General features: G+C 36.7%; 36 protein-coding genes. 16 read left to right on the forward strand and 20 right to left on the reverse strand.

What is annotated here, in order from left to right; genetic code table 11:
- Nucleotides 1–101 precede the first annotated feature (101 nt).
- Nucleotides 102–2,732, reverse strand: a complete 2,631-nt coding sequence (cphA, locus tag BW946_RS19520; protein WP_076597762.1) for a cyanophycin synthetase — start codon at nucleotides 2,730–2,732, stop codon at nucleotides 102–104.
- A 201-nt stretch (nucleotides 2,733–2,933) separates the two neighbouring features.
- Between cphA and BW946_RS19525 the strand changes: the two genes are divergently transcribed.
- From BW946_RS19525 to BW946_RS19535, 3 genes are all read left to right on the forward strand, one after another.
- A complete protein-coding gene (locus BW946_RS19525; protein ID WP_076597796.1) occupies nucleotides 2,934–3,821 on the forward strand; it encodes a cyanophycinase in 888 nt (295 codons plus the stop codon).
- Nucleotides 3,822–4,083: 262 nt separating this feature from the next.
- Nucleotides 4,084–4,926: an isoaspartyl peptidase/L-asparaginase gene (locus BW946_RS19530; RefSeq protein ID WP_076597763.1), complete on the forward strand. Its 843-nt coding sequence runs from the start codon at nucleotides 4,084–4,086 to the stop codon at nucleotides 4,924–4,926.
- A gap of 99 nt (nucleotides 4,927–5,025) precedes the next feature.
- Nucleotides 5,026–5,262 (forward strand): YtxH domain-containing protein, encoded by a 237-nt coding sequence (locus BW946_RS19535; protein WP_076597764.1) that lies wholly within the window; start codon nucleotides 5,026–5,028, stop codon nucleotides 5,260–5,262.
- 95 nt (nucleotides 5,263–5,357) lie between these two features.
- On the opposite strand, the gene BW946_RS19540 is transcribed toward BW946_RS19535, so the two are convergent.
- The 7 genes from BW946_RS19540 to BW946_RS19570 form a co-directional block, all read right to left on the reverse strand.
- The gene (locus tag BW946_RS19540) at nucleotides 5,358–6,149 is read right to left on the reverse strand and encodes a class I SAM-dependent methyltransferase (RefSeq protein WP_076597765.1); all 792 of its coding nucleotides are present in this window, start codon (nucleotides 6,147–6,149) and stop codon (nucleotides 5,358–5,360) included.
- Between the two features lie 62 nt (nucleotides 6,150–6,211).
- Nucleotides 6,212–6,748, reverse strand: a complete 537-nt coding sequence (locus BW946_RS19545) for a PH domain-containing protein (protein ID WP_076597766.1) — start codon at nucleotides 6,746–6,748, stop codon at nucleotides 6,212–6,214.
- A gap of 63 nt (nucleotides 6,749–6,811) precedes the next feature.
- Entirely contained in the window at nucleotides 6,812–7,459 is a 648-nt protein-coding gene (locus BW946_RS19550; RefSeq protein ID WP_076597767.1) for a GNAT family N-acetyltransferase, read from the reverse strand.
- Between the two features lie 17 nt (nucleotides 7,460–7,476).
- The gene (locus BW946_RS19555) at nucleotides 7,477–8,322 is read right to left on the reverse strand and encodes a PH domain-containing protein (RefSeq protein WP_139326047.1); all 846 of its coding nucleotides are present in this window, start codon (nucleotides 8,320–8,322) and stop codon (nucleotides 7,477–7,479) included.
- Between the two features lie 100 nt (nucleotides 8,323–8,422).
- Nucleotides 8,423–9,793, reverse strand: a complete 1,371-nt coding sequence (hisS, locus tag BW946_RS19560) for a histidine--tRNA ligase (protein ID WP_076597769.1) — start codon at nucleotides 9,791–9,793, stop codon at nucleotides 8,423–8,425.
- A 123-nt stretch (nucleotides 9,794–9,916) separates the two neighbouring features.
- On the reverse strand, nucleotides 9,917–10,372 hold the full coding sequence (locus tag BW946_RS19565) for an HRDC domain-containing protein (protein ID WP_228402653.1): 456 nt from the start codon (nucleotides 10,370–10,372) through the stop codon (nucleotides 9,917–9,919).
- A gap of 14 nt (nucleotides 10,373–10,386) precedes the next feature.
- Nucleotides 10,387–10,719: a single-stranded DNA-binding protein gene (locus BW946_RS19570; protein WP_076597771.1), complete on the reverse strand. Its 333-nt coding sequence runs from the start codon at nucleotides 10,717–10,719 to the stop codon at nucleotides 10,387–10,389.
- Between the two features lie 346 nt (nucleotides 10,720–11,065).
- On the opposite strand from BW946_RS19570, the gene BW946_RS19575 reads away from it, so the two are divergent.
- The 6 genes from BW946_RS19575 to BW946_RS19600 all read left to right on the forward strand — a co-directional run bounded on the left by BW946_RS19575 (nucleotide 11,066) and on the right by BW946_RS19600 (nucleotide 15,260).
- Complete coding sequence (locus BW946_RS19575) at nucleotides 11,066–11,440, forward strand: helix-turn-helix domain-containing protein (RefSeq protein ID WP_076597797.1); 375 nt, start codon at nucleotides 11,066–11,068, stop codon at nucleotides 11,438–11,440.
- Nucleotides 11,441–11,695: 255 nt separating this feature from the next.
- Entirely contained in the window at nucleotides 11,696–12,289 is a 594-nt protein-coding gene (locus BW946_RS19580) for an HPP family protein (RefSeq protein WP_076597772.1), read from the forward strand.
- 5 nt (nucleotides 12,290–12,294) lie between these two features.
- Nucleotides 12,295–12,639, forward strand: coding sequence for a hypothetical protein (locus BW946_RS19585; RefSeq protein WP_076597773.1), 345 nt, complete (start codon nucleotides 12,295–12,297; stop codon nucleotides 12,637–12,639).
- 20 nt (nucleotides 12,640–12,659) lie between these two features.
- The gene (locus tag BW946_RS19590) at nucleotides 12,660–13,562 is read left to right on the forward strand and encodes a TIGR01777 family oxidoreductase (RefSeq protein ID WP_076597774.1); all 903 of its coding nucleotides are present in this window, start codon (nucleotides 12,660–12,662) and stop codon (nucleotides 13,560–13,562) included.
- A gap of 223 nt (nucleotides 13,563–13,785) precedes the next feature.
- Nucleotides 13,786–14,550: a hypothetical protein gene (locus BW946_RS19595; RefSeq protein ID WP_076597775.1), complete on the forward strand. Its 765-nt coding sequence runs from the start codon at nucleotides 13,786–13,788 to the stop codon at nucleotides 14,548–14,550.
- Between the two features lie 263 nt (nucleotides 14,551–14,813).
- Nucleotides 14,814–15,260, forward strand: a complete 447-nt coding sequence (locus tag BW946_RS19600; protein ID WP_076597776.1) for a KTSC domain-containing protein — start codon at nucleotides 14,814–14,816, stop codon at nucleotides 15,258–15,260.
- Nucleotides 15,261–15,269: 9 nt separating this feature from the next.
- On the opposite strand, the gene BW946_RS19605 is transcribed toward BW946_RS19600, so the two are convergent.
- From BW946_RS19605 to BW946_RS19625, 5 genes are all read right to left on the reverse strand, one after another.
- Entirely contained in the window at nucleotides 15,270–15,467 is a 198-nt protein-coding gene (locus BW946_RS19605) for a hypothetical protein (protein WP_076597777.1), read from the reverse strand.
- 107 nt (nucleotides 15,468–15,574) lie between these two features.
- Nucleotides 15,575–18,763 (reverse strand): efflux RND transporter permease subunit, encoded by a 3,189-nt coding sequence (locus BW946_RS19610; protein WP_076597778.1) that lies wholly within the window; start codon nucleotides 18,761–18,763, stop codon nucleotides 15,575–15,577.
- Between the two features lie 7 nt (nucleotides 18,764–18,770).
- On the reverse strand, nucleotides 18,771–19,832 hold the full coding sequence (locus tag BW946_RS19615) for an efflux RND transporter periplasmic adaptor subunit (protein ID WP_076597779.1): 1,062 nt from the start codon (nucleotides 19,830–19,832) through the stop codon (nucleotides 18,771–18,773).
- A gap of 9 nt (nucleotides 19,833–19,841) precedes the next feature.
- Nucleotides 19,842–21,194: a TolC family protein gene (locus BW946_RS19620; protein WP_076597780.1), complete on the reverse strand. Its 1,353-nt coding sequence runs from the start codon at nucleotides 21,192–21,194 to the stop codon at nucleotides 19,842–19,844.
- Between the two features lie 87 nt (nucleotides 21,195–21,281).
- Entirely contained in the window at nucleotides 21,282–21,875 is a 594-nt protein-coding gene (locus BW946_RS19625; protein WP_076597781.1) for a TetR/AcrR family transcriptional regulator, read from the reverse strand.
- A 178-nt stretch (nucleotides 21,876–22,053) separates the two neighbouring features.
- Here BW946_RS19625 and BW946_RS19630 point away from each other — a divergent pair, with 178 nt between their 5' ends.
- Complete coding sequence (locus BW946_RS19630; protein ID WP_076597782.1) at nucleotides 22,054–25,962, forward strand: DUF7948 domain-containing protein; 3,909 nt, start codon at nucleotides 22,054–22,056, stop codon at nucleotides 25,960–25,962.
- A gap of 40 nt (nucleotides 25,963–26,002) precedes the next feature.
- Here the strand turns inward: BW946_RS19630 and BW946_RS19635 are convergent, their stop codons facing one another.
- The 7 genes from BW946_RS19635 to recQ form a co-directional block, all read right to left on the reverse strand.
- Complete coding sequence (locus BW946_RS19635) at nucleotides 26,003–26,827, reverse strand: CvfB family protein (RefSeq protein WP_076597783.1); 825 nt, start codon at nucleotides 26,825–26,827, stop codon at nucleotides 26,003–26,005.
- A 195-nt stretch (nucleotides 26,828–27,022) separates the two neighbouring features.
- Entirely contained in the window at nucleotides 27,023–27,889 is an 867-nt protein-coding gene (locus BW946_RS19640) for a DUF4476 domain-containing protein (protein WP_076597784.1), read from the reverse strand.
- A 121-nt stretch (nucleotides 27,890–28,010) separates the two neighbouring features.
- A complete protein-coding gene (lpdA, locus tag BW946_RS19645) occupies nucleotides 28,011–29,414 on the reverse strand; it encodes a dihydrolipoyl dehydrogenase (RefSeq protein WP_076597785.1) in 1,404 nt (467 codons plus the stop codon).
- Nucleotides 29,415–29,533: 119 nt separating this feature from the next.
- A complete protein-coding gene (locus tag BW946_RS19650; RefSeq protein WP_076597786.1) occupies nucleotides 29,534–29,860 on the reverse strand; it encodes a hypothetical protein in 327 nt (108 codons plus the stop codon).
- Nucleotides 29,861–29,917: 57 nt separating this feature from the next.
- A complete protein-coding gene (locus tag BW946_RS19655; RefSeq protein ID WP_076597787.1) occupies nucleotides 29,918–30,268 on the reverse strand; it encodes a hypothetical protein in 351 nt (116 codons plus the stop codon).
- 74 nt (nucleotides 30,269–30,342) lie between these two features.
- Nucleotides 30,343–31,428, reverse strand: a complete 1,086-nt coding sequence (locus BW946_RS19660; RefSeq protein ID WP_076597788.1) for a glycosyltransferase — start codon at nucleotides 31,426–31,428, stop codon at nucleotides 30,343–30,345.
- A 212-nt stretch (nucleotides 31,429–31,640) separates the two neighbouring features.
- Entirely contained in the window at nucleotides 31,641–33,845 is a 2,205-nt protein-coding gene (gene recQ, locus BW946_RS19665) for a DNA helicase RecQ (RefSeq protein ID WP_076597789.1), read from the reverse strand.
- 158 nt (nucleotides 33,846–34,003) lie between these two features.
- Here recQ and BW946_RS19670 point away from each other — a divergent pair, with 158 nt between their 5' ends.
- The 6 genes from BW946_RS19670 (at nucleotide 34,004) to BW946_RS19695 (ending at nucleotide 43,394) form a co-directional block, all read left to right on the forward strand.
- A complete protein-coding gene (locus tag BW946_RS19670; protein ID WP_076597790.1) occupies nucleotides 34,004–34,963 on the forward strand; it encodes a KpsF/GutQ family sugar-phosphate isomerase in 960 nt (319 codons plus the stop codon).
- Nucleotides 34,964–35,032: 69 nt separating this feature from the next.
- Nucleotides 35,033–35,560, forward strand: coding sequence for a hypothetical protein (locus tag BW946_RS19675; protein WP_076597791.1), 528 nt, complete (start codon nucleotides 35,033–35,035; stop codon nucleotides 35,558–35,560).
- Between the two features lie 68 nt (nucleotides 35,561–35,628).
- The gene (gene tatC / locus BW946_RS19680; protein ID WP_170872110.1) at nucleotides 35,629–36,456 is read left to right on the forward strand and encodes a twin-arginine translocase subunit TatC; all 828 of its coding nucleotides are present in this window, start codon (nucleotides 35,629–35,631) and stop codon (nucleotides 36,454–36,456) included.
- Nucleotides 36,457–36,678: 222 nt separating this feature from the next.
- On the forward strand, nucleotides 36,679–39,639 hold the full coding sequence (locus BW946_RS19685) for a reprolysin-like metallopeptidase (protein WP_076597793.1): 2,961 nt from the start codon (nucleotides 36,679–36,681) through the stop codon (nucleotides 39,637–39,639).
- Nucleotides 39,640–39,773: 134 nt separating this feature from the next.
- Nucleotides 39,774–41,405: a M1 family metallopeptidase gene (locus BW946_RS19690; protein WP_076597794.1), complete on the forward strand. Its 1,632-nt coding sequence runs from the start codon at nucleotides 39,774–39,776 to the stop codon at nucleotides 41,403–41,405.
- 132 nt (nucleotides 41,406–41,537) lie between these two features.
- Nucleotides 41,538–43,394: a M61 family metallopeptidase gene (locus BW946_RS19695; RefSeq protein ID WP_076597795.1), complete on the forward strand. Its 1,857-nt coding sequence runs from the start codon at nucleotides 41,538–41,540 to the stop codon at nucleotides 43,392–43,394.
- Nucleotides 43,395–43,491: the final 97 nt, after the last annotated feature.

A 43,491-nucleotide genomic window follows, 5' to 3' on the forward strand; every position in this document is an offset into this window, starting at 1 on the left:
GTTCTCAACCAATTTATGCTTATTTTTGAAGAAAGGCTCAGATTATAAAATCCAAGCCCTGACTTTTTAACTTACACACTTTGTGGGATAGTGTCATGTATTTACAGGTTTTTATCGTCTTCCAGTAATTCCTTGGCCTGGTATTCCTGAACCAGATCAATGGCATTGGAAATAACATCACTTAAAGCAGTAATAAATGTTCCTTCTTCAGCCATTCCCATGGCGTGTTTTAATGCTTCAATCTCTTTGGGAATAATCTCATAACTCACATCTCTGCCTGCAGAATTAATCCCATCAATAATCAATCCGTTAATTTCGTCTTCCGTTCTTCCACGAAGATGTTTTTCATTCCGGATGATAATATAATCAAACATTCGTCCTGCAATCTTTCCACATTCTCTGATATCGTTATCTCTTCGGTCTCCGACACCGGAAATAATACCTATTTTCTTGGTGGATTCTACGTTTTTCAGATAATCTTCAATGGCTTCGTATCCTGAAGGATTATGAGCAAAGTCAATCAGTACCTTAAAGTTTTTAAATTTAAAAATATTCAGTCTTCCCGGTGTGAGCTGAGCACTTGGAATAAAAGTTCTCAAAGAATTAGAAATATCTTCAATTCCGAATCCGTATAGATAACTTGCCAAACTGGCTGCCAATACATTTTCGATCATAAACCTGGCCTTTCCTTCCATGGTAATCGGGAAGTCTTTGGCTTTTCCTATTCTGATTTTCCAGTCTCCTTTTTTGATGGTTACAAAACCTTCTTCATAAACACAGGTGATCTTTCCTTCTTTGGCAAATTTTACAATATGAGGATTGTTTTCATCCATACTGAAAATAGCCACATTGGAATCGAGATCACTCACAATCTTCATAGAATATTCGTTGTCGGCATTTAAAACACTCCAGCCGCTTTTTTTCACGCTATCCAGTACAACACGCTTTACTTTGGTAAGATCCTTCAGACTGTGAATATCATTCATTCCCAAATGATCCTCCTCAATATTGGTCAAAACACCGATATCACATTGTGAAAAGCCAAGTCCTGAACGTAAGATACCGCCTCTTGCTGTTTCCAGCACGGCAAATTCTACGGTAGGGTCTTTTAAGATAAATTCTGCAGAAAGCGGTCCGGTAGTATCTCCTTTTGACAGCATGGTATTCTGAATATAAATTCCATCCGAAGTGGTAAATCCTACTCTGTAACCATTGCTTTTTACAATATGGGAAATAAGTCTCGTAGTTGTTGTTTTTCCATTGGTTCCCGTTACCGCAATGATTGGAATGGTAAAGGGTTTTCCCTGAGGATAAAGCATATCAACCACAGGTGCAGCTACATTTCTGGGTAGCCCTTCACTTGGAGCAAGATGCATTCTGAACCCCGGCGCAGCGTTGACTTCAATGATAGCTCCGCCACTTTCCTTTAAAGGCTGGGTGAGGTTCTCTGCCATCACATCAATACCGCAGACATCCAATCCGATAATTTTGGAAATTCTTTCAGCCATCGTGATATTTTCCGGATGCACCATATCAGTGACATCAATGGATGTTCCTCCCGTTGAAAGATTGGCTGTTGATTTCAGGTACACCACTTCTCCTCTTTGAGGAATGGTTTCCAGCGTGTACTGAAGCTTATCAAGTAATTCTACAGTATCTTTGTCCACTTCAATTTCGGTAAGGACATTTTCATGACCATAGCCTCTCCTTGGATCTTTGTTTTCTTTTTCAATAAGCTGCTGAAGGTTCAGTTCTCCATCTCCTACAACATGGGCAGGAACTCTTCTGGCAGCAGCCACCATTTTATTATTGATTACCAGTATACGGAAATCATATCCCGTAATGTATTTTTCAACAATTACTTTTCTTGAATATTTCTGAGCGTGTTCAAGACCTATCTTGGCAGCATCCCAATCGTTAACATTAATAGAAGATCCTTTTCCATGATTTCCATCCAAAGGCTTGATAACAATAGGATACCCGATTTTTCTGATCACAGCATTTAATTCTTCTTCATCAACTACCAGCTCTCCAGTGGGTACCGGAATAGCTGCATCATGAAGCATTCTCTTTGTTAATTCTTTATTACAGGCAATATCTACAGCAATAGAACTTGTGTTTCCGGTAATCGTAGCCTGAAATCTTTGCTGGTTTACCCCATAGCCAAGCTGTACCAGAGAGTTTGTTCCCAATCTTATCCATGGAATTCTTCTGGATGCAGCTTCTTCCACAATACTTCCAGTGGAAGGCCCGAGACGAACACGCTCCCTGATTTCTTTTAATCTATGAATACATGCATTCAAATCATAATCTTTGCCTTCAATCAGCGCTTCTGCAATCTTAACAGATTCTTCTGCAGCAAAGATCCCTGCATTTTCTTCGATATAATTAAATACTACATTATATACTCCCGGAGTTTTTGTTTCACGGGTTCTTCCAAACCCTACATCCATTCCTGCCAGGGTCTGTATTTCCAAAGCAATATGCTCAATGACGTGTCCCATCCAGGTTCCCGTTTCCACTCTATGGAAAAAGCCTCCTTCTACTCCTTCCGAGCATCGGTGCGTAATCAATGATGGGATTAATTTTTCAATCCTTTCCCGAAATCCTTCGATTTTATTGGTAGGATAATTTTCCATTTCTTCTAAGTCCAACCTCATCTGTATCAGCTTCTTTCTTCTGATGCTCCAGATGTTAGGACCTCTTAGTGCCTGAATCTTTTCGATTTTCATAGTCTATTGGCATTTTAACAGTTAACAATAACTCCTTTCAAAACCAAAGATAATGTAAAACCCTAAACGAAACTATACCACATTTAAAGATTTGTTAAAAAAAAAATAATTTTAATTAACATTCCTAAAACATTAAAAATCAACTAAAGATGGCATGAAATTAGCGAAAGAATGTGAATTATTTTTTAATTTTGTACAATGATGAAACCTGTTGGAAAATTAATAGTTATCGGAGGCGCTGTAAACAAAGGAAGTTTTGCTGAAACCGATTATGATCAGAATATAGAAAAGAATCTTAATTTTTTTGAGCGAGGGATCTTGCGAAAGATCATCAACGAATCAAAACTAAAGGAAGATTCTGTGATTGAAATTGTAACAACCGCATCTCAAATTCCTCAGATCGTAGGTTCTGAATATAAAAAAGCATTTGAATTTCTTGGAGCTAAAAATGTAAATGTTCTTGACATCCACAACCGTGAAGAAGCCAATTCTGATGCAATGGTGGCAAGAGCCAACGCTGCCGATGTGATGATGTTCACGGGAGGAGATCAGCTGAGACTGACTTCTATTCTTGGAGGAACAAGATTTCATGACACGATTTTATTAAAATACCAGGAACAGGATTTTATTTATTCCGGAACTTCTGCAGGTGCTGCCGCAGCTTCTGAAAATATGATCTACCAGGGAAGCAGTTCTGAAGCCTTATTGAAAGGAGAAATCAAAACCACTCAGGGATTGGGGTTAATCGATAATGTTATTATTGATACTCATTTTGTACAGAGGGGAAGAATCGGACGTCTTTTCCAGGCAGTAGTCAACAATCCAAGAACACTGGGAATCGGATTGGGTGAAGATACAGGACTTTTCATTCATAATGATGTAATGACTGCCGTAGGTTCAGGTCTTGTTATTCTGGTAGACGGAAGGTTTATCAAAGATACCAACCTTACTAATATCAATCTTGGAGAACCGATTTCTATTGATAATTTAACAGTACATGTTATGTCTATGAATGATCATTATGATCTGAAGACAAAAACGCTGACGATTGAGAATTCTCAGTTTAATCCGATACCACAGGATAAATAGAACAACAAATACAGCTATACAAACGGAACCTCGGTTCCGTTTTTTATTTAACTTCATATTTCAAGTTGGGCTAAAGCCAATGAATTTAAAATGTTTATTGTAAGGCGGGCTAAAGCCCACCCCTATTGATGTTGATATCCAGATGCATAATAGTTGTTTAACAATTTTATCTTTTATCTTTTATCTTTTATCTTTTATCTTTTATCTTTTATTAATTAACTTCGTAAAAGAATATCATTTATCAATCATCATCTATAATTTTATGAAAGTAATTATCCACGGAGGTTTTTTTTCTGAAAGCGACCAAAGCCACGAAGTAAAAACAGCAAAACAGGATTCATTAAAAGAAATTGCTCAAAAGGCATTCGACTATCTTACAACACATTCGGCTTTTGATACCGTTGCCTATGCTGTTTCCTTACTGGAAGATGATCCGTTATATAATGCGGGAATCGGTTCTCAAATCCAGAGTGATGGTGTAATCCGTATGAGTGCTGCCATCATGAACGGGAACACTCAGAAACTAAGCGGTGTCATTAATATTCAGAATGTACAGAATCCTATTTTTGTTGCTAAAGATCTTATCCGTGAGGATGACAGAGTTTTAGGAGGAAATGGTGCCAAAATATATGCTACAGAAAATGGTTTCGAAAATTTTTCTACGGAAATTCCCCAGAGAAGAAAAGAGTATGAGGCCAAACTAGCCAATGGAGGTAAAGGAACTGTAGGCTGTGTAGCCATTGACCATGAAGGAAAACTGGCTGTTGCCACGTCTACCGGAGGAAAGGGGTTTGAGATTCCCGGAAGAATTTCAGATTCTGCCACTGTGGCAGGAAATTATGCCAATGCTTTCTGTGCGGTAAGTTGTACTGGTGTAGGTGAAGATATTGTCAGCAATGCTACTGCTGCCAAAATTGTAACCAGAGTTACGGATGGTATGAGCCTTGAACAGGCTTTCAGCAAAACATTTGATGAACTTAAAACTATTGATGGATTCGCAGGTGCTATCGCTATTGATAAAGATGGAAATATCTATCATAGGGATTCGTATCCTACTATGGTTTTCGCCAGTTTTGATGGCGAAAAACTTGAAGTCTTCTCTTAAATTTAACATTTTTTTATAAGTCCATTTATTTTTTTGGCACGTATTTTACATTATTCATAACAACAAATTGTAATAGTAATAACATAAAAAATAGAAATCATGGGAAACAAGACAAAAGGATTATTAGCTTTACTTGGACTAGGTGCATTAGCTTATTGGAAATATAAGAATTCGAGCCCTGAAGATCAACAAGCTGTAAAGGATAAAATCAATACTGCAAAAGACAATCTTAATAAATGGGGAAATGACCTTAAGAGCAAAGCCAATGATGTTGCTTCCCAGGTTCAGAATAAAGTGGACGAAGTAAAAGCAAAAGCTGAGGATTCCCTAAGCTAGCCAACACAGAGCAGTTTTTTTAACATTCATATATAGGAAAAAGTCATCGTAATAGTACTTACGATGACTTTTTATTTTTGTTAACCATTGTGGTTTTATTTTTTCTGTGCTGCCAGCGCATACACAAGAGGTATTTTATTGCCGAACTGTGGAATTCTCCATTTCCCTTTTTCAAATTCTTCTACGTGTCTGAAACAAGGATATGGTGACCAGTCAAACTCCCGGAAAGTATTCAGTTGTAAATCTTTTTTAATCAAATTATCAAGGACTTCTGCCAAAGAATGATTCCACATAACATATTCCTGCACGATGGATGCGGACTGATCCGCATATGTTCCTTCATAAGTTTCTACAATCGGTTTTTCATTGAAATAGCTATAAGCTACTTTTGTAAAATCATCATCAAACATCCAGACGGCAGGGTGAAATTCTGCCATAATGAATTTTCCTCCCGGATTCAAAAAATGATTGATAACATCTGCCCATTTTTCAAGATCGGGAAGCCATCCTATTGTACCATAGCTTGTATAAACGATATCAAATTTCTGATCCAGAACATTTGGCAAATTATACACATCTGAACAGATAAATTCTGTATCGCTACCGCATTTTTCTGCAAGATCTCCGGCGGTATCAATAGCTTTATCAGAAAGATCAATTCCGGTCACTTTTGCTCCCATTCTTGACAGGGAAATAGAATCCTGCCCAAAATGGCACTGCAAATGCAGAATAGTTTTTCCTTTTATATCTCCAAGAAGATTTAATTCTATTGAGTTCAGGGATGTTCTTCCTTTTAAAAATTCATCTACAAAGTAGAAATCCGATTTCAGATGAGGTTCTACTTTAGCGTTCCATGATTTTTTATTAATTTCTAAGTAATTTTCCATGGTTTAAGTTAAAAAAGTGTGAGTTTTCCTATAAAATAATTTTTATTACCAGCATACATTGATCATAATTTATCTATCAATTTCTTCTTTTGCTCAAGAAATTCGTCTTCACTTAGAACTCCCGTTTCTTTTAATCTTCCCAATTGTTCCAACTGATCTAAAACACTAGGTTCAGATTTGCTCTGAAAATGTGTTTCCGGATGGGACATGAATTCTCTTACTTTTTCGCAGAACAGTTCAGCATGATACTTTCCTACTCCATCAATCTCTACCATATCATCTGTAACCTGAATATCTATGGAAGCCAGTAAAAATGCTGTTTCATATTGTATGGAGCTTATCTTACTGTAAGAAAAGTCTTCCACTTTCAATCCGTACATGAATTCCTTATCCACAAAAATCAGTCTTCTGTCAGTGGCTACTAAGATGATATGATGATTGTTCAGTTTATTTCTGCCTTCTACCAGATATACAATTCTTTCCTCCGGTGAAAGGATATCCGGTAATTCATGAATTTCTTTCCGGGCAAATATGGTAGGGCTGATATCCAGCTTTTTAAGTTCTTCTCTTATTTCGTCTAGTCTTGATTTTTTACTCATAGTATTAGTTTACAGGGCTAAATTAGTTTTTTTTGTAATAAAAAATTTAATTCAATAAAAAAATCAGCCTTCTGAAGGAATCACTACAGAAGTGTGCAGGCAATACAGCTTCCAGCCCAAAGTCTCATACAATAGTTTTCCTTCTTCTGTAGCCACTAAAAGATTATTTGAAAAACCTTTATACAAAGCGATCTTCTCCAATTCTTTCAATAAAAAACGAGCGAGCCCTTTCCTTTGATGGTTTGTTTCGGTAATAATCCTGTCATACACTGCAACGTCATCAATAAGAGAAACACGGCCAATAGAAGCCTGTTCACCATTTTCCGCTACAATCCTGACAACAAAGGTTGTATTATACTCAGAAAATTCTAAATGATATCCTTCTGCAAGATTCATTTCCGCAAAATTCATAGGATGAAAACAGGTCATCATATATCCCTGTGGCTGCAGTTTCCACCTTTCGGGAATTCTATGTATAAATTCATCAGGAGAAGCAGATACTTTCAGATAAATCCACGGATCATCAATTGAATGGGCATGCTGGAAAAAATCATCATTAAGCTCAGGAAACACAAAACGTTCTTTTTGCTTTTCATCTCCTACATTTACATAAAACCCGGATTTATAGGGAAGGGGAAAAGATACTTCTCTTGACAGGCACCATCCTTTAAGCCAGCTCTCTACTATTTTTGAAGATACTTTATCCTTCATAATTCGGTTTACAAATTTTATTTTAATTGCTCCAGCAGTTTCTTTTTTTGCTCTGCAAATTCCGTATCGGTTAAAATTCCGTTCTCTCTCAATTTTCCTAATTTCTCAAGCTGGTTTAGAATTTCTTCTGATGAAATTCCTTTGTTTACCACATTATCAATTTGTTTTGGAGATTGTTCTTTAGGATGATTATAAATACCTTTTATCTTGTCATAGAAATTTTCTGCATCATCTTTATCCATAAAGCATTCAAACGCTACCACTCTTTCGTCAAGATGTAATTTAATAATTGGTGATCTGGGATCTGTTACAAAACTTACAGCCTTAATGGTTTCGTTTGGATAATTATTGATTTTTGCATCGCCAAACATTGCTTTTGATACTGAAATCAGCCTCAACGGTGTTGCCACCAATATTCCTGCTGCCAAAGTATTCACAAACTGAGCATCTGTAATAGCGATGATCTGCTCATCTTCTGAAATCAAATACGGAAGTTCTTTGATTTCTCCTTTGGTAAAGATGGACAGATTAGCATGAAGACTTTCCAGTTCCTTCGTTATTTTCTGGCGTCTTCGTTTATAAACCTCTTTTGGGATTTGATGAGAGTCATAATCTGCCATTGCAGGAAGGTTCTTGTCTGCAGTCATTACTGCCTGGACTTCTTCGGTTTTCTCTTTGCTCAGCATTTTACTGATATCATGAATGCTGAATTTATTAAGATTATAAAGCAACTCTTCATTGATATCAGTTACTTTATTTAAACATTTATTGCATAAGACATTACCGTCTGAAAGCGTATTTGCTCCCAAAAGGGTATCCATGGATGTTAATTCTGTAGTACACAATGCACAATTATTAGTCATTCCTTTTTTACTCAAAAGTATTTAAATCTTAGCATCCATCAAACAAATCAACCACAAAATTACTTTTGTGGTTGATTTGTTTTTTTATGTATCTATCCTATTATTCTCCTAAAAACTCTTCTAAGGAAACCGTTTTCTGCTCTCCTGCTTCAAGATCTTTAAAAGTAACCGTATTATTTTTAATTTCTTCTTCACCCAGGAAAACAAGATTCTTTATGCCTTTCTTTTCAGCATAGGTAAACTGTTTGTTGATCTTTGCATTTTCAGGATATAATTCTGCTGAAATTCCTTTGGCTCTTAGCTGCATGATTAGCTTCAATGCATCTGTAATTCCTTCACCTCCAAAGTTAGCAAACAGATATTCTATTTTGGCTGATGCTTCTTCAGGGAATAGATTGAGTTCTTCCATCACAAGATAAATTCTGTCTAATCCGAATGAAATTCCTATTCCAGGAATATTTTTAACGCCAAAAACTTCAGTAAGGTTATCATATCTACCGCCACCTCCGATGGATCCCATGGCAACTTCATCTGCTTTCACTTCAAAGATAGCTCCTGTATAATAATCCAGTCCTCTTGCCAAAGTAATATTGAAAACTAAGTTTTGAATATCCACACCCAGGTTCAGCGATTGTGTAAGAACAAATTCCAGTTCTTCCACTCCTTTCAGACCGATTTCATTTTCTGCAAATTTCTCTTTCAGCTGAAGAAGATTGTCCAGCGCATCATCCGACTGGCTGAACAAGAAATCCAGCTTATCAATAGATTCCTGAGAAATTTCTCTTTCCAATAATTCTTTTACAACTCCGTCTTTACCTATTTTATCCAGCTTATCTAGTGCTACAGTGAAATCTATCAACTTATCTGTGATTCCTGCATATTCTGCCAATCCGGATAGAATCTTTCTGTTGTTCATATGAATGGTTACAGGAACTTTCAGATCTGCAAAAGATTTCAGATACAACTGAACCAGCTCTACTTCCTGTAGTAAACTCTCGCTTCCTACAACGTCGGCATCACACTGATAAAACTCTCTGAATCTTCCTTTCTGAGGCCTGTCTGCTCTCCACACCGGCTGGATCTGAGAACGTTTGAATGGAAACGTCAGTTTACCATGATTCATCGCTACAAATCTTGCAAAGGGTACGGTAAGGTCATAACGAAGAGCTTTATCAGTAAGGCTCTCTGCACTGAATGGCTTTTCCAATGCTTTTTGAAAGTCATGAAGCATCTGAGTTTTTTTCTCTTCTTTTGCTTCATTGATACTTGAATTTAAAATTTTAAAAATTAAGCGGTCACCTTCTTCTCCGTATTTTCCTGTTAACGTAGAAAGATTTTCAAAGCTTGGGGTTTCCAATGGTTGAAAACCGAATAATTCAAAATTATTCTGTAAAATATTGATGATATATTTTCTTCTGGAAACTTCCTGTGCCGTAAAATCTCTCGTCCCTTTTGCTAAACTTGGCTTCATTTGTTGTATGTCATTTTGATAAATGCAAAAGTACGGAATTGAAAGGAATTTTACATAGTATAAAAAGCTGAAGAAAGTCTTCCCTCAGCTTTTCTTGTGATGTTATCAATTATTCCAAAAAAGTCATAAGCTTTCAAGGATTTCAAGAATTTCTTCACCATAATTTTCAATCTTATGCTTCCCGAACCCTTTGATCTCCAGTAATTCCTCTTTCTTAGCAGGTTTATACTTGGCAACAGATATCAGTTCTTTGTTACTTGCGATGAAATAAGTAGGAAGATTATGTTCCCGTGCTTTTTCTGATCTCCAGAGCTTCAATGCGTCCAGGATCTTTTCTTCATCTGTATTCAAAAGATCATTTTCTGCAGAATATTTAGCTGCCTTTGGCTCTTTCACTGTATTTTTTGCTGGTTTTAAGTTTTCAAAATACAATATTACAGACCAATATTTTTCTTCACTTACAAAAGCGGTTTCTGCTTTTATAATCTCGTTACCTTCCAGGAAATCATCCAGCATTTTCTGATCTTTGTAGAGAAATTCTTCAGGCAGCCTGATTTTAAAAATTTTCACTCTCATCATAGGTGTTTTTAAAGTTATTTTCCTCCTAACAGTAGGATTTCATCTACACGAATTTCCGTGATGTACCGCTTTATCCCATCTTTATCATCATATGATCTGTAGGTAAGCTTTCCTTCAATGGCAATTTCTTTTCCTTTAGGAACATACTTTTCAAAGATTTCTGCTGTTTTCCCAAATGCAATCAAATTGTGCCATTGCGTTTCTTCTACTTTTTCTCCTTTAGCATTGGTGTAATGATCACTGGTAGCTAAGGATACACTTGCTTTTACATTTCCATTGTCGAAGTTTACCATTTCAACTTCTTTACCGGTGTAACCAATTAATGTTACTTTGTTTCTTAGTGACATAACTTTTATATTTTAAAGATTAATAATTCAGATAAGAGACGTTCACTGCTTTCTCAAATCTCTGTTGCAAAGATTGCGATGCTTCCCATTCTCAGCCGGTTATAAACTATTTAAATTCGTTTGTAACCGTTTGAAAACGGATAATAAAATAAAAAGAATCTTTCTTATACAGAATTTATCAGAATTAAAAAGGCATTAATACCTGCGATTAATTAAAAATTTAATAAAATGAAAACACTTCCTAAAATATTTTTCTTTAAAAAAAAACATGGAAAAACAGATATATGACAAGGGATTTTTTCTCTTTAATTTGATTTTTTTTTGCAAATTTGTAAAAACGTCTGACATGCAAAAAGAAAAACTACGTACAGTAAGAAAGATGAAAGGATTTACTCAGCAGCAAATGGCTGAAGTGATCCCCACTGACGTCTCCAATTATAGCAGAAAAGAAAGCGGTGGTGTATCTATAACACAGACTGAATGGCAAAAGCTGGCTAAGTTTTTAGACGTTCCGGTAGACGAAATTTATGAAGAAGAGGAAGCTACCATTATTATTGAAAATCCTGTTTTTAATGACAGCCCTGGAGCAAACGTTGGTAACAGTGGTTTCTCCGCCAACAATATGGGGCATATCAGCAATGAATTAAGCATAGAAATCATAAAAACCATGCAGGAATATATTGCTCTGCTGAAAGAAGAGATTAACCGGCTGAAAAAATAGAAAACATTTTTTCACAAAAAAGCATACTAAAGTCAGGATAGAACATTTCTATTCTGACTTACTTTTTTATGAAGTAATATGACATTTAACGGTCCTTATATCATTCAAATCCTATCCATTTACAAACGGATAATTCCGTATCTTTGACACACGGTCTGTATTGTGAACAATTACGAGAGGAATTTATATTCATACCATGTTTTACAGCCGTTCGCGGAAAATCTAATTTAAATTATAAAAGATAAAGAAGAGTAAATGAAGAAGACAATCAAAAGAACATTCAGGGTTTCAAAATATGTGATTTATAAAGAGACGCTTGTTGATTATAAGGAACATTTCTGGTCATTTCTGGGAGCATTTTTCGGGATTGGGATCATTGCGTTTATCCAGTCTCATTCACTCACAGAAACTGAAAATATATTCCTGATCGGTTCTTTTGGAGCATCAAGCGTTCTTATTTATGGTGCTATCCAGAGTCCTTTGGCCCAACCCCGAAACCTTATAGGCGGGCATGTACTTTCGGCATTGGTAGGCGTTACCGTCTATCAGCTTGTTCCGGATATTATCTGGCTTTCGGCACCTTTAGCAGTAGCATTTTCCATTGTATTGATGCAGTATACGAAAACATTACATCCACCTGGGGGAGCTACAGCGCTGATTGCAGTGAGTTCTACAGGAAAAATTCCGGAACTGGGCTACTGGTATGTACTCTCCCCTGTTCTTTCCGGATGCATTATTCTTTTGATTGTAGCCTTATTTTTTAATAATATTACTCCCAACAGAAGCTATCCCACCCACAGCATGTTCAAAAGACGGTTAAAAAAAAGACACCAACATCACTTAAAATAAAAATCATGAATTGTCTGGAATGTGGCGAGAAGATCATTGGAAGATCAGATAAAAAATTCTGCAATGATGCCTGTCGGAACGCCTATAACAATAAGCAGAATAAGGATTCTAACAATCTGATGCGGAATGTAAACAATAAACTCCGTAAGAATTACCGTATTCTGATGGAAATTAATACCGATGGTAAAACAAAAGTTCCCAGGTCCAGACTGGATGGCTTGGGTTTTGATTTCGATTATTTTACCAACCTGAAAGTTTATAAAAACGGTTCTGAATACAAATTCATCTATGATTGCGGTTATAAACTTCTGGAAGATGATTTTGTACTGATTGTAAAAAATCAGGCATAACCCACCACAAATATAAAATTATGAAAGAAGTCGTTCTGATCACAGGTGCCGGCGGCATGATTGCCAAGGAACTGGCAAAAAAAATAGATAAGGAATACGAAATCAGGTTTCTGACCCGAAAAAAAGTTCATAATCATGAATATGAATGGGACATCAAAAAAGGAACTATTGATGAGACCGCCTTTGAGAATGTGTCCCACATCATTCATCTTGCAGGGGCTAATATTTCAGAAAAGCGCTGGACCCCGGAAAGAAAAAAAGAACTGATTTCCAGCCGTGTAGATTCTGCGGAATTGCTGAGAACAACTTTAAGAAAAAACAAGATCAGGCTAAAATCTTTTATTTCAGCTTCGGGAATTAATTTTTATGGTACGGAAACTTCAGAAAAAATTTATACAGAAACAGATCCGCCAGGCAACGATTTTCTAAGTGAGGTAGTTGTTTTATGGGAAAGGGCTGCTGACGATTTTAAGGAACAGGATCTGGCAGAAAGAGTTGTCAAAATACGTACCGCTGTTGTTCTTTCTGAAAAGGACGGAGCATTAAAGAAAATGATCCCTCCTATCCAATATTATATCGGTTCTCCTCTGGGAAGCGGCAAGCAATACATGCCCTGGGTTCATATTGAAGATATTTGTTCTATTTATGAATTTGCTTTAAAAAATCCTAATATGGATGGAGCTTATAATGCAGTCTCTCCACAGCATGCCACCAATAAAGAGCTGACAAAAAAGATTGCCCAGGTACTTAAGAAACCTTTATTTATGCCTAATGTTCCCGGGTTTGTTCTGAAACTATTATTTGGCGAACTCGCTGTTGCTATATTGGAAGGGTCACGGGCTTCCTCAAAGAAACTTGAGGATGCAGGATTCCATTTCAAATTTCCGGATCTTGAGAAAGCTTTAAAAGATTTATTAAAGTAAGTAGTTATTATTAACAAAAACAGCTCTGTATCAGTTTATTACTATTCATTTTTTAGAATTTTACGGTCTGAAATTTTTAAAGTATTAAATCGTTAGTGCAAAATTCATATAAAATTTACAAAAACCATTGAGAAAATCTATTTAATCCTTTATATTTTCAATTTAAAGCCTTAATTTTGCATAGAAATTCAGAAAATTCGGATTCTTTCAACAGGTTATGTACATGAAAAAAATGATGATCGGGCTTGCTTTGGCCTTATCCATTACTATTTGGGGGCAAAAAACTCCTGCAAAAGCAAACAATCTTACCCCTTACAGCTATCAGACTTTTAACTGTGACAACAAAGGGTATTTTGACCCGGCTAAATATAAGAAAGAAGAAATAGATGGGATCAACAAACTTTTGTATCAGTTCAATGGGGTTGTATTTGATACCCAGCCTGTTTTTAAAATTGCCCAGCTTGAAGAAATCCGTAAAAACAGAGAAACGTATTTACAGGAACTGGAAAAGCAGTATGACGAAAAGAAAAAAGAATTGTACAGCCTCAAAGTAATTGATCTTCCCAAATGGAAAAAATTAATGGAAGAAACTATCGATTCTTTTGAAAATGAATACCAGCTTAATAAAGAAGAAATCCTTGCCTATTCTGATCCTTCCACATTGAGAAACAGTAAATATTATGATACCTGCAAAGAGCAGATTGATGCCATATCCTCGCCCGACAGAGAAAAGATGTTTGCAGCATGGCGAACATACACTGAACTTAAAAGCAAAAATAATGCTGACCCCAAGGGTGTAATGGCAAGGTTTGATGCCAAAATGAATGATCCTCAAAAAGAAGATTATGCATTAATCGATATGATTGGGCTGGGTTTTCACAACTGTGCCAACAGCAGTTTCAGACAAAAGCGTGATAATGAAGAGACCTCTTACAAGGATTTTGATAAGATTTTTACTAAGCTGAAAAGAACTTGTGATGAGCCGTAGCTGAATTAAAAATTGAAAGATTTAATTATTGAAAAATATAATAATAGTACTCAGATTGGGTGCTGTTTTTATTTATTTTCAGATTGAATAATCATTACAATCAGATCTTAATGAGCTGTGAAAGTTGACCATACACACTCTAGCAGCTCTTTATCATTATAATTTAATGCTTTAAAAACACTCAAATAAATTAATAATGAATAAGTTATGGTTTATCAGATTTAAATCCGTAATTTTGCACCCCGAAAATAAGGATTAGAGATATGAAAAAAATTGGTGAGCACAGAACGCTTCTTGGAGTAGATAAAAATGTTACTCTAAAAGAATTAAAGACCATTTACAGAAATGTGATGAAAGATACGCATCCTGATAAATTTATTAATGATGAAGCCGGAAAACTGGAAGCTGAAGAAAAGAGCAAATCTGTGATTGAAGCGTATCACTTTTTGGTAAGCATTAATTCTGAAACCCAGGAAAAGTACAAGGAAGAATATACTGAAACGATTACAAAATCTAATATTCAGGATTTTTATCTTGAAAAATCAATTTTAACGGTTCAGCATCTGAACGGAAATATGTATGAGTATATGGGAGTTCCAAAAAACACGTATATCAAAATGATTAATGCTGATTCACCAAGCCGTTTTGCAAGAAGACATATCTACGGAAACTTCGTGTACAGAAAGTCCGGAGAAGCGATGGCAGATTAATTTTTTACATTACAATATATAAGAGCTTTCAGTTTTACTGGAAGCTTTTTTGTTGCCCAAACCGGATGTTATATTTTGGCTAAAGCCAATATTGGCTGTTATAAATTTAAGCGGGCTAAAGCCCGCTCCTATTGAATATTTTCTTAATGCGGAATGATCATCATCAATAGAAATGGGCTTTAGCCCATTTACAATAATAAAAATCATTCAATGGCTTTAGCCAAAACCTATATAACTCAATTTTAAATCATCAAATGTCAACAAAAAAGCGCCTCAGAAAATCTGAGGCGCTTTCGGTTAATTAAAGGTTTAATTTATTTATCTAAATGCTTCGGAGTAAATCCGTCTTCATTCAGTTCTCTGTGTACGTAATCTGCTTTCATTTCAGCTTCGTAGTCTACTTTAGTATCTTTACCCATTCTTCTTAGAACAGAGTCAAATAGAGAGTATACTACCGGTACAATGATCAATGTAAGGAATAGTGATGATGTTAAACCACCAATTACTACCCATGCAAGACCTTTGTTCATCTCAGCTCCGGCACCTGTTGCCAATGCGATCGGTAACATACCGAAGATCATCGCAATGGTGGTCATCAGGATCGGACGAAGACGGGCGTGATTGGCTTGTACCAAAGCATCGTGGGTATTGGCACCTGCAGCCTTTCTTGCATTCGTAAAGTCAACAATAAGGATCGCATTCTTCGCTACCAGACCAATCAACATGATCATCCCCAGCATGGTGAAAATATTCAGTGAGTTGGCTGTTAAGGCAAGGATTACCATTACCCCGATCATTGCTAACGGAATTGAGAACAATACCACGAAAGGATAGACGAAACTGTCATATAGGGAAACCATTACCAGGTACACCAATACGATAGCTGCCAATAATGCAATTCCCAATGTACCGAAACCTTCCTGCTGATTTTCCATATCTCCACTCCAGATGTAATCTACACCCACAGGTTTTTTAGTGCTGTTCATGAACTGATTCGCCCACTCATTGGCTACGTCACCAACAGGTCTACCAACAGCTTTTGCTCTTACTTTTACGGAAGGAGATTTGTCTCTACGTTCCAGCAAACTTGGCCCTGAACCCATTTCCACATTAGCAAACTGGCTCAAACGAACCTGCTGTCCCTGAGGGTTTGTAAACATAAGGTTTTTCACATCATCAATAGATTGTCTGTTTACATCTCCGAAACGGATATTGATATCATATTCATATTCCCCGGCTCTGAATTTTCCGTCTGTATTTCCGTTGAATGCTGTCTGCATCGTCTGTCCTACGCTTGAAAGGTTTAAACCTAAAGCAGACATTTTATCTCTGTCGATACTTACCTGAACTTCAGGGCTACCTGTATCAGTTGACAATTCGGCATCTACTGCTCCCGGAACTTTTTTCAATAGTTCAAGGATTCTCGTTGCTTCTTTTACTGCTGTAGCGTTATCAGGACCTGTCACCACCATTTCAATAGGAGCATTTTCAGCACCCATAATACCGATTGGAGCAGTTTTAAACTCAACTCCTGTGAATTTCTCCTCTAACAGTCTTTTTATTTTTGCAGCTTTGATGTTGGTGCTTTCTGTACGCTCAGACTTATCTGTTAAGTTCACCTGAACCTCAGACTGGTAAGTGGTTGCCTGAGCACCCCCAAAACCTGTAGACTGCTGTCCGACTGTTGTAATAAGATCTACAACATCTTTATCGTTTCTTAAGAATTTTTCAACTTCTAATGTTAATTGGTTTGTCTTTTCAACGGTTGCATCTTTTGACAATTCCATTTGTACTAAGAACTGACCACGGTCAATTGGCGGGAAGAACTCGTTTCCAATGAAACCAAATTTTACCAACATGAATGAACTGATTAAAACAATAAATGTGATCACTACTGTTGAGATTCTTCTTAATGTAGTTTTCAGACACCATTCAAGAATTCCTGTGATCCAGTGGGTAAATTTGTCAATTAATCCTTCAAACCAAAGAATAAATTTCTCAAACCAGTTTTTACCTGTTAAATGTTCCAATTTACCGAATCTTGATGATAACCAAGGAATGATGGTAAATGAAGCCAATAATGATAACAAGGTGGCAATAACTACCGTGACGCAGAACTGTGCCAGGATGTTGGCTACAAGACCTGAACTCATCGCGATCGGTAAGAATACCACCACAATTACCAGGGTAATCGCAGCAACGGTAAATCCGATCTCTGAAGCTCCGTCATATGCTGCTCTGATCTTACTTTTACCCATCTCCATGTGACGGTAAATGTTTTCCAGAACTACAATTGCGTCATCCACCAGGATACCTACCACAAGGGATAATCCCAGTAAACTCATCAGGTTCAAAGTATATCCCATCAGGTTCATTCCGATGAAGGCTGCCACCAATGAAGCCGGGATAGAAACCATTACAATAAAGGCGTTTCTGATACTGTGAAGGAATAACAACATTACAATCGCCACGAGGATAATCGCTAAGAATAAGTCGAAAATAACGTGGTTTGCAGATTCAAGGGTAAATTCTGTGGTATCGTTTACGATTTTTACTTTTACTCCCTGAACTTTGTATGCATCTTCTACAGTTTTGATGGTTTTCTGAACACTTTCAGATACTGCTACCGCATTTGCATCAGATTGTTTTTTAACCTGCATTAAAATAGTCGGGAACTGATTGAATCTCGCTACTTTTTCAACATCTTTCTGAGAGTCAAAAACTGTTGCGATATCTGATAAACGTACCTGTGCACCGTTTTTATTGGAAACAACAAGGTTATTCATTTCCTCCGTAGATTTATACTTTCCTGAAAGTCTGATCGTAGATTTTGTAGTTCTCGTTTTCAAACTTCCTGTAGGGAAATCAAGGTTTGATGAAAGAATGGCCTGTTGTACATCTCCAATTGAAAGCCCGTACCCCTGTAATTTTTTCTCATCAAGATTTACCTGAATTTCTCTCTCCTGTCCACCTACAAGGTCAACCTGAGCTACCCCATTTACACGGGAGAAAATAGGTTCAATCTTTTTATCCAATAAGTCGTACAGGTCTTTACTGTTCAGCTTATCAGATGAAATACTCATCGTGATAATAGGTAAGTCATCTAAAGAGAATTTGTTCAGAGACGGTGCTTTTACATCTTCCGGAAGGTCTGCCAGAATAGCATTCACCTTTCTCTGTGCATCATTTAAAGCGTAATCTACATCGGCTCCGTCGTTCAGCTGAACCATGATTACGGATAAACTTTCGTATGAAGAAGATTCTACTTTTTTAACGTTTTCCAAAGAACCTACGGCATCTTCAATCTTTCGGGTTACGGATGTTTCCACCTCTGCAGGTGAAGCTCCCGGATATACCGTAGAAATGGTTACCATGTTGGTTTCAAACTTCGGAATCAATTCGTATCCCATGAGCGTATAACTCAGGATACCTCCCAGCGTCAGAATTGTAAATAATACAATTACCAGCGAGGGTCTTTTAATGGATATTTCTGCTAACTTCATCGATCTGCTACTTTATAATGTTCACTTTAGATCCGTTGTCCAGATTGATCTGTCCGCTGGTAACTACCTGCTCACCTCCATTCAATCCGCTTAAAACCTGAACTTTATCTCCGTAAACTTTTCCAATGGTTACTTTGATCAATTTAGCAACTCCATTCTGAACAACGAATAATTGTCCTGAGCTTACTCCATTTACAAACGCTTCTGCAGGAACGGTAAGCATATTCTGAGTTTCTGCGCCGTTGTTTGTACTGAATTTAGCAGTTGCATACATACCAGCCTTAAGGTTTCCTCTGTTCTGTACTTCAATTTCAACAGGGAAATTCAGAGAAGCATCACTTTTAGGAGCAATGAAAGTAATTCTACCTACGAAAGAATCTTCAGGTAAAACATTTACTTTAATAGGAACTTCCTGACCTAGCTGGATTTTTCCAATCTGACTTTCATCTACTAAAACAGAAAGTTTCAGACTGTTGATATTAACGATTTCAAACATTGACGTTCCAGGAGAAACGACTGTTCCAGGTTCAACCATTTTCTTATTGATTGTACCGCTGATTCCTGCACGGATGCTTGTATCATTTACTTTTACTCCCTGAGCTTTTACTGCAGCCTGAGCATTTTTAAGCTGTAATCTTGAGTTATCAAGCTGCTGTTTTGTAACACCTCCTGTCTTGTATGCGTTTTCATAGCGCTGGTTATCAATAATAGCATTCTGCAGATTGTTCTGAGCCTGGGTAACATCCACCTCGATAGCATCTTTTTTGATAGTTGCCAAAACCTGCCCTGCTCCTACCCTTGAACCTTCTTTTACCAAAACGCTTACGATACGTCCTGAGATTTCAGAAGACTGGTTCATTTCCTGCTTAGGAATAAAAGTACCGTTGGCTGAGTAGTCTGTATCAATATTTTCTCTTGTAACGGTTACAATATTAACATTGATTTTATCCACCTGCTTCGCAACTTCTTTTACTTCCTGCGTCTGTTTTTCTTTGTTACCAGCAATCTTGTAAGCGGCTAACCCTACCAGTACAGCTGCTACGATGATATATATTAAAGTTTTTTTCATTTTAGTTTATTATAAGTTTTGTAGTGTGTTTAGTTCACCCTTAGCTTTTATCAGCTTGATCTCTGCCTGCTTGTAATCTAACAATGCATTAGAATAGTTCTGTTTTGCTTGTGTCAAAGCATTTTCAGAATCCAGTACCTCTGTAAGGGTTGCCAGGCCATACTGGTAGTTAGACTGAGTATTTTTCTGAACTCTTTCTGCCAATCCTACATTATCTTTCATGCTTTCGATATTAATTAATGCATTTTCCATATTGGTAACTGCATTTTTATAATCTAAACTTAAGCTCAACTGAGTGTTTTCAATATCAACATCAAGATCCTTAATATCAATTTCTGCCTGGTTGATCTTCGCTTTTGTAGCTCCTCCCGTGAAAATAGGAATATTTACATTCAAACCAATTGCTGAGTAATCGCTCCAAAGAACGCCTCTGCTAAGACCATTGGTCAAAGGGAATTTTGCTCCGTTTGCTCCCCATCCGTAGTTTGCTGTAAGATTTACTGAGGGATAAAGATAAGCTTCAGTCGCTTTTTTATTAAAAACCAAAAGTTCCCTGTTTTTATTTAAAACTTTAAGTTCTGTACGGTTATTAAGATCTACATTGCTCGCAATCAGCTCAGGCTTTGGTTCGATTTGTTTTTCTTCAAGCTCGATATCTGTAGAAATCGGGATTCCCATATAAAACTTCAGAGCATTTTTTGAAAGTTCAACAGAGTTGATTAAGGTCTGCTTATTGGAACCAATATTGGTAAGCTGAACATTTGTTCTGTCTAAATCGATTGATTTGGCCAAACCGTTATCAACCAGACTTTTAATAACATTTCTTACTTTTTCAGTATTGGCATAGCTGGCTGTTACCGTTTTAAGATTTTCCTCCTGTACAAACACCTGATAATAAGCTGTTGCCACATTTTCAATAATCTGTTCATTGGTTAACTGAGCATTCAGTACATAGAATTCTCTTGTTGATTTTGCCGCTTTAAGTCCAGTAAATACTCTTTGGTCAAAAATAGCCTGCTGAAGCTGTACAGAAGCTGTTGATCCCCAGGGCTGCCCAAACTGTGCTCTGATTTTCTCACCTCCAAATTCCAGCAAAGATTCCTGAATAATCGGATTATAGGTTAAACCTGCTGTTGCACTGACCTGTGGAAGTGCACCGGCTCTGGCTTCATCAATCTTGTATTCGGCTTTTTTGACCTGTAAAGCAGCTTTTTTAGCTTCTGCCTTATTTTGAAGTGCCTGTTTTATTGCTTCCTGCAGGGAAACCTGCTGCTGGGCAGACATCAGTGTAGAGCCGAAAATCATAAATGCTGAAGCTATCCCAATTTTTAGCTTTGTAGCAGTTATACGTTTTCTATTCATAATTTTATACTTCGTTTATTTTTTATTTAATTTTCATTCATTATTTATTTCTAAATGACGAATCATTTTCAGAAATACTTTAGTTTTTTAATTTTTAAACAACATATTGATAATGATCTCTCTTCTTTCAGAAATAATCTTATCATATTCTTCATCATTAATCAATAAATTCTCCATAAATAATGGTCTTACAGCACTTGGGAATACCAGCAGCGAAACCATATTCAGAATAAACTGAACGGGTGCCATTTTCTCAATATTTCCCAATTCCATTTCCTTTTCAATATCCTTGTACATATCATTCAGGATATCCTCTTCGATTTCTCTGTGATGGCAAGTTCCTTTATTGATCTGTGATACGATATATGTTTCCAGATAAGGATACTGAAGGCTTGTAGAAAGGCTGCTTTCTATGAACTTGCTGATCTTCTCTTTAAAAGGAAGAGCTGAATTCTGAATGATCTTCGATTTTTCCTGCTCTACTCTTTGCGCTTCATCAAAGATGATCTGGATAAGCTTATCCCTTGAACGGAAATAGTAATTAATAAGGGTTCTATTCACTCCTGCTTCATCTGCAATCTCCTGCGTAGTAGCATCAAATTTTCCTTTCACAAAGAATAAATTCTTCGCTGTCTCCTTGATCAATTCCTGTGTTTGGTCTTTTTTTGCTTGATTTGACATTTTTGTTAAACAAATTTGTGCAAATTTATAGTAAAAATTATTTTTGACAAAATTGTTAAACAAAAAAATTAAACAGAATTGTTATGATATCCATCAGGTTTAGGAATGAAAGTTTGCGATTACTTATTATTTAATAAGTGGGCTATTTTTATATCTTTGCCGCAAAAATTAATAACTGATGAAGAAAATTCTTTCGTTGTTCTCATTTTTGAGCACGATACTTCTATTTTCGCAGAAAAAAATTTCTGAAAACAAATCCCATTATTTTTATGAAAATAAAGGCCAGATTGCAGATCAGGACGGGAAGATAAATAAAGATGTACAATACCTTTTCCATTCCAACGGCCTTAATGTACAGCTTAGAACCGGAGGATTTTCTTATGATATTTACGAAGTAAAGAAAAGCCGCAATCCTGATTTTTCAAAAAAGGAAAAAAATGCGCTTCCAGTACCAAATCAGTATCATGCCGGTGAATATATTTATGAAAAACTGATTCACAGGGTAGATATTGATCTCGTTAATTCCAATACCCAGTCAACAATTATTGCAGAGGGTAAATCTCCGGATTATGACAACTATTATAACCTTCCTGATCATCCAAAAGGCATTAGTAATGTTCACCGATATCAAAAGATCCGCTATAAGAATATATATCCTCATATAGATTTGGTATTTTTTAAACCTAACGACACTCTAAAACCTATCGAATATAATTTCATCATTAGTCCTGGCGGAAAGATTTCAGACATAAAAATGAAATTTAATGGTGCTCCCACTTTAATAAAAGATGGAAAGCTCACCATGAATGTGCGTTTTGGGGAAATCCATGAAAATATCCCTAACAGCTGGATTGCGGGAAATACCAAAGAAAACATTGATATTTCTTTTAAGGATCTTGGTAACCAGACTTTTGGATTTGCCTCTCCCATAAACCATTCCGACAAGACCATGGTAATAGATCCCGTACCCACAAGAATATGGGGAAGCTACGCGGGAGGATACGGAGAAGATTATGGTAGAATAAAAACAGATCTTCAGAGTACGGGCTATGTTTTCGGAACGACTACCAGTACCACCAATTTTGCTACTTCCGGTACCTATCAGCAAAATGTCGCCGGCGCTCTTGATGCATTCCTGATGAAAGTGACCAAAACCGGGCAAAGGCTTTGGGGAACTTACTATGGTTTTGGAATGAATGATGGATTTGCAGATGTAGATTTTGATGAAAGTTTTAATATTTATGCAGGCGGAACCGTTCAAAGAGCACCATATAATGAAAATATCGTTTTGGTAAAGTTTAATAATAACGGGAGTTTTATTTTTGAAAAAGAGTTTTCTTCAAGCAGACAGGATAAACTCTATACTGTTTCCTACAATCAAAATCATGTATACATTGGTGGTGATTCTTTCAGCGCTGATTTTCCAACCGTTGGTGCCATGCAGCCTGCAAAATCAACACCAATAGGGTATACTGACGGCATTCTGGCATCTCTGAATTCAACAACAGGCAGTGTAGATTGGGCTACTTACTTTGGAAGAAGTGATGGTTCTACTTCCATTTTTCAAATTCTCTCCTCAAGCGATAACCTTGAAATAATTGGAGCAACACAATCTTCTACAATACCTATGATCAATGCTTTCCAACCATTAAAAGGTGGGGAATCAGACGGACTATACCTTAAAATTTCAAAATCAGGAACTGCTATTCTGAGATCAAGCTATTATGGAAACAGCGGTTCGGAACAAGTATGGAAAGCCAGAATTGTAAATAATACTCTCATTCTTCCGGGAAGATATTCTACTGCAGCTTTTCCAACGGGACAGCCTGGAATTTGGAGGGTAAATTTAACTACGAATTCTATTAACAAAAGCTATTTTAACTTTACAGGCTCTTTCCAGCTATTGGCATATCCTGATACTAACGGAAACGTTTTCTTTACAGGCCTGCATTCCAGCGGACAACCAGACATCTCTACTCCGGGAGCCTATATGGGAATGCCCGCAATGTATATTTCTACATTTTTAATTAAATACAATCAGAATGATGTAAAAGAATGGGGAACTTATTATACAGGGAATGGCGCAACGCAACAGGGTGAGGTAACAAAAGATGATGAAGGTGCCATTTATTTGACAGGCATGTCAAGTGGAAATTCAGCGGGTATTGCAACACCAGGAACCTTTCAGCAGTCGCCCGGTGGTGGAAATGATATTTTCATTGCTAAATTTCAGGATTGTACCTCTGCAGCGGTTGTTACTTCTAATTCTCCCGTATGCCCTAATGGTACAATCCAACTCAACGCTACCGGAGGAACTGTATATAACTGGACCGGGCCAAATGGCTTCACATCCAATGAGCAAAACCCTACTATTCCGAATGCGACAGCAACTCAGGCAGGATTATATATATGCCAGGTTTCAGGATCAGGTGCTTGTGACGGGACTTTTACAGTAAACGTGATTATAAATGACAATACTGCTCCGGTTCCTGACATTACTCTGCTGGCAGACATTACAGGAGACTGCCATACTACGGTTACTACTATTCCTACCGCTACTGATAACTGCGCCGGAACAATTACTGCAACAACAACAGACCCTTTATCTTATTCAATCCCTGGAAACTATATCATCCACTGGACTTATAACGACGGAAATGGTAATACAACGACTCAAAATCAAAATGTAATTGTATTATCACCTTCTCTCCCTACAACTGCAAATCCTCAGCAAACCTTCTGCGCTACAAATAATCCTAAAATTTCAGACCTCCAGATCACAGGACAGAACATTAAATGGTACGATGCAGCGGGAAATGTTTTATCTGCTGCTGCAGCTCTTATCAATGGACAAACCTATTATGCATCTCAAACTATTAATGGCTGTGAAAGTAATAAAACAGCGGTTCAGATAACAGTAAATAATACACCTAAACCGACAGGAAATATAAATCAGGATTTCTGTGCTTCTGCAAATCCTACACTAGAAAAACTTGTGGTAACAGGAACTGCTCTTAAATTTTATAATGCAGCAGGAAATGTAATCCCAATATCAACTCCTCTGGTAAGCGGACAAATCTATTATGTAACGCAAATTTTAAATAACTGTGAATCTGAAAAACTGGCAATAACAGTAACTCTGTCTACTGATAATGTTCCTGCAAAAGACGTTACACAGGTACAATGTAATACGACTACTTCCAATTCTATGGTGGTTAATCTTCACTCTTATGAAGCAACTATTATTAATAATCCGGGGAATTATATTTTCACTTATACTGATACTGCAGGAAATCCTATTTCTAATCCTTCAGCTTATGTGTTAAATGTTGGAACAATACTTATTCACGTAAGAGTTGCGACACCTGACGGATGTTTCAAAGTGGTGAGATTAAGTCTTACTCTAAATCCAAAACCTTTAGTTCAACTTCCTGATAAACTTGATTTTTGCGAAGGAAAGTCCGTTCTACTGGATGCAGGACCAGGATTTAAATCATATGAATGGAATACCGGGGCAACTACTCAAACCATTACCGTATCGGCTCCGGGAACATATACAGTGAAAGTAACCAACATTTTTGGATGTGAAAGTACAAGTTCTACCCAGGTGAGTTATTCTGTTTTAGCGCATATTGTTTCTGTGAATATTACAAACAATACTGCGACAGTGATCCTTTCTCAGAGTGGAAATTATGAGTTTTCTTTAGATAATTTTACATGGCAGGATTCCAATATTTTCACCAATTTAAATATGGGAGAATATACGGTATATGTGAGAACAAAATCGGGATGTATTATTGGACAGAAAAACTTCTCGATATTCAATATTCCGAACGCAATCAGCCCCAACGGCGATGGCATCAATGATACATGGAGAATCGCAGGATTGGAAAATTATCCGGGAACAGAGGTAAGTTTATATGACAGAAGAGGTGCTGTAATCTACAAAGAGACTATCAAAAAGAATCCTTTCCAGTGGGACGGAAAATATGAATCGAATCCTATTTCTACAGGAAATTACTGGTATACAATCAAAGTTTCTGACGGAAGAATCTACAACGGATGGCTTCTGATTAAGAACAGGTAGTAAAACAAAAAACGGGCAGAAATTTCTGCCCGTTTTTTGTTTATAATAATTTGATTTTATCGTCTGAGATATCGATGATCTTATCTTTATAAAGTCCTCCGATTGCTTTCTTGAAGTTTTTCTTACTCATCTGAAGTTCATCTTTAATCTCTTCAGGTGAAGACTTATCTGAGACATAGAGAAGTCCATAATTTTCTTCCAGTTTGTTCAGAATCTTTTGTTTGAACTCATCAATATTTTCAAAACCTTCCGGCTGTAAAGAAATATCTATTTTTCCGTCTTCACGAATGGTTTTGATATATCCTGTTTCCTCTGATAGCGGATATAGCTTTTTGAAAACATCGGAAGCGTAGATCAAACCAATGTATTCTTTGTTGATGATCACATTCCAGCCCAGTTCACTTTCATTCATCATAATCAGGTCTACTTTGTCACCTTTTTTGAAAGGAAGGTCATCATACTGAGGATTTCTCTTAAACTTGGTAGTTCCGGTGATCAATTCCATATCTTCGTCCACATAGATATACACCAGATATCTTTTTCCTTCGATGATTTTTGTTTTCTGCTGTTTGTAAGGGATAAATAAATCTTTAATGATTCCCCAATCCATAAAAGCTCCGCTTGGAAGACTTTGTACACAGCTCATTACCGCAAATTCACCTACTTCAGCCAATGGAATTTCGGTAGTAGCTTTCAATTTATCATCATCCTGATATACAAAAACTTCAACCTCCTCACCGATTTCTTTTTCATCCTGAATAAAGATTTTTGGCAGAAAAGCCTTTTCACCGGATTCATCCACAAGGATCCATCCTGAATTAATTTTTTCTGAAATTGTTAAAGTCTGAGTTTTTCCGAGTTGCATGATGATAAAATTAGCTGACAAAGGTACGGAAATTTGAAGATGCTAACCTAGTCAATAATGTTATAATTCTTTTACGGTCTTCATAAAACCAGTGATACAATGAAAACATTTCGTTTTTAAAAAGATATGTTTTGGCTGAAGCCAATAGATTGGATGCTAAAAAATAAACGGGCTTTAGCCTATTTTTATTAAATATTATAATTTCGAAACATATTCCATCAGTTCACGCCTGCTGCTTTCAAAATCAAAGGCATCAGTTACCACAATATAATGCTCTCTGTCTACACAGTTACGGTAGATAGATTTAGCTAACGCGAGCTTCTTATCATCAAAGCGTATTGCTTTCACCAAATCTCTTATTTGTGCAGAAGTAAACATTGAAACACGCATCTGTTGATGAATCATCGTTAGTTTACCGTCATCAAACCTTTCATTTTGCATCATCGTATCAAAAAAGTGGCGGAAAGAATTGTTATCCATTGCATTTCCATTATAATACCCTCCTCCTGGCTGATTTCCGTAAGGATTGTTCCATACATCATTCCAGTCATTAAATCCATATTGATTTTGTACAGGGTAAGAATCCAGAAGATACAACCCTTCATTGGTGAAAAAATCCAGAACCATTCTGTTATTGTTTCGAAGCATCAGTGTTGTTCTGTAGATCAGAAAACCATTATCATATATGGAGATAGGTATTCTCCCTGATGACAGATCAAAGAATCTGTATTTACCGGAACCATTTGCCATCATCTGATCGCCGACTTCAACGGTAAAAAAGCCCTGTTCAGGAATTCTCAGAAAAACTTCTGCATAGCCGTAGTTTCTGTTCCATTGATAATTGGGATTTTTTATTCTATTTTCATTTCCACTTCTCTGAGGAATTGGAGTATTTCCAGATCTCGGCTGGTTAAAAGTTTTATTTCTTTCATCCGGACTTTTAGAGGTTCTCATTTCTGTGGCTGAAGCTTCATTTTTTAATAATTCTCCTGCTTTTCCCGCTTCCTGTGCCCATGAACTGATTCCCGCCAAAAGCATCCAACTGATAAAAATCTTTTTCATACATGAAATTTTCAAAAACCATCTCCATTTTCATGCCAAAAGCAGTACAAAAAAGGCTGCTTCCATAAGAAACAGCCTTTAATTTTTTAATATTTAAATGATTAAATCTTTTAATCAAATATTACATATGGATAGGTCTTTTTGCTGTAGCATCCAATGCAGCTTCTTTAATAGCTTCTGCATAGGTTGGGTGAGCGTGAGAACTTCTTGCAATATCTTCAGCACTTGCACGGAATTCCATAGCAATTACTCCTTCAGCAATAAGGTCAGCAGCTCTTGCTCCTACGATGTGCATTCCTAAAACCTCATCTGTTTTTTCGTCTGCAATAATCTTAACAAGACCGTCAACATCACCACTTGCACGGCTTCTTCCTAATGCTCTCATTGGGAAAGATCCTACTTTGTACGCTACACCTTCTTCTTTCAGCTGCTCTTCAGTTTTACCCACTCCTGCAACTTCCGGCCATGTATAAACAACACCAGGAATCAGGTTATAATTGATGTGAGGTTTTTGTCCAGCTAAAGTTTCAGCAACGAAAACTCCTTCTTCTTCAGCTTTGTGAGCAAGCATTGCTCCTTTGATAACGTCACCAATTGCATAGATATTAGCAACATTAGTCTGTAAGTGGTCGTTTACTTTCACTCTTCCTCTTTCGTCAAGCTCTACACCTGCTTTTTCAAGACCAAGACCGTCTGTATAAGGCTTTCTACCTACAGAAACCAAACAGTAATCTCCTTCTACTACTACTTCTTCTCCTTTTTTATCTTTAGCAGTGATCTTTACGGTATCTCCGTTTCTTTCAACCGCAGAAACTGCAGTAGAAAGCATAAACTTCATTCCTTGTTTTTTAAGAACTTTAGTTAATTCTTTGCTTAAAGCTCCATCCATTCCAGGGATGATTTTATCCATAAATTCAACAACCGTTACCTGTGCTCCTAATCTTAGGTATACAGAACCTAGCTCAAGACCGATAACTCCACCTCCGATTACTACCAGATGTTTAGGAATTTCTTTAAGGCTTAAAGCTTCCGTAGAAGTAATCACTCTTTCTTTATCTAAAGAGATGAAAGGCAGTGTAGAGGGCTTAGAACCTGTTGCAATGATGGTATATTTAGATTCGATGGTTTCAGAAGAACCGTCGTTTTTTGTCACTTTAATCTGAGTAGCAGATTCGAAGCTTCCTACTCCTTCAAAAACAGTAATCTGATTTTTGTTCATCAGATAGCTGATTCCGTCTGTATTCTGCTTAATTACTTCGTTTTTACGCTCGATCATTCTTGCGATATCCGCTTGCGGCTCATTGATGATGATTCCGTGACCTGCAAAATTGTGTTTTGCATTTTCGAAATGCTCAGAGCTGTCAAGAAGCGCTTTTGACGGAATACATCCAACGTTAAGACAAGTTCCGCCTAAAGTTGAATATTTTTCAATAATTGCTGTTTTGAAACCTAATTGTGCTGCACGGATAGCAGCAACATAACCACCGGGACCAGAACCTATTACGGTAACATCGAATTGACTCATGTTATTGTATGAATTTGTTTATTATTATCTATCTTAATTCTCACAAATTTACATATAAATTACCAAGCACCAAAGTGAGTTTTATCAATTTTATTGAATTTTAGATTTTAAAAAAACTTTTATCTATTGGCTTTTATCCAGATAATCACCGCTAAAAAAATTAAAATCATCCCCATTTTGATTCCTCCCAAAACCATCATCATTATTCCTGAAAAAATAACGATAATTCCTGCTATATATAACATGATACTGATAACAGAACGATATTTATTTTTTTTCTTTAACATCTCCTGTTTATCAGTATGAATACCTTTCATTACTTCATCTACATCCTGTTGATTGTAGCCTTCCTGAAGTATTAATCGATAAATATATTTTTCGCTATAATTTTCAGCCAGATAAGTATTGTATTTATTAAATATTTCTCTCTTCAATTCGTCCTTCATGGTTAAAATAGGATTAATGAGTAAAAGTAATTTTTTTATATATTCATTTTCCAGAAATTACAGATCTATATTCAATTTTCCCTGTCCAAATTCGCCTGTACTTTCAAAAAATGAACCTCCATACACATACCATTCAAGACTTTCAAGATAATCCGCTGCATTTTCCGGGGTTATTTGTGGACGGTCTTTTTTCGAAACGATTCCTTTGTACCATCTTCCTGATTGGGAAAAGCTTTCATATTCCACAAAATAATGAATCCATATTCTTTGGCACAACTTGCACTGCTGAATCGTTACTTCTCCATATCTTCCGTTGGTATGATCAATTCCTAATTCCGAACTTCTATACTCTGTATAGCTGGAGTTCGGTTTCTCACAGGCGCATCCTAATTTTTGGATTTTATTCATGAATGAAAATTGGTTTTCAGATAAAATTTATAGCTCCAAAAGTAAGAAATTAACACCCTATAAAGCAAATGGGGTTATGAAGGTTTGATCAAATCCAGTAAAACCTTTTCATATTTATCAAGAATAATATTCTTTGAGAACCTTGATTTAATAGAGTTTTTTATAGCATCCCGATTATAATTGCTCTGAAGTATTCTTACAATCTCCTGAGCAAATCTGTCATGATTCTCAATGTCTGCAATTTCTCCGTTTACATTATGCTGAATAATCTCATTGATTCCTCCTGGACAGTTGTTAGCTAAAGAATAAGTTCCGCAGGCACCTGCTTCCAGAAGAACATTGGGAAAACCTTCGTATCGTGAAGAAAGCACAAATAAATCCGCATATTTCAGATACTGGTACGGATTTTCCTGTCTGCCATGGAAAATAACTTTTTTTAATCCTAAGAGTTCTTTGGTCTGAAGGAGCAGGTCTTTATCTTTTCCGTCACCTAAAATATGAAGCATGATGTTTTCATTTTTAAGCCTTGAAAAAACCTTCAGCAGGTTATCAAATCCTTTTCTGGAAGATAAATTGCCAATTGCAACTACATTTTTATAATTGTATTTGTAGCATTCGGGTTTTACGGACAAAGCCATTTTATCTTCAATGAAATCAAAGTCTACAGGATTATTGATCTTGACAATTTTTTTCTTTTTAATATTAAAATTATCAACAAGATCCTTCATCATATCATCACTTTGAGCAATGATTCTCTGATAGTTATTGTAAAAATTATAGAAAAACTTAATCTCTTTGCGGGTTACATGCTGTGTAACAACATTGGTTTCCCTTGCAATGAATTTTGTTCTTGGAAACAGTTTTATAAATAAGGATAAATAAGCATTCACTTCCCCAAAACCGGAGAATACAATATCAGGTTTTCTTCTATAGATTTCTCCTAAAATAGGTTTTAATGAATGTCTGATTCTTTCGGTATTGATATCGATAATTTCAACATCTTTTTTCAGGAAATTCAAATATCCGCCTTGTTTACGTAACAGCAATATCTTAGGCTCAAACCGATCTCTGGAAAGATGATTCGCTATAGTAGTAACAATCCTTTCTGCACCCCCGGTTTCTAAATCCGGCAGAATAAATATGACAGATATTTTTTTCATCTTATCAAAGTTACTAAAAAGTTTAGTTATCTTTCAAATGTTACAAGGATGAAAATACCTGTTTTGATGGTAATTAACAGAAATTAACTAAGCTTTAAATTTAATTTGACTTATTATATTTACCATTCAGTTAAAACGCTATAAAAACAAAGTAAGTTCTTCTACTGAAAAACTTACTTATATAATGTATATTCTAAAAATATCTTGTCGTTTTAGTTGGCTACGTCACTGATAAATTTTATTCTCAGCATTCTTACTTCTTCATCAGACAATTCATCCCCGAATTCATCCAGCAATACTTTCATGCTGTCACTTTCAGATTCGTTCATGAATTCCATGAAGCCGTCTACGATGTCTTCATCAAAATTATCTTCAATATAGTAGTCGATATTCAGTTTTGTTCCCTGGTAAACGATCCTTTCCATCTCTTTCAGAAGTTCATCCATAGAAAGGTTTTTAGCTCTTGCTATATCTTCAAGATCAATTTTTTTATCGGTACTCTGGATGATAAAAACTTTATGGCTTGATTTATTGGCCACCTGTTTCAGGACCATATCCTGAGTACGTTCGATATTGTTATCTTCTACGTATGTTTTGATATAGTCTGCGAATTCTTTACCGTATTTTTTTGCCTTACCTTCCCCTACTCCGTAGATTTTGGTAATTTCATCTACCGTAATCGGATACTGAACGGTCATATCCTCCAAACTTGGATCCATAAATACGGTGTATGGCGGGATTCCGTGTTTTTTGGCTACTTTCTTTCTCAGTTCTTTCAACAGGTTAAAAAGTTTCTGATCCAGACCTCCTCCTGCCTGCTGCTGTACCTGATCGCTCTCAGCTTTTGCCTGAGTAAGATCAAATTCTCTGTCTTCAGCAATTAAAAAGATGTCTTTAGATTTACCATTCAGGACACTTCTTCCTTTCTCGGTAATTTTTAAAACTCCGTAGGTTTCAATATCTTTCTGTAAAAAATTCTGAACAGTTGCCTGTCTCAAAATGGTTTTCCAGTAGTTATCTTTTTCGTCTTTTCCAAAACCAAAATGCGAACTTTGCTCAAGTTTATAGGATTTTGTCACTGCATTTTCTTTTCCTACAATGACGGATATCAGATCTTTTGACTTGAATTTTTCCCCTGTATCATTAATCAGTTCCAATGACTTTTTTAAATCAGCCGTTGCATCCTTCAATTTTGGCGGATTGGATGAGTTGTCACACATCTTCGCTCCGTTTCCGTTCACAGGATCGAAACTTTCTCCAAAATAGTATAGAATGTATTGTCTTCTGCTCATTGAAGTTTCAGCATATCCTACCACTTCATTCAAAAGCTGTAATCCGATTTCTCTTTCTGAAACAGGTTTTTGAGCCAGGAATTTCTCCAGTTTTTCAATATCTTTCGGATCATAGAATGCAAGACAGTGACCTTCGCCTCCGTCTCTTCCTGCTCTTCCTGTTTCCTGATAGTAGCTTTCCAGTGATTTCGGGAAGTCATAATGAATGACAAAACGTACATCCGGTTTATCAATTCCCATCCCAAAGGCAATAGTTGCCACAATTACATCTACTTCTTCCATCAGGAATTTATCCTGATTTGCGACTCTCACTTTTTGGTCAAGACCGGCATGATAAGGAAGGGCGTTGATCCCGTTTACCTGCAGAAGCTGGGCAAATTCTTCAACTTTTCTACGGCTCAGGCAGTAAACAATTCCTGATTTTCCTTTATGCTGATTAATGAATTTAACAATTTCCTTATCTACATTAATTTTAGGGCATACTTCATAATAGAGATTAGGACGGTTGAAGCTTTCTTTAAACACCAATGCATTGGTCATTCCTAAAGTTTTCTGGATATCATCCTGAACCTTAGGAGTTGCAGTAGCCGTTAAAGCAATCACCGGTACATTGGCGATTTTGTCTATAATCTGTTTCAGATTCCTGTATTCCGGTCTGAAATCATGTCCCCACTCTGAAATACAGTGGGCCTCGTCGATAGCAAAGAAAGAAATTTTCACTTCTTTCAAAAAATCCAGGTAATCATCTTTAATTAATGATTCAGGAGCTACATACAGAAGTTTGGTTTTGCCGCTTTTTATGTCGTCAAAAACCTGTTTGGTCTGCGTTTTGTTTAATGATGAATTCAGTACATGTGCTACCCCATCATCGGATGAAAGGCCGTTTACAGCATCTACCTGATTTTTCATCAACGCTATCAGGGGCGAAACTACTATTGCCGTACCTTCCGAAATAAGAGCCGGAAGCTGGTAACATAATGATTTTCCGCCACCTGTGGGCATTAAAACAAATATATCCTTCCCATTCAATAGGTTATCTATAATTTGTTCCTGCTGGCCCTTAAATGTAGAAAACCCAAAATACTTTTTCAATTCGCCTGATAAATTGGCTTTTTTTGCGCTCATCTAATTTTCTATTGCTAAATTTGCATGTCACCCAAAGTTATAAAAATTCTGCTTAAAATAAAAGCGAACGAATTTATAAAAAATAAAATTTATATTAAATATTCTTTTTAAAATATAACGTTTTTTAGGAACTTTTTTGTATACCTTATCATCGTAAAATGGATAGAACCAATATTATATCAATTGCAAAAAGCACTTTAGAAATAGAAATTTCTGAACTAGAAAAATTAAAAAACAGAATTGATGGCCAGTTTGCCCATGCTGTAGAGATCATTCACTCAGCAAAAGGGAAGCTCATTGTAGTAGGAATTGGAAAATCTGCCCATGTGGGTAACAAAATCGTAGCTACCTTAAATTCTACGGGTACGCCTTCTCAGTTTTTACATGCTTCGGAAGCTATTCATGGTGATCTTGGAGTGATTCAGAAGCAGGATGTGGTTCTGTGCATCTCGAATTCCGGAAATTCTCCTGAAATTGCGAATCTGGTTCCTTATTTAAAGGATTATTCTTCTGCCTTAATTGGAATGACCGGAAATAAAACCAGTAAACTGGCTGAGTTTTCAGAAGTAATTCTTGATACCCATGTAGACATCGAAGCCTGCCCGAATAAACTGGCCCCCACAAGTTCTACAACGATACAAATGGCGTTGGGAGATGCTTTGGCTGTTGCTTTAATGGAGCTGAATGATTTCAAAGCTAATGATTTTGCCAAATTCCATCCCGGAGGAAGCTTAGGAAAAAACCTGACTTCCAGAGTGGGACAGTTTTTATCTTCCCAAAAACCTCAGGTTACGAAAGATTCTTCAATAAGAGATGTCATTATTTCCATCAGTGCCTCAAGTCATGGAATTACAGTGGTAACCAATGGAGACGAGATTATTGGCGTTATTACAGATGGAGATTTAAGAAGGATGCTGATGAAAGGAGAAGATATCAGTACGGTATCTGCTAAAGATATTATGTCTGCCCGTCCGAGAACAATTGAAAAAGAAGCTCTTGCTAAAGAAGCCATGAAAATTCTGAAGGAAAATAATATCGGCCAGCTTGTTGTAACGGAAAACGGAAAGTATTTCGGAATTATCGATCTGCATAAACTGTTAGACGAAGGGATTAACTAGCGTTCAAATAATACATTTCAGACATTATACCTTCGGATCAGCATTTTAATTAAATATTTTTAAGGTATTATGATGATTATTCTTTATTTACTGATTCTATTTCCTATATTTTTGAAAAAATATCTTGACTATCAGGATTCACAAAGGAATAGAGTGTATCATACGCCGTCGGAATCTGATCATAGTCCTGAATATTCTACTCATGATAGAAATCTGTACTATGATCAAAAAAGCCAGGATTATTTTAACCGTTTCATACGATGTCTGATCTTCTGTACTTATGATGATAAAAAATTCAATTCTGTTGCAGACTGTCTGTCTCTGACAGATATCGGAGATGATTTACGTATATTTTCAGACAGGGAAGAAATAGAATCATTATTCAGAAATAATTTCATCAGCGAACCGCTGAGACCGAAAACAGCAGATTTTAAAAAGATTACTGATGAAGTGGATGAAGAAGAATGTTATTTCGAATCAATAGATCTTAGTAATGATGAAAGGTGGAAAAAAATCAACGCAGCAGCAGAAGACGTTTTAACAGAAATGAATATTAAAGAAAGGGATTTTGATTTTGCTTTATATGTCCCCCGATAATTTTAGAATCCAACAACGGTCATTTAACTAAATATTTCATAAGTTTGCACTTTAAAAATTTTTATTCTGTGAGTGATGGTAAAGACATGTCCTTTCTTGGACATATAGGAGAATTAAGAGGGCATCTGATCCGTTCGATTATTGCTATCATAATTGCGGCATTTGTGGTTGGTTTTAATATCAACTGGATTATGGACCATATCTTTTTTGGGCCTACCAGAAATGATTTCCCGACTTTCAGAGTTGTTAATCATTTTTCAAGAATGATTTTAGGAGAAGACAGTATTCATCTTCCCAAGGACTTCCCTGTTCGTGTACAAAGGTTATATCAGCAGTTTAATGTAATGATGGCTGTTTCAATTTTTGGAGGAATGGTGGCTGCATTTCCATATATTGTTTGGGAACTGTGGCGTTTTATTGGCCCGGCTTTACATCCGAGAGAGAGAAAAAATTCGATTTATATTATTAATGCGGTATGGATTCTTTTCATGACCGGAGTATTATGCGGTTATTTCCTAATCCTTCCGTTTGCGGTTAATTTCGGCGTTATTTTTAAGATCTCAGATATTATCGTTCCGCTTTATGATTTAAGTGATTATACCACTTTATTTTTACAGGTGGTTTTGGGTATGGGTGTTATTTTCCTTTTCCCGATTCTGATCTACTTCCTTACCAGCATCGGAATTCTTACCCCTATGTTTATGAAAACTTACCGCCGTCATGCTATTGTTTTGATTATGGTAGTGGCTGCAATTATTACTCCGGCAGACGTTTTAAGTATGCTGATGGCTGCATTACCCCTGCTTATCTTATATGAGTTCAGTATTATGATGTGTACATTCACTTATAAAAAAGTACAGAAGGGCAACGGAAATCTTCCTGCAGTACAGAAATAAACACTATTTTTACTTATAAAAGCTTAAGCGCTATCATTCTGTTGAATAGTAGCGTTTTTTGTTTAAAAAATTAACAATAATCATATTTACCATTAATATAATTTAAAAAACGATAAAATTCAACTAAAATTATAAAGTTCAGAACAATTAACACTCTCTTATTAATAAAATTTACAAAAAAACATACTATATTTAAAAACTTCAACAACAATCAATAAAAATATGAAAAAGAAAATTATTTTTGTCTGTGCATTAGCTTTAAGTCTTAGCGGTTTACAGGCACAGCGCTGGGAACCAGTCTCGGAAAAAGTTACGCAGGTAAGAAAAGAAGTAAAAGTAGAATATGCCTACAAATTTGATCTTTCTGCACTAAGAAATCAATTAAAAAACGCTCCTGAAGCAGGAAAAGGAGGCAATGCTGTCATCGTTTCTATCCCTACAGCAGACGGAAGAATTGAAAGATTTTCAGTGTATAGTTCGCCAGTAGTAGAAAAATCTATGGCAGACAGATATGAATTGGGAGCATACGCCGGTATCGGGCTGGATAATCCACATAAGCAAATCCGCTTCAGTACAGCACCTAATGATTTCCAATCTATGACATTCGATACTGATTCAGGAAAATATGAATTCATAGAACCCATCAATAAAGAAAAGGATGTATATGGAGTCTTTTTTAAATCCAATAAATCTCATGAAGACCCTTTCGAATGCAGAACTGCTGAACCTGAGAAGGTAAAGAAAGAAATGAATAAGCTTCTCAAAACAAAAAATGTTTTGAAGGGGCTAGGTAACGTTAATAAAAGTAATGAACAAAAATACAGAACCTACAGAATTGCCATCTCGGTCAATGGTGAATATACACAGCTTGCCGGAAGTGTTCCTCTGGCAGCTGCCCGTATTAATGCTACAATGAACCGTGTAAACGGTGTTTTCGAAAAAGATTTCGGAATCCACATGATTGTACAGGATCTTCCGCAACTTATATTTACAGATCCAGCAACAGACCCTTATTCAAATGTAATTGCCAATGCAAATGGTACCTACAGTGCTCCAGGAGCATGGAATCTGCAGCTTCAGCAAACTCTTACCAATACTGCAGGTGTAGGTAACGCGGCATATGATATAGGACATTTCTTTGGCCACAGAGGGGGTGGCGGAAGTGCCGGAGATGTAGGAAATGTCTGCAGAAACCCGGCAAGCAACAATGATGCAACTTCCAAGGGAGCGGGAATCACTTCGCCTTCTACTCCGGATCAGCCTTTCGGAGATAATTATGACATTGATTTTGTAGCTCACGAAATTGGCCACCAGTTTGGTGCAGCACACACTATGTCTATCCTTTTACATGGTGCTCACATGGAGCCGGGATCAGGATCTTCAATTATGGGATATGCCGGTATTACCAACTATAATGTTCAGATGCATTCTGATGCATATTTTCATACCAAAAATATTGAAGAAGTAGGCGCATATGTTAATGCTCAGGACTGTGGAACTATTACCGCAGTAGCGAATACTCCTCCTTCGATACAGCCAATGGTCAATAAAATGATCCCTAAAGGAACAGCTTTCGTATTAACAGCTTCTGCAACCGATGCACAAAATGATCCGATGACTTATACCTGGGAACAATATGATCTGGCAACTTCTGCCTTTGGGCCAGTAAGTGCAACCAGAAATAATGGCGCGAATTTCAGATCTCTGATGCCTACAAACTCGCCTACCCGTTACTTCCCTAAATTCACAAATGTTCTTAATGGTACTCTTACGAGTGCTGCAGATTGGGAAACAGTATCCAATATACCTAGGACAATGAATTTCAAGGTAACGGTGAGAGATAATAACCCGGATGCTGCGCAACAACAGACACAGAGCAGCCTGATGAAAGTGGATATAGGAAATGAAGGACCTTTCAAAGTGACATCAACTACTGTTTACAATAATACACCGGGAGCTGTTACGTGGGATGTGGTAAACACCAATAATGCTCCGTATAATGTTCAGAACGTTAAAATAGATTATACTACAGACAACGGAACTACATGGACGGTTATTACTCCATCTACAGCGAATGACGGATCTGAGCCGTTTTCTTTCTCTTCTTTGGCAACAGGTGCCAGTGTAAAAATAAGAGTAAGTGCCATTGATAATCTATTCTATGCGGTTGGGAATGCTACCGTATCTGCATCTGCAAGTGCTTGCACAACGTCTGCTCCGACAGGTATTACAGTAACTGGTATTACAAGAACTTCGGCATCTGTAAACTGGAACGCATTAGTAGGAGCAACGTATTCTGTAATGTATAGAAAAGTAGGAACAGCAACATGGACTACAGTACCTGTTTCAACAAATGCTTATAACATTTCAGGGCTTACTGAAGCCACTCAATATGAAGTACAGGTAGCCAATGTTTGCAGTGCATCGGTTGGTTCTTATTCAGCATCAACAAATTTCACAACCTCTTCATTTGCTAAGTGTTCAATAACCGGAACAAATGCCGCTGATGAGTATATTTCCAATGTTACAGTAACTGGTGCCGGAATGAACCCTGTTTCAAACAGCAGCAGTAATACTCCTTACACAGACTATACTACAGATCCTTCGAAACTGATTACCCTTATGTCCGGATCTACAGGGAATAATGTAAGTATAACCAAAGGATGGACAGGTGCTCAGTATAATGACGGAGTAACAGCATGGATAGATTTTAACAAAGACGGAGTATTCTCTTCTTCTGAAGTCATCTACACCAGCGCAGCTAATACCATATCACCTGTTTCCGGAACATTCTCCGTACCGGCAGATGCTTATACCGGAGGAAACGTCATTATGAGAGTTGTATTGGGATATGAAAGCCAGCCAAGCAGCGGATGCAGTAACCAGCAATATGGTGAGGTTGAGGATTATCCGGTGCTGATCCAGCAGCAGCTTTCTACCAGTGAGACAGTGAAAGATAAGAACTCAATCCAGATCTACCCTAACCCGGCAAGCGATGTATTGAATGTCACTGAAATTTCATCTAAAGCTCAGTTTATCATTACGAATATGGCAGGTCAGAAAGTAATGAACGGACAGATTAATGATAATAAGATCTCTGTTTCAAAATTAACGACAGGAACTTATATTATTTCCATTGAAGATAAAGGAACGACTTCAAATCTGAAATTCATCAAAAAATAAAACCTAACTTTTTTACAGCCCGGCAATGACCGGGCTTTTTTTATGTCTTTTTTAAAATCTGTATTTAATTTTATTTCCGGCATGTGGCTATTAATTTAATTTTATACTTTTGAAAAGATTTAATAAAAGTTCAAATGAAAAAATTGTCATATACACTCTTATTTGCATCAGGGCTGGTTTTCGGACAGTTCTTTGAGAAGGGTAAGGTTTTCACCAAACAGGATACTTTAAAGGGCTCCAATACTGAATTCAGAAATTTCTGGGATGTCAAGAAATATGAACTTTCCGTAGAACCGGATTTTGAACAGAAAAGTATCAAAGGAAATAATAAAATCAGCTTTGAGATTATTAAAGAGGTTACCAATCCTGTTTTCCAGATTGATCTTCAGCAGCCCATGAAAGCTGATAAAGTAGAAGCAAGTTTTCCCATTTCCAATTATAAGCAGGATGGAGACTTTATTTTCATTACTACGAGTAAAAAATTCAAAAAAGGAGAAAAATATACGATTAACGTCATTTATTCCGGAAAGCCTACCATTGCTAAAAAAGCTCCCTGGGATGGCGGATGGGTTTTCACTAAAGATGAAAAAGGAAATCCCTGGATGACTGCTGCTGACGAAGGAATAGGAGCTTCCATATGGCTTCCTACGAAAGATATCTGGAGTGATGAACCTGATAACGGAATCATTATGAAAATTATAACTCCTAATGATCTGGTAGGTGTGGGTAATGGCAGACTCACTGACAAAAAAACGACTGGCAGTAAAACGACCTATACATGGGAGGTTAAAAATCCTATCAACGCTTACTCCATTATCCCGAGTATAGGAAAATATGTAAATTTCAAAGATACATTTGACGGTGAAAAAGGAAAACTGGACCTGGATTACTGGGTAATTGACTATAATCTGGACAAGGCAAAAAAACAGTTTCAACAGGTAAAACCTATGCTCTCAGCATTTGAATACTGGTTTGGTCCGTACCCATTTTATGAAGATTCATACAAACTGGTAGAGTCTCCTCACCTTGGTATGGAACATCAGAGTAATATAGCCTATGGAAACAAATATCAGAACGGCTATTTGGGCAGAGATCTTTCAGGTACAGGAGTGGGATTAAACTGGGATTTCATTATTATTCATGAAAGCGGCCACGAATGGTTCGCCAATAATATTACCGCAAAAGACCAGGCTGATATGTGGATCCATGAAAGTTTCACCAACTATTCCGAGACTCTTTTCACGGAAAAATATATGGACAAAAAATCTGCGGACATCTATGTTCAGGGGATCAGGCAAGGGATAGAAAATGATGTTCCTATTATTGGCAATTACGGCGTAAGAAATGAAGGCAGCGGAGACATGTATCCAAAAGGTGCCAACATGATTCATACCATAAGACAGATCATCCATAATGATGAAAAATTCAGACAGATTTTAAGAGGTTTGAATAAAGATTTTTATCATCAGACGGTTACCACACAACAGGTAGAAAATTATATCTCCTCAAAAGCAGGAATCGATTTTTCAACGGTCTTTGATCAGTACCTGAGAACAATAAAAATTCCAACTCTTGAGTATGCTCAGGATGGCAACACTTTAAAGTTCCGGTATACCGATGTGGTAAAAAAACTGAAACTTCCCATCATCATCAATGGCGATCAAACCATAAATCCAACGGAAGAATGGCAGACTGTAAAGCTTAAAAAGAGCACTCCGGTTGAGCTTGATCCCAACTATTATATTAATTATAAAAATATTAAATAAAGAGAAGGCAGATTTGCATACCAGCAGATTTGCCTTTCTCTTTTTTACCTTTAAAATTTTAAGAAAAGTTTAATACTTTCTTCGTAACAAATTCAGAAAAAAAGCAACTATTTAACTATTAATTTACACCTAATGAGAAAAACAGTACTTAGCCTTGGTATTTTTGCTGCTTTTTTAGCAAATGCTCAGTCTATAAAAACCACTATTGACCTTGTCAATGTAAAAGATGATAAAGTAGCCGTTACCATGGAATTTCCGAAAATGAAATCCGGAGATATTAAATTCCATTTTCCAAAAACAGTTCCGGGTACGTATTCTGTAGACGACTATGGAAGATTCATAGAAGGAATCAAATTTTACGATAATAAAGGAAAAGAACTTACTTATACTAAAGTAAATGATAACACCTATTCATTGAAAAATGCCCAGTCACTTTCTAAAATCTCCTATCTTGTGAATGACAGTTTCGATGATGAATTGGATACATCAAAGCATAAAGCCGTATTTTCTCCTTCAGGAACTGATATTGAAGAAGGAAAAGTATATATGATCAATACCCACGGATTTATCGGATATATCGAGAACATGCAGGATGTTCCTTATAAGCTTGTCGTTCAGAAACCAACTGATTTCTACGGAACTACAGCACTGGTAGATCAGGATAAATCCGAATCTACAGATACCTATACTCTTGCCAACTATGCGAAGGTAACAGATTCTCCGTTAATGTATACAAAGCCGGATTATATTACCTTCAACGCAGGAGGAATGGATCTTGTACTGGGTGTATATTCTCCGACAGGAAAATATAAAGCAGCAGATTTTAAAGACAATCTTGAAAAAATGGTGGTTGCCCAAAAGAAATTTCTTGGGGATATGAACACCAATAAGAAGTACGCCATCATGCTTTATCTTTCCGGTGGTGACGGGCCTAAAGTAAAAGGTTTCGGAGCACTGGAACACCACGAATCTACAAGTGTGGTGCTGCCTGAAGCAATGCCGAAAGATGCTATTGACAATACGATTACAGATGTGGTTTCCCACGAATTTTTCCATACAGTAAACCCTCTGAAAACCCACTCAGAAGAAATTCACTATTTCGATTATGCAGATCCGAAAATGTCTCAGCACTTATGGATGTACGAAGGGGGAACAGAATATTTTGCCAACTTATTCCAGATTCAGGAAGGTTTGATCAATAAAGATCAGTTCCTTGAAAGAATGGGTGAGAAGATCGCCAACTCCAAGAGCTATGATGATACGATGCCATTTACGGTAATGAGTAAAAATGTATTGGTAGAGCCTTATAAAGACCAGTACAGAAATGTATATGAGAAAGGAGCTCTTCTTGCGATGTGTCTTGATATTGAGCTCAGAAAATTGTCTAACGGAGAAATGGGATATCGTGATATGATCAGAAAGCTGTCTCAGAGATTTGGTGAAAACAAACCTTTCAAAGATGATAAACTGATTGACGAACTGGTAACGGTAACCGGATATCCTCAGGTAAAAGAATTCTACAACAAATATATTGCAGGAAACCAGCCTACACCTTATGCACAATACCTGAACATGGTAGGTGTGGATATTAAAAAGCAGGAAAGCCAGCCTCTGTTCTGGTTTATCAAAGATCCGAACCAGACAGGTTTTGATGAAAAGACCAATGCCTTTGCTTTTGATGAACATTCTGCATTATCTCCATTTGCAAAAAGTATCGGATTTAAAATCACAGATCAGGTACTTGCTTTAGATGGAAGAACAGTAGATATCAAAAAGGTACAGGATTTTATCGGATATACCAGAACCATCAAGGACGGACAGGAAGTTACGGTAACCATTCTAAGAGACAACGCCGGTAAAAAAGAGAAAATGACATTGAAAGGAAAAGCAATTCTGGATAAAATGACTATGGAAATACCTTCATACAAGACAAATCCAACTCCGGAAGAACTGAAACTACAGACACAGTGGCTTACTGGTAAAAAATAAAGGGTAGTGTTTCACTAACTGTGTAAGTTAAAAAGTTATTCTGGAAAATTTTGAGCCCTCATAGCTCAAAAAATTTTACGGAAATAACTTTTTATTA

This window comes from Chryseobacterium sp. RU33C, assembly GCF_900156015.1.
In the GTDB taxonomy this organism is placed as follows: domain Bacteria; phylum Bacteroidota; class Bacteroidia; order Flavobacteriales; family Weeksellaceae; genus Chryseobacterium; species Chryseobacterium candidae.

Excerpts from the sequence above, each read along its gene's own strand:
- cphA (WP_076597762.1), bottom strand. The coding sequence starts at position 2,732 with ATGAAAATCGAAAAGATTCAGGCACTAAGAGGTCCTAACATCTGGAGC.
- BW946_RS19525 (WP_076597796.1), top strand. The coding sequence starts at position 2,934 with ATGAAACCTGTTGGAAAATTAATAGTTATCGGAGGCGCTGTAAACAAA.
- BW946_RS19530 (WP_076597763.1), top strand. The coding sequence starts at position 4,084 with ATGAAAGTAATTATCCACGGAGGTTTTTTTTCTGAAAGCGACCAAAGC.
- BW946_RS19535 (WP_076597764.1), top strand. The coding sequence starts at position 5,026 with ATGGGAAACAAGACAAAAGGATTATTAGCTTTACTTGGACTAGGTGCA.
- BW946_RS19540 (WP_076597765.1), bottom strand. The coding sequence starts at position 6,149 with ATGGAAAATTACTTAGAAATTAATAAAAAATCATGGAACGCTAAAGTA.
- BW946_RS19545 (WP_076597766.1), bottom strand. The coding sequence starts at position 6,748 with ATGAGTAAAAAATCAAGACTAGACGAAATAAGAGAAGAACTTAAAAAG.
- BW946_RS19550 (WP_076597767.1), bottom strand. The coding sequence starts at position 7,459 with ATGAAGGATAAAGTATCTTCAAAAATAGTAGAGAGCTGGCTTAAAGGA.
- BW946_RS19555 (WP_139326047.1), bottom strand. The coding sequence starts at position 8,322 with ATGACTAATAATTGTGCATTGTGTACTACAGAATTAACATCCATGGAT.
- hisS (WP_076597769.1), bottom strand. The coding sequence starts at position 9,793 with ATGAAGCCAAGTTTAGCAAAAGGGACGAGAGATTTTACGGCACAGGAA.
- BW946_RS19565 (WP_228402653.1), bottom strand. The coding sequence starts at position 10,372 with ATGATGAGAGTGAAAATTTTTAAAATCAGGCTGCCTGAAGAATTTCTC.
- BW946_RS19570 (WP_076597771.1), bottom strand. The coding sequence starts at position 10,719 with ATGTCACTAAGAAACAAAGTAACATTAATTGGTTACACCGGTAAAGAA.
- BW946_RS19575 (WP_076597797.1), top strand. The coding sequence starts at position 11,066 with ATGCAAAAAGAAAAACTACGTACAGTAAGAAAGATGAAAGGATTTACT.
- BW946_RS19580 (WP_076597772.1), top strand. The coding sequence starts at position 11,696 with ATGAAGAAGACAATCAAAAGAACATTCAGGGTTTCAAAATATGTGATT.
- BW946_RS19585 (WP_076597773.1), top strand. The coding sequence starts at position 12,295 with ATGAATTGTCTGGAATGTGGCGAGAAGATCATTGGAAGATCAGATAAA.
- BW946_RS19590 (WP_076597774.1), top strand. The coding sequence starts at position 12,660 with ATGAAAGAAGTCGTTCTGATCACAGGTGCCGGCGGCATGATTGCCAAG.
- BW946_RS19595 (WP_076597775.1), top strand. The coding sequence starts at position 13,786 with ATGAAAAAAATGATGATCGGGCTTGCTTTGGCCTTATCCATTACTATT.
- BW946_RS19600 (WP_076597776.1), top strand. The coding sequence starts at position 14,814 with ATGAAAAAAATTGGTGAGCACAGAACGCTTCTTGGAGTAGATAAAAAT.
- BW946_RS19605 (WP_076597777.1), bottom strand. The coding sequence starts at position 15,467 with ATGATTTTTATTATTGTAAATGGGCTAAAGCCCATTTCTATTGATGAT.
- BW946_RS19610 (WP_076597778.1), bottom strand. The coding sequence starts at position 18,763 with ATGAAGTTAGCAGAAATATCCATTAAAAGACCCTCGCTGGTAATTGTA.
- BW946_RS19615 (WP_076597779.1), bottom strand. The coding sequence starts at position 19,832 with ATGAAAAAAACTTTAATATATATCATCGTAGCAGCTGTACTGGTAGGG.
- BW946_RS19620 (WP_076597780.1), bottom strand. The coding sequence starts at position 21,194 with ATGAATAGAAAACGTATAACTGCTACAAAGCTAAAAATTGGGATAGCT.
- BW946_RS19625 (WP_076597781.1), bottom strand. The coding sequence starts at position 21,875 with ATGTCAAATCAAGCAAAAAAAGACCAAACACAGGAATTGATCAAGGAG.
- BW946_RS19630 (WP_076597782.1), top strand. The coding sequence starts at position 22,054 with ATGAAGAAAATTCTTTCGTTGTTCTCATTTTTGAGCACGATACTTCTA.
- BW946_RS19635 (WP_076597783.1), bottom strand. The coding sequence starts at position 26,827 with ATGCAACTCGGAAAAACTCAGACTTTAACAATTTCAGAAAAAATTAAT.
- BW946_RS19640 (WP_076597784.1), bottom strand. The coding sequence starts at position 27,889 with ATGAAAAAGATTTTTATCAGTTGGATGCTTTTGGCGGGAATCAGTTCA.
- lpdA (WP_076597785.1), bottom strand. The coding sequence starts at position 29,414 with ATGAGTCAATTCGATGTTACCGTAATAGGTTCTGGTCCCGGTGGTTAT.
- BW946_RS19650 (WP_076597786.1), bottom strand. The coding sequence starts at position 29,860 with ATGAAGGACGAATTGAAGAGAGAAATATTTAATAAATACAATACTTAT.
- BW946_RS19655 (WP_076597787.1), bottom strand. The coding sequence starts at position 30,268 with ATGAATAAAATCCAAAAATTAGGATGCGCCTGTGAGAAACCGAACTCC.
- BW946_RS19660 (WP_076597788.1), bottom strand. The coding sequence starts at position 31,428 with ATGAAAAAAATATCTGTCATATTTATTCTGCCGGATTTAGAAACCGGG.
- recQ (WP_076597789.1), bottom strand. The coding sequence starts at position 33,845 with ATGAGCGCAAAAAAAGCCAATTTATCAGGCGAATTGAAAAAGTATTTT.
- BW946_RS19670 (WP_076597790.1), top strand. The coding sequence starts at position 34,004 with ATGGATAGAACCAATATTATATCAATTGCAAAAAGCACTTTAGAAATA.
- BW946_RS19675 (WP_076597791.1), top strand. The coding sequence starts at position 35,033 with ATGATGATTATTCTTTATTTACTGATTCTATTTCCTATATTTTTGAAA.
- BW946_RS19685 (WP_076597793.1), top strand. The coding sequence starts at position 36,679 with ATGAAAAAGAAAATTATTTTTGTCTGTGCATTAGCTTTAAGTCTTAGC.
- BW946_RS19690 (WP_076597794.1), top strand. The coding sequence starts at position 39,774 with ATGAAAAAATTGTCATATACACTCTTATTTGCATCAGGGCTGGTTTTC.
- BW946_RS19695 (WP_076597795.1), top strand. The coding sequence starts at position 41,538 with ATGAGAAAAACAGTACTTAGCCTTGGTATTTTTGCTGCTTTTTTAGCA.